Source organism: Streptomyces sp. NPDC023481 (assembly GCF_055560195.1).
Genome location: NZ_JBVHJE010000001.1, coordinates 727,863 through 783,846 on the forward strand (window position 1 = coordinate 727,863; position 55,984 = coordinate 783,846).

General features: G+C 70.9%; 54 protein-coding genes. 32 read left to right on the plus strand and 22 right to left on the minus strand.

The genetic code is table 11. The features are described 5' to 3' along the window. Positions 1-65: 65 nt before the first annotated feature. Positions 66-476, plus strand: coding sequence for an ATP-binding protein (locus tag ACZ3ZD_RS03475; protein WP_467392968.1), 411 nt, complete (start codon positions 66-68; stop codon positions 474-476). 32 nt (positions 477-508) lie between these two features. Then, positions 509-1,393 carry an RpnC/YadD family protein gene (locus ACZ3ZD_RS03480; RefSeq protein WP_467392970.1) on the plus strand — a complete coding sequence of 295 codons (885 nt, stop codon included), beginning with the start codon at positions 509-511 and terminating at the stop codon, positions 1,391-1,393. 1,415 nt (positions 1,394-2,808) lie between these two features. On the opposite strand, the gene ACZ3ZD_RS03485 is transcribed toward ACZ3ZD_RS03480, so the two are convergent. Then, on the minus strand, positions 2,809-3,618 hold the full coding sequence (locus ACZ3ZD_RS03485) for a phospholipase A2 (protein WP_467392972.1): 810 nt from the start codon (positions 3,616-3,618) through the stop codon (positions 2,809-2,811). Positions 3,619-4,678: 1,060 nt separating this feature from the next. Further along, entirely contained in the window at positions 4,679-6,406 is a 1,728-nt protein-coding gene (locus tag ACZ3ZD_RS03490; protein ID WP_467392974.1) for a chitinase, read from the minus strand. 349 nt (positions 6,407-6,755) lie between these two features. Between ACZ3ZD_RS03490 and ACZ3ZD_RS03495 the strand changes: the two genes are divergently transcribed. The 14 genes from ACZ3ZD_RS03495 to ACZ3ZD_RS03560 all read left to right on the plus strand — a co-directional run bounded on the left by ACZ3ZD_RS03495 (position 6,756) and on the right by ACZ3ZD_RS03560 (position 17,840). Next, positions 6,756-7,595 (plus strand): hypothetical protein, encoded by an 840-nt coding sequence (locus ACZ3ZD_RS03495; RefSeq protein WP_467393303.1) that lies wholly within the window; start codon positions 6,756-6,758, stop codon positions 7,593-7,595. A 43-nt stretch (positions 7,596-7,638) separates the two neighbouring features. Next, positions 7,639-8,343, plus strand: coding sequence for a Flp pilus assembly protein CpaB (cpaB, locus tag ACZ3ZD_RS03500; RefSeq protein ID WP_467392976.1), 705 nt, complete (start codon positions 7,639-7,641; stop codon positions 8,341-8,343). Positions 8,344-8,352: 9 nt separating this feature from the next. After that, positions 8,353-9,591 carry an AAA family ATPase gene (locus tag ACZ3ZD_RS03505; RefSeq protein WP_467392978.1) on the plus strand — a complete coding sequence of 413 codons (1,239 nt, stop codon included), beginning with the start codon at positions 8,353-8,355 and terminating at the stop codon, positions 9,589-9,591. Between the two features lie 109 nt (positions 9,592-9,700). Beyond that, positions 9,701-10,030, plus strand: a complete 330-nt coding sequence (locus ACZ3ZD_RS03510) for a pilus assembly protein (protein ID WP_467393305.1) — start codon at positions 9,701-9,703, stop codon at positions 10,028-10,030. A 1-nt stretch (position 10,031) separates the two neighbouring features. Then, complete coding sequence (locus ACZ3ZD_RS03515) at positions 10,032-10,391, plus strand: TadE/TadG family type IV pilus assembly protein (RefSeq protein WP_467392980.1); 360 nt, start codon at positions 10,032-10,034, stop codon at positions 10,389-10,391. Positions 10,392-10,407: 16 nt separating this feature from the next. Further along, positions 10,408-11,745: a CpaF family protein gene (locus ACZ3ZD_RS03520; RefSeq protein WP_467392982.1), complete on the plus strand. Its 1,338-nt coding sequence runs from the start codon at positions 10,408-10,410 to the stop codon at positions 11,743-11,745. Between the two features lie 11 nt (positions 11,746-11,756). Beyond that, positions 11,757-12,701: a type II secretion system F family protein gene (locus tag ACZ3ZD_RS03525; RefSeq protein ID WP_467392984.1), complete on the plus strand. Its 945-nt coding sequence runs from the start codon at positions 11,757-11,759 to the stop codon at positions 12,699-12,701. A gap of 13 nt (positions 12,702-12,714) precedes the next feature. Then, the gene (locus ACZ3ZD_RS03530; protein ID WP_467392986.1) at positions 12,715-13,602 is read left to right on the plus strand and encodes a DUF5936 domain-containing protein; all 888 of its coding nucleotides are present in this window, start codon (positions 12,715-12,717) and stop codon (positions 13,600-13,602) included. A 2-nt stretch (positions 13,603-13,604) separates the two neighbouring features. Continuing rightward, positions 13,605-14,876: a sensor histidine kinase gene (locus tag ACZ3ZD_RS03535; protein WP_467392988.1), complete on the plus strand. Its 1,272-nt coding sequence runs from the start codon at positions 13,605-13,607 to the stop codon at positions 14,874-14,876. A gap of 24 nt (positions 14,877-14,900) precedes the next feature. After that, positions 14,901-15,692 carry a response regulator gene (locus tag ACZ3ZD_RS03540; protein WP_467392990.1) on the plus strand — a complete coding sequence of 264 codons (792 nt, stop codon included), beginning with the start codon at positions 14,901-14,903 and terminating at the stop codon, positions 15,690-15,692. Positions 15,693-15,817: 125 nt separating this feature from the next. Next, positions 15,818-16,003, plus strand: a complete 186-nt coding sequence (locus tag ACZ3ZD_RS03545; protein WP_366759441.1) for a Flp family type IVb pilin — start codon at positions 15,818-15,820, stop codon at positions 16,001-16,003. Further along, positions 16,000-16,605 carry a pilus assembly protein TadG-related protein gene (locus tag ACZ3ZD_RS03550; protein WP_467393307.1) on the plus strand — a complete coding sequence of 202 codons (606 nt, stop codon included), beginning with the start codon at positions 16,000-16,002 and terminating at the stop codon, positions 16,603-16,605. Before ACZ3ZD_RS03545 ends, ACZ3ZD_RS03550 begins: the two co-directional genes overlap by 4 nt. 16 nt (positions 16,606-16,621) lie before the next feature. Further along, the gene (locus tag ACZ3ZD_RS03555) at positions 16,622-17,203 is read left to right on the plus strand and encodes a hypothetical protein (RefSeq protein ID WP_467393309.1); all 582 of its coding nucleotides are present in this window, start codon (positions 16,622-16,624) and stop codon (positions 17,201-17,203) included. 7 nt (positions 17,204-17,210) lie between these two features. After that, positions 17,211-17,840, plus strand: coding sequence for an OmpA family protein (locus ACZ3ZD_RS03560; RefSeq protein WP_467392994.1), 630 nt, complete (start codon positions 17,211-17,213; stop codon positions 17,838-17,840). Between the two features lie 14 nt (positions 17,841-17,854). Here the strand turns inward: ACZ3ZD_RS03560 and ACZ3ZD_RS03565 are convergent, their stop codons facing one another. Further along, positions 17,855-18,250 (minus strand): DUF192 domain-containing protein, encoded by a 396-nt coding sequence (locus tag ACZ3ZD_RS03565; RefSeq protein WP_467392996.1) that lies wholly within the window; start codon positions 18,248-18,250, stop codon positions 17,855-17,857. Positions 18,251-18,300: 50 nt separating this feature from the next. Between ACZ3ZD_RS03565 and ACZ3ZD_RS03570 the strand changes: the two genes are divergently transcribed. The 6 genes from ACZ3ZD_RS03570 (at position 18,301) to ACZ3ZD_RS03595 (ending at position 25,901) form a co-directional block, all read left to right on the plus strand. Beyond that, a complete protein-coding gene (locus ACZ3ZD_RS03570) occupies positions 18,301-19,206 on the plus strand; it encodes an LLM class flavin-dependent oxidoreductase (protein WP_467393311.1) in 906 nt (301 codons plus the stop codon). 77 nt (positions 19,207-19,283) lie between these two features. Then, positions 19,284-20,102, plus strand: a complete 819-nt coding sequence (locus ACZ3ZD_RS03575; protein WP_467392998.1) for a class I SAM-dependent methyltransferase — start codon at positions 19,284-19,286, stop codon at positions 20,100-20,102. Between the two features lie 714 nt (positions 20,103-20,816). After that, complete coding sequence (locus ACZ3ZD_RS03580; RefSeq protein WP_467393000.1) at positions 20,817-21,590, plus strand: isoprenyl transferase; 774 nt, start codon at positions 20,817-20,819, stop codon at positions 21,588-21,590. A gap of 349 nt (positions 21,591-21,939) precedes the next feature. Next, complete coding sequence (locus ACZ3ZD_RS03585; RefSeq protein WP_467393002.1) at positions 21,940-23,265, plus strand: PhoH family protein; 1,326 nt, start codon at positions 21,940-21,942, stop codon at positions 23,263-23,265. 406 nt (positions 23,266-23,671) lie between these two features. Then, positions 23,672-24,373 (plus strand): aggregation-promoting factor C-terminal-like domain-containing protein, encoded by a 702-nt coding sequence (locus ACZ3ZD_RS03590; protein WP_467393004.1) that lies wholly within the window; start codon positions 23,672-23,674, stop codon positions 24,371-24,373. A gap of 151 nt (positions 24,374-24,524) precedes the next feature. Continuing rightward, a complete protein-coding gene (locus tag ACZ3ZD_RS03595; protein ID WP_467393006.1) occupies positions 24,525-25,901 on the plus strand; it encodes an AI-2E family transporter in 1,377 nt (458 codons plus the stop codon). 24 nt (positions 25,902-25,925) lie between these two features. Here ACZ3ZD_RS03595 and ACZ3ZD_RS03600 read toward each other — a convergent pair whose 3' ends face one another. Next, entirely contained in the window at positions 25,926-26,459 is a 534-nt protein-coding gene (locus ACZ3ZD_RS03600; protein ID WP_467393008.1) for an alkyl hydroperoxide reductase, read from the minus strand. A gap of 3 nt (positions 26,460-26,462) precedes the next feature. Beyond that, positions 26,463-27,017 (minus strand): peroxiredoxin, encoded by a 555-nt coding sequence (locus tag ACZ3ZD_RS03605; protein WP_467393010.1) that lies wholly within the window; start codon positions 27,015-27,017, stop codon positions 26,463-26,465. 138 nt (positions 27,018-27,155) lie between these two features. On the opposite strand from ACZ3ZD_RS03605, the gene ACZ3ZD_RS03610 reads away from it, so the two are divergent. Further along, positions 27,156-28,103 carry a LysR substrate-binding domain-containing protein gene (locus tag ACZ3ZD_RS03610; protein WP_467393312.1) on the plus strand — a complete coding sequence of 316 codons (948 nt, stop codon included), beginning with the start codon at positions 27,156-27,158 and terminating at the stop codon, positions 28,101-28,103. A gap of 23 nt (positions 28,104-28,126) precedes the next feature. On the opposite strand, the gene ACZ3ZD_RS03615 is transcribed toward ACZ3ZD_RS03610, so the two are convergent. From ACZ3ZD_RS03615 to ACZ3ZD_RS03635, 5 genes are all read right to left on the minus strand, one after another. Continuing rightward, positions 28,127-30,466, minus strand: a complete 2,340-nt coding sequence (locus ACZ3ZD_RS03615; protein WP_467393012.1) for an ABC transporter permease — start codon at positions 30,464-30,466, stop codon at positions 28,127-28,129. Further along, a complete protein-coding gene (locus ACZ3ZD_RS03620; RefSeq protein ID WP_467393014.1) occupies positions 30,463-31,152 on the minus strand; it encodes an ABC transporter ATP-binding protein in 690 nt (229 codons plus the stop codon). The genes ACZ3ZD_RS03615 and ACZ3ZD_RS03620 overlap by 4 nt, the downstream gene beginning before the upstream one ends. After that, positions 31,149-31,673, minus strand: coding sequence for a PadR family transcriptional regulator (locus ACZ3ZD_RS03625; RefSeq protein WP_467393016.1), 525 nt, complete (start codon positions 31,671-31,673; stop codon positions 31,149-31,151). Before ACZ3ZD_RS03625 ends, ACZ3ZD_RS03620 begins: the two co-directional genes overlap by 4 nt. A 93-nt stretch (positions 31,674-31,766) precedes the next feature. Continuing rightward, a complete protein-coding gene (locus tag ACZ3ZD_RS03630; protein WP_030346062.1) occupies positions 31,767-32,000 on the minus strand; it encodes a type II toxin-antitoxin system antitoxin in 234 nt (77 codons plus the stop codon). Further along, positions 31,997-32,908, minus strand: coding sequence for an SPFH domain-containing protein (locus tag ACZ3ZD_RS03635; RefSeq protein WP_467393018.1), 912 nt, complete (start codon positions 32,906-32,908; stop codon positions 31,997-31,999). The genes ACZ3ZD_RS03630 and ACZ3ZD_RS03635 overlap by 4 nt, the downstream gene beginning before the upstream one ends. Positions 32,909-33,145: 237 nt before the next feature. Between ACZ3ZD_RS03635 and ACZ3ZD_RS03640 the strand changes: the two genes are divergently transcribed. Then, complete coding sequence (locus tag ACZ3ZD_RS03640; protein ID WP_467393020.1) at positions 33,146-35,473, plus strand: transglycosylase domain-containing protein; 2,328 nt, start codon at positions 33,146-33,148, stop codon at positions 35,471-35,473. Between the two features lie 94 nt (positions 35,474-35,567). Here the strand turns inward: ACZ3ZD_RS03640 and ACZ3ZD_RS03645 are convergent, their stop codons facing one another. The 4 genes from ACZ3ZD_RS03645 to ACZ3ZD_RS03660 all read right to left on the minus strand — a co-directional run bounded on the left by ACZ3ZD_RS03645 (position 35,568) and on the right by ACZ3ZD_RS03660 (position 41,863). Further along, positions 35,568-37,673: a SpoIIE family protein phosphatase gene (locus tag ACZ3ZD_RS03645; RefSeq protein ID WP_467393022.1), complete on the minus strand. Its 2,106-nt coding sequence runs from the start codon at positions 37,671-37,673 to the stop codon at positions 35,568-35,570. A 259-nt stretch (positions 37,674-37,932) separates the two neighbouring features. Beyond that, entirely contained in the window at positions 37,933-38,622 is a 690-nt protein-coding gene (gene fomD, locus ACZ3ZD_RS03650; protein ID WP_467393024.1) for a cytidylyl-2-hydroxypropylphosphonate hydrolase, read from the minus strand. A gap of 83 nt (positions 38,623-38,705) precedes the next feature. Continuing rightward, positions 38,706-40,091, minus strand: coding sequence for a class II fumarate hydratase (locus tag ACZ3ZD_RS03655; protein WP_467393026.1), 1,386 nt, complete (start codon positions 40,089-40,091; stop codon positions 38,706-38,708). A gap of 101 nt (positions 40,092-40,192) precedes the next feature. Then, positions 40,193-41,863: a fumarate hydratase gene (locus tag ACZ3ZD_RS03660; RefSeq protein ID WP_467393028.1), complete on the minus strand. Its 1,671-nt coding sequence runs from the start codon at positions 41,861-41,863 to the stop codon at positions 40,193-40,195. Between the two features lie 143 nt (positions 41,864-42,006). Between ACZ3ZD_RS03660 and ACZ3ZD_RS03665 the strand changes: the two genes are divergently transcribed. Continuing rightward, entirely contained in the window at positions 42,007-42,696 is a 690-nt protein-coding gene (locus ACZ3ZD_RS03665) for a DUF1707 SHOCT-like domain-containing protein (protein ID WP_467393030.1), read from the plus strand. Positions 42,697-42,843: 147 nt separating this feature from the next. Beyond that, positions 42,844-43,221 carry a WhiB family transcriptional regulator gene (locus tag ACZ3ZD_RS03670; protein WP_467393032.1) on the plus strand — a complete coding sequence of 126 codons (378 nt, stop codon included), beginning with the start codon at positions 42,844-42,846 and terminating at the stop codon, positions 43,219-43,221. 85 nt (positions 43,222-43,306) lie between these two features. Here ACZ3ZD_RS03670 and glpX read toward each other — a convergent pair whose 3' ends face one another. Further along, a complete protein-coding gene (gene glpX, locus ACZ3ZD_RS03675; RefSeq protein WP_467393034.1) occupies positions 43,307-44,341 on the minus strand; it encodes a class II fructose-bisphosphatase in 1,035 nt (344 codons plus the stop codon). 128 nt (positions 44,342-44,469) lie between these two features. On the opposite strand from glpX, the gene ACZ3ZD_RS03680 reads away from it, so the two are divergent. Beyond that, entirely contained in the window at positions 44,470-44,997 is a 528-nt protein-coding gene (locus ACZ3ZD_RS03680; protein WP_467393036.1) for a DUF4245 domain-containing protein, read from the plus strand. A 128-nt stretch (positions 44,998-45,125) separates the two neighbouring features. Here ACZ3ZD_RS03680 and ACZ3ZD_RS03685 read toward each other — a convergent pair whose 3' ends face one another. From ACZ3ZD_RS03685 to ACZ3ZD_RS03700, 4 genes are all read right to left on the minus strand, one after another. Next, on the minus strand, positions 45,126-45,716 hold the full coding sequence (locus ACZ3ZD_RS03685) for a malonic semialdehyde reductase (RefSeq protein ID WP_467393038.1): 591 nt from the start codon (positions 45,714-45,716) through the stop codon (positions 45,126-45,128). A gap of 172 nt (positions 45,717-45,888) precedes the next feature. After that, a complete protein-coding gene (locus tag ACZ3ZD_RS03690) occupies positions 45,889-46,119 on the minus strand; it encodes an exodeoxyribonuclease VII small subunit (protein ID WP_467393040.1) in 231 nt (76 codons plus the stop codon). Next, a complete protein-coding gene (gene xseA / locus ACZ3ZD_RS03695; protein ID WP_467393042.1) occupies positions 46,116-47,324 on the minus strand; it encodes an exodeoxyribonuclease VII large subunit in 1,209 nt (402 codons plus the stop codon). The genes ACZ3ZD_RS03690 and xseA overlap by 4 nt, the downstream gene beginning before the upstream one ends. Positions 47,325-47,401: 77 nt before the next feature. After that, positions 47,402-48,751 carry an APC family permease gene (locus ACZ3ZD_RS03700; protein WP_467393315.1) on the minus strand — a complete coding sequence of 450 codons (1,350 nt, stop codon included), beginning with the start codon at positions 48,749-48,751 and terminating at the stop codon, positions 47,402-47,404. 80 nt (positions 48,752-48,831) lie between these two features. On the opposite strand from ACZ3ZD_RS03700, the gene ACZ3ZD_RS03705 reads away from it, so the two are divergent. Together ACZ3ZD_RS03705 and ppgK are read left to right on the plus strand one after the other, a co-directional pair. Next, complete coding sequence (locus ACZ3ZD_RS03705; RefSeq protein ID WP_467393044.1) at positions 48,832-49,848, plus strand: 4-hydroxy-3-methylbut-2-enyl diphosphate reductase; 1,017 nt, start codon at positions 48,832-48,834, stop codon at positions 49,846-49,848. A gap of 29 nt (positions 49,849-49,877) precedes the next feature. Continuing rightward, positions 49,878-50,624, plus strand: a complete 747-nt coding sequence (ppgK, locus tag ACZ3ZD_RS03710; RefSeq protein WP_467393046.1) for a polyphosphate--glucose phosphotransferase — start codon at positions 49,878-49,880, stop codon at positions 50,622-50,624. A 334-nt stretch (positions 50,625-50,958) separates the two neighbouring features. Here the strand turns inward: ppgK and ACZ3ZD_RS03715 are convergent, their stop codons facing one another. Beyond that, complete coding sequence (locus ACZ3ZD_RS03715) at positions 50,959-51,495, minus strand: DUF6542 domain-containing protein (RefSeq protein ID WP_467393048.1); 537 nt, start codon at positions 51,493-51,495, stop codon at positions 50,959-50,961. Positions 51,496-51,681: 186 nt separating this feature from the next. On the opposite strand from ACZ3ZD_RS03715, the gene ychF reads away from it, so the two are divergent. After that, on the plus strand, positions 51,682-52,770 hold the full coding sequence (ychF, locus tag ACZ3ZD_RS03720) for a redox-regulated ATPase YchF (protein ID WP_467393050.1): 1,089 nt from the start codon (positions 51,682-51,684) through the stop codon (positions 52,768-52,770). A 104-nt stretch (positions 52,771-52,874) separates the two neighbouring features. Continuing rightward, positions 52,875-53,027 (plus strand): hypothetical protein, encoded by a 153-nt coding sequence (locus tag ACZ3ZD_RS03725; protein ID WP_467393052.1) that lies wholly within the window; start codon positions 52,875-52,877, stop codon positions 53,025-53,027. A 30-nt stretch (positions 53,028-53,057) separates the two neighbouring features. Here the strand turns inward: ACZ3ZD_RS03725 and ACZ3ZD_RS03730 are convergent, their stop codons facing one another. Beyond that, positions 53,058-54,443, minus strand: a complete 1,386-nt coding sequence (locus ACZ3ZD_RS03730) for an FAD-dependent monooxygenase (protein ID WP_467393054.1) — start codon at positions 54,441-54,443, stop codon at positions 53,058-53,060. Between the two features lie 72 nt (positions 54,444-54,515). Here ACZ3ZD_RS03730 and ACZ3ZD_RS03735 point away from each other — a divergent pair, with 72 nt between their 5' ends. Beyond that, complete coding sequence (locus ACZ3ZD_RS03735) at positions 54,516-55,169, plus strand: TetR/AcrR family transcriptional regulator C-terminal domain-containing protein (RefSeq protein ID WP_467393056.1); 654 nt, start codon at positions 54,516-54,518, stop codon at positions 55,167-55,169. Positions 55,170-55,226: 57 nt separating this feature from the next. Here ACZ3ZD_RS03735 and ACZ3ZD_RS03740 read toward each other — a convergent pair whose 3' ends face one another. Then, positions 55,227-55,808 (minus strand): Uma2 family endonuclease, encoded by a 582-nt coding sequence (locus ACZ3ZD_RS03740; protein WP_467393058.1) that lies wholly within the window; start codon positions 55,806-55,808, stop codon positions 55,227-55,229. Positions 55,809-55,984 lie beyond the last annotated feature (176 nt).

The following is a 55,984-nucleotide window of genomic DNA, read 5'->3' on the forward strand; positions in this document are numbered from 1 at the left end:
GCCAGGACGGCCGCGGCAATGCCACCGCGCGCGGAAACCCCCTCACCGACCGGAGTTGCCGAGTCATGCCCGAAATCGAACCCTGGGACTACACCCTCTACATCCCCAACGACCCCAGAGCCGTGACCGTCTGCCGTCGCACCCTGCGCGTGATCCTGACCCTGCACGGGTTGGCGGGACTGGTGGAAACGGCGGAACTCCTCGCCACCGAGCTGGTGTCGAACGCGGTACGGCACACCAAGGGGCCGGCCGCGCTGCGAGTACGGCGCTCCCCGGCGGGCCTGGTGTGGATCGGAGCGTGGGACACGGACCCCGCGCCACCGGAGCCGCCGGTGCCGTTGGGCCAGGTGCTGGAGTCGGAGGAGGGCCGGGGGCTGGGCCTGGTGACGGCGTGCGCGGAGTACTGGGGCTGGCAGCCGTCGGCGCGGTTCGGGGACCGGGGGAAGTACGTGTGGTGCGAACTTGTGGCGGCGTAGCTCGTTGATCACGGCGATGGAAAGGAGAGCTGATGGTCGGCTCGTCGCATGAGGCGTTGCACCGGATCTTCCAGAAGGATCCGACGCTGCTGACGAAGGCGTTACAGAAGGTGCTGCACGTGCCGTTCCCCGAACCCAGGGAGATCGCGGCACTGAACGTGGACCTGACCGAGATCGAACCGGTCGAGCGCCGGGTGGACACGCTGCTGCGGGCGGAGACGGACGAGGGTACGTATCTGCTGGTGGTGGAGTCGCAGGGCAAGGTGGACGACCGCAAGCGGGGCAACTGGCCGTACTACCTGTCGTACCTGTACGAGAAGTACCGGTGCGAGCCGGTGCTGATCGTGATCACGCAGAGCAGTGCGACGGCGAAGTGGGCCTCGCGTCCGATCCGGCTCGGCTTCCCGGGGTGGGAGTCGCTGACGGTGCGTCCGCTGGTGCTGGGGCCGGACAACGTGCCGGTGATCGCGGACGAGCGGCAGGCGGAGCGGGATGTCCCCCTTGCGGTGCTGTCGGCGATGACACACGGGCGTGGTCCGCAGGCTCCGGCCATACTGGAATCCCTGGCATCCGCCCTGCGGACCATCGACCCCGACAGTGCCGCGGTTTTCGTGCAGTTCGTCGACTCCTGCCTGGCCGACCCCCAGGCGAAGCAGATGTGGAGGGAATTGATGACGGCGATCCAGTACTTCTGGCGACACCCGCTGGCCGAGCAGGTACGGGAGGAGGGCCGGGAGCAAGGGCGGGCGGAGGCCAAGGCCGAGATGGTCCTCCGCGTCCTGGAGTGGCGCGGCGTTCCGGTGCCCGAGGACGTCCGGGAGCGGGTGCTGGCCTGCACGGACCTCGGTCAACTGGAGGTCTGGGCCCAGCGCGCCGTCCACGCGGCCGAGGCGACGGAGTTGTTCACCGAGGAGTGAGCGGGTGACCGTAGGGCCGCTCGCTTCTGGGGGCCAGTGTCGTGCTTCCGCGTTCCGCGTCAAGGGCGCTACGCGTCGCCTTCGGCGATGGGCCTCCGGCCCACCCTTGACCCGGCCCACTCCAGCACGGATCAGAAGCGAGCGAGCGACCCGGAACAGCGCTGGCCCAGCCCGGCACCGGGCCCTCGGGTGGGCCAAGTGCCCCTGTGGGAGAGGGTGCGCGGTCGCGCCTCGCATGGACGCCGGGTAGGTTCGGCGGCTTCCGGCCTGGTGTCGTGGACGTTGCGAACCAGAGTCGTGCTGTTGCCCGGAGGGTCAGGCCATCGATCACCGTCCAGATCTTCGATCGAGCGGCTGATGTCGACAAGGTTCGAGAACATGAGCTGCTCCACGGTGCACCCGATCAGACGTACAGGAGCCGGTCCTGCACGGACAGCGTCGCAGACGCTCGGATCACTACCTCGCCCCGGCGTGGGGGCGGCACAGAACCGGTGGTCGGCAATACGGGTGGTTGCGCCGGTGGAAGGCGTCCATCATCGCGGCGCGGGCCTGGTCTTTGGCCGCGATGTGCGCGACCGACCGCCTCCCTTGCTGGTGTTCGAACCGCTGGAGGACTTCGACAGCGCAAGGCCCGGACCAGGTGTCCGGGCCTTCTGGGATCCTTCTTCCCGGCCGCTGCTGTCCGGGTCCCGGCTTCCGGCCCTACGGGGTGAAGGAGCCGTACCCGCAGGACGAGACGCAAGCACCTGAGTCCTGTCACTGTCCCGCCCACCATGCCGAACTCACGCCGGAGGCAGTAGCGATGAGCAACCGCCAGACACCCGGGGCAACACCCGCGCCGATCGCCACTACGCTGAACATGCCTCCCTGGGCCGGGACGAGAGCCCACGGGGACGCTCCCAAGCAGAGAGCCGCAGGTCCGCCGAGCGTGAGGTGCTTACCGCCCCCCAGGCGGACGACGCCACGACAGCTGTCCGCTGCCCTCGGCTCCTCAAGGAAGCGGCATCGTGACGTGCGTTTCCTAGGACTTACGCTTCTGAATAAGGCTCGTGATGATGATGACAACACCTGCCGCTATTCCTACGTAAAACAGCAGTTGAAGCATACCGCCACCGATGTTTGGCCCTCCCCATTGATCGGGGAATGCATGACGCGCCCACAAGTTGACTGCCGCGCCGCACAGACTCGCGACGAGAATAGCCAAGCCAACTTTGAAGAGTCGGGACACTTCGATGCCTCCTAGGACACGGCAGGTAGATATCTTGCATGCCATACTGAGATCAGACCGGTCGGAAGATAGCAGCTTCCAGCCCGGCTGTCACATCCGATTCATTCCGACATTCTTCTCTGGCTGAGTCGGCTCGCGAACATCGGTGACGGAGTAGCTAACGCCTCGGAGAAACCGCGGCAGATGACTAGTGGTCGTCACCGAAAGCAGTCACGGCGTCATAGTACATTGCGGCAACATTCAGGCATTCGTAGCGCACAGGGTTCCACGAGCCGTAAGCATACTTGCAGTTTTGCATGAGGTTAAGGAAAAGGGAGGCGTCGCACGCCTTTTTGTGGTCTCCCTTCCTCTCATAGCACAGGTCATGACGGGCGCACGGCCCGCGGAAGTCGGCCTTGCCCCAAGTGTCGGGCGAGCTGGTGCAGTAGTCGTGCAGGCTGCCCTTTCTGGGGTTGTAGACATAATTGGACGGTACGGTGACCTTTCCGCTTGAGGCTGCGACGAGCCCGGCATCATCACCGTCAGATGCGGGCCCATCGGCAGTGACCGCAGAGTAGAGCGGACGGTTGAAGGTCACCGGGAATTTAGTACCGGCTGCGGGCTTGACCGTTTCGATAAGGTCCGAACCTTCAATGCGATAGCTCGCGGGGACTGGATGGTTGTCCGCATCGAGCGCCCAAGGGGCGTCATAGCCGCCGAGAACGTTGCCGGACTCGTCTATTACCACCACGTCACTCGTTACCTCGCCGCCGTTCGAGGTCTCTGCGGGCACGAGCTTCCCGTGTGCGGGCGTAACCGTGGTGAACCGGTACGTGGGCGATGCCGCGGCATCCTTGATGACAATGGTTTCCGGATCTCCGATCTGCGACGATATTCCGACGCCGCTTGGGTCGGACGTGGCGACGGTTCGGCCGGCGACGGCGTCGCTGTCATCCGCATGGGCGGGAATACTGGTGCACATGCCGATTGCCGCAGCGGCGATGAGGCCAGAAGCCATGGAACCGCACAAGCGAAACTTTCTCATATTTTTCCCGTCGGCTCAATCAATGTAATCGAGAAACCAAGGTGTGACGGAACCACATGTACCTCGATGAAGAGGCAGGACAACGGGAGATGCGACCCTGATACGAATCAGTAAAAGGCGCTAGAACGGCAAGTCGCAGATAGTATGCATCCCTCCCGGGAGCACGCATCCGACTGTGGGGCTCGCGCTGTAAACACGGTCCTGCGCGGTTTGGACACAGGCGCCTTCAGCTTGACTTGCTGTTCATCTTTCACCGTCGGGTCCACCGCCCTCGAGGCATGAAGGAAGCCACTTATTCTGGGCCACCGTTGCACGTCGAAAGCGGTCTTATCCGTGGACCGAGACACCGGCAGCAGTCAGCTGTGATCAGCCCTAAGCCGCCGTGGAATGAATGTATCGCTACGTCGCACGGGATATACAAGGCCCGCGCGATGACAAGACTGCGTCATCCGATTGTTCCCCCTTGGTATGGCAAGCAGTTCCTGGTCAGGGAACTGCACGTGCGCTTCGCCTGGCCCGTTTGCAGCCGAGCGGCGCACCCCCAGGAGCAATTGCTACATGCCTCCGGTGATCTTCGCAAGCTTGCGAGTCGCTCGGAGCACTCAACGAGCAGCATGCTGGAAGAGCCGGCCGCCCGGAAGGGAAGAGAACCAGGCGGAAAAAAGGTGCCAATCGGACACATCTACCCGCCTGCGGTGACTGAGTCTCAGCATGACCTCAAATCAAGCAATCGTTTAAAGAGATGGCAAAGCCGCCGTGGCGGTTGAGGGAGGCAGCGAGTAACTGCCCGACATGAGTACGCGTACTCATGTGTATCCGCTCCGGCGGCGCAATGCTGGAGGCATGTGGCGGCAGGGGGCCGCGCTTGCCCACCGAGAAACAGCAGAAACGAACCGAGCAGCCTCGCCCCCACACGGGCTGTTGCCGAGGGCAAAAGGGGTGCCGGAGCGACCGATCGGGTTCGGCCCTCGTCCGTGGACACGACAGCGCCCGGACCGAACGGCCCGGGCGCTGGGTGCAGGCAGGGATCAGGTCACGGCAGGGCGTGGACGTGGGCTCCCACCGGGGTCGACCAGGCGTTGCCCGAGGCCGCGTCCCAGTTGGTGGACCAGGTCATCGCGCCGCGCAGGGCAGGGTAGGTCTTCGAGGGCTTGAAGGTGCCGCAGTTGGTGCCGGCGGTGAGGCAGTCGAGGGCGTTGTCGACCACCGTGGGGGAGACGTAGCCGCTGCCCGCCGCGCGGGTGGAGGCCGGCAGGCCCAGGCCGACCTGGGACGGGGAGAGGCCGCCTTCCAGCTGGATGCAGGCGAGGGCGGTCAGGAAGTCGACCGTGCCCTGGCTGTAGACCTTGCCGTCGCAGCCCAGCATGGAACCGCTGTTGTAGTACTGCATGTTGACGACCGTGAGGATGTCCTTGATGTTCAGGGCCGTCTGGAAATAGGAGTTCGACGTCGACTGCATGTCGATCGTCTGCGGGGCCATCGTGATGATCAGGAACGAGCCGGCCTTCGCCGACAGGGCGCGCAGGGCCTGGGTCATGTACGTGGCGTTGAGTCCGTTCTCCAGGTCGATGTCGACGCCGTCGAAGCCGTAGGTCCGCATCAGGGAGTAGACGGAGTCGGCGAAGTTCGTCGCCGAGGCGGAGTCGCTGATCGACACCGTGCCGTTCTGGCCGCCGATCGAGATGACGACCTTCTTCCCGGCGGCCTGCTTGGCCCTGATGTCGGCCTTGAACTGGTCGACGGTGTAGCCGCCCAGGCCGGCGGAGTCGAGGTTGAAGGTCACGGCACCCGGCGTCGACGTGGCGTCCGCGAAGGCCACCGCGATGATGTCGTACGCGGACGGGACGTCGGCGAGCTTCTGCACGGTGGCGCCGTTGTCGAAGTTCTGCCAGTAGCCCGTCACCGCGTGCTTCGGCAGCGAACCGCCGCCGCCCCCGCCATCCCCGCCGCCGGTGGCCGCCGTCGTCGCCGTCACCGCCGCCGACTTCGCCGACTCGCCCGCCGCGTTGGTCGCCGTCACCTGCAAGGAGTACGACGTGGCGGCCGACAGACCGGTCACGGTCGCCGACGTGCCCGTGACCGCCGTGACCTTCGTGCCGTTCCGGTACACGTTGTAGCCCGTCGCGCCCGGGACCGCGGACCAGGACAGGGAGGCCGAGGAGGAGGTCGTACCGGTCACGGAGAGGCCGGCCGGGGCCGCGGGGACCGTGGGGGCCGGGTCGCTGCCTCCGCCGCCGTCGGGGCCGTAGACCGAGACGTCGTCGGCGTAGTAGGCCGCCTGGCCGTACCAGCCGTGGGTGTAGACGGTCACCGAGGTCGTGGAGGCGCCGGTGGTGAAGGTCGTCGACAGCTGCTTCCAGGACGTGGAGTCGGGGGTCCAGGTGGAGACGTCCGTGGTGCCCGTGCCGGTCACGCCGAGGTACGCGTAGCCGCCCTGCACCCACGCGCCGAGCGTGTACGTCGAGTTGGGCCTGACCGCCACCGACTGGGTGCACTGGGCGTTGTCCTGGCCGGCCGGGGTGGCCTTCAGGGCGGTGGCGCCGGTGTGCACCGGGGAGGAGACCGCCGTACCGCTGCCCGCTGTACACGTCCAGTTGGTCAGGCCGGACTCGAAGCCCGCGTTCCGTACGTTGTTGACGTCGGCCGCGGACGCGGGGGCGGCCGTGGCGAGGCCCGCGACGGAGAGGGCCAGGGCGCCGGCGGCGGACCACGCCGCGAGCCGTCGTCTGCGGGGTCGGGGTGGGGCTGGTGCGCGGTCCACGGGAGCCTCCGGTGGGGAGAGAAAGGGGAGGAGGAGGGAGGGGCGGGGAAGCAGCCTTCGCTCCGTGAGGGTCAAAGTTGGTCCAGACCAATCGGCCTGTCAAGAGGTCCAGACCGGAATCGCCGTGGACGGCTCGCTCAACCTGTCCGGATTTGGCGGGACTTGCGACCGGAGCGTTCCGCACCGGCTTCACAAACGCTGTTCTCCGGCCATACGCCGGTGGTTACAGTGCTCAGGTAGTCACGCAATGAAGTCGTCCTGGCGCACGGGAGTCACCCCGGCGGTCCGGACGGGTGTGAAGAGCGGGGAGCTGCGCGTGCCAACTGCCATTGCCGTGACCAGTGCCGACATGGCGCTGCCGGCACAGGACGAGCGGACCATGCCCGCCGTCGTGCTGACCGGCCTCGACCGCAGGCCCCTGAGCGAATCCCTCGCCGAACTCCAGGCTCTCATCGAGCAGTACGGCCATGTGGTCGCCGTCTGCTCCGAGGCCACCCCGGAACCGGTCGTACGGCGGCTGTATACCCTGCGCTCGCTGCTGGAGAGCGACCGCGTCGCCCTGTTCCGGCCCGCGCTGCCGCCGCTCGGCGTCGCCGTCCTGGCCCGGCAGTTACGCCAGCTCGCCTCCTGCGACCTCGGCCCGGGCGTGCTCGCCTCCGCCGGACGGCTGCTCACCCACTACATCCACGCCGGCGCCGTCCTCGGCTCCGTCGCCAGGCTGGACCGGCTCCCGGTCGGCCTGAAGGCGCACGCCAGGTCCTGGGTGCCCGGCAGCCAGTTCGCCGTGCTCGCCCACCCCGAGCCCCAGATGGTCAGGGTCGGTCCCGACGCCACCCTGAAGGGACCCGAGTTCGGTACCTGGATGCTGGTCGCCAAGGGGCAGTTGCAGAGCGACTGGGCCGCCGGGCTCGGCACCCGGTGGGGCGTCCACGGGCTGCGCGAGACCGCGTTGCCCGCCGAGTCCCCGGTGTGGTGGGGGACCGGCCGGCTGATCGAGTTCTGCGGCTACCTCGCCGACCTGTCCGTCCTCTACCAACTGGTCACCTCCGTACGGCAGACCAGCTGCCACTGGTGCGGCATCGACGTCATCGGCGACCGCTGCGTCTTCTGCTCCGCCACCCCGCCCCCGCCCGGGCCGCCACCCCGCGCCCTGGAGTCGCGGACTCCCGCCCGGCCCGCGCGAACCTGACCCGTCCCGCTCGACCGATCCCCCCGATGAGGTTGCACGGTCCATGAACTCCCGTCAGCGCCGCGGCGTGATACTGCTGATCCTGTCGGTCCTGTGCGCGCTGGGCGCGTTCGCCGGCGTGCTCTCCGTCATCCATGACGTGAACTCCAAGGTCGGGCCCGAGGTCACCGCCTACCGGGTCAGGTCCGAGGTGAAGCCGTACACCGCGCTGACCGCCGACCAGTTCGAGAAGGTCTCGATGCCGAAGCGCTGGCTGTCCGGCAACGCCGTCACCGACCTGCGGCAGCTCAGCGGCAAGATCGCCGTGACCACCCTGCACCCCGGCTCGCTGCTGCAGACCGACATGATCGTGGACCGGCCCGCCCTCCAGCCCGGCCAGCAGGAGGTCGCCATCATGATCGACGCGGCGACCGGTGTGGCCGGGAAGATCACACCGGGCTCGCGCGTGAACGTCTATGCCACGTTCGAGGGGAAGAAGGAGGGCGACCCCGACCAGTCGAAGATCATCGTGACCAACGCCCGGGTCATCGACGTCGGCCGGATCACCGCCCTCGAACCCGACCGCGACAAGAACCAGCAGGCCACCGACGCCGTCCCCATCACCTTCGCGCTGTCCACCCTCGACGCCCAGCGCGTCACCTATGCCGAGTCCTTCGCCCAGCGCGTCCGGCTCGCGCTCGTGGCCCCCGGCAGCGAGACCAGCGTCCCCGACAAGGACCGCACCTACGAACTCGTGACGGACAAGTGAGAGGCGGCCATGCCCACCAGGATCCTCCCGGCCGGCTCGGACCCGGACGCCGTCCGCTCCCTGACCACCCTGCTCAGCCAGCTCCCCGACGCCGAGCCGCAACCCCCGGTCACCGACTCCACCCAGCTGGTCGACACCCTCGCCCGGCTCGCCGCCGAATCGGTCGAGGAACTCCCGGAAGTCGTCGTCGTCCACGAACGCATCGGCCCGGTACCGGCCCTGGAACTGATCCGCGAGGTCGCCCTGCGCTTCCCGGCCGTCGGCGTCATCCTCGTCACCACCGACGCGAGCCCCGGCCTGTTCGCCGCCGCCATGGACTCCGGCGCCCGCGGCCTGGTCGCGCTCCCGCTGTCGTACGACGAACTCGCCGGCCGCGTCCAGGCCGTCGCCCAGTGGTCCACCGGCGTACGACGGCACCTCGGGCACGGCGCCGAGACGCTCGCCGGAGCCGGCGGCACCGTCGTCACGGTCAGCGGCGCCAAGGGAGGCGTGGGCGCCACCCTCACCGCCGTCCAGCTGGCCCTCGCCGCCCAGGCCTCCGGCCGCGCCACCGCCCTGGTCGACCTCGACCTCCAGACCGGCGACATCGCCTCCTACCTGGACATCCAGTTCCGCCGCTCGGTGGCCGACCTGGCCGCCATCACCGACATCTCGCCCCGCGTCCTCGCCGACGCCGTCTTCCGCCACGACACCGGCCTGGCCCTGCTGCTCGCGCCCGGCGAAGGCGAACGCGGCGAGGAGGTCACCGACCGCGCCGCCCGCCAGATCGTCAGCGCGCTGCGCTCCCGCTACGAGGTGGTCGTGGTGGACTGCGGGGCCCAACTGAGCGGCGCCGGAGCCGCCGTGGTCGAGATGGCCGACATCGCGCTGCTGGTCACCACCCCGGACGTCATCGCCGTACGCGGCGCCAAACGGACCGTACGGATGTGGGACCGGCTGCAGATCCGCAAGGCCGAGGAGACCACGGTCGTCGTCAACCGGAACTCGCGCGCCACGGAGATCCAGCCCGCGCTGGTGCAGCGCATCACCGGCACCGCGCTGGCGCGTACGGCCGTACCCGCCAACTACAAGGAGCTGCAGGGGGTCGTGGACGCCGGCCGGCTCCACGAACTGGACGCCAGGAGCACGGTGAAGCAGGCGCTGTGGGCGCTCGCGGGGGAGCTGGGGCTGGTACGGGCGGCGGAGGAGACCGGCTCCCACCGGGGCGGGGGCCGGGCGGCGGCGGGCTTCCGGCGGCGGAAGGAGTGAGCGTGCGATGAGACGGCAGGATGGCCGGGACGGGAACGGCCCCGCTCCGCTCGATCGCGGAACCGGATCGGAGGGCGATCGCGGTCAGGTCAGCGTCGAACTGCTCGGGATGACGCCGGTGATCGTGCTGACGCTGGTCCTGGTGTGGCAGGCCGTGCTCGTGGGGTACGCCTTCACGCTCGCGGGGAATGCTGCGGACGAGGGAGTACGGGCGGGCACGGCCGTACCGCCGGGGGAGCGGTTCGCGGTGTGCGAGCAGGCGGCGCTGAAGCATCTGTCGGGGGCGTGGCGAGGGGGTGCCCACGTGGACCAGTGCGAGGGGAGCGGCTATGTGACGGCCGACGTGGCCGTCAAGGTCCCCGTCCTCTTCCCCGGGTTCGTCGACTTTCCCGTCACCGTGCACGGCCACGCCGGCGCCGTCGAGGAGGCGAAGCGCTGAGATGCCGTACCGCCGTCGACGCGACCGGGGCCAAGTGGCCATCGAGTACCTGGGGTTCATCCCCGTCCTGCTGATCGTCGGCCTGGCCGGCATCCAGATCGGAGCCGTCGCCTACGCCGCCGAGCAGGCCGGTACGGCGGCCCGGGCCGGGGCGCGGGCGGCGTCGCTGGGGCAGGACCCCGGGGCGGCGTGCGCGCGGGCGGTCAGCGGCGCGCTCACGGTGTCCTGCGGGGAGGGCGGCGGTGGCGACGACTCGGTCACCGTCACCGCCCGCGTCACCATCCCCACCATCCTGTGGACGTTCGGCGACGCCACCAAGTCCGCCACCATGCCCCGCGACCACATGCCCCGCGACCACTGAGAGGAGGTGCCCGTCCATGAGCCTGCGGGCACGCATCAGCACTCCGGAGGAGCACGGCAGCCGGGGCGAGGACGGACACCTGGTCGCCTCCTACCGGGCCAAGCTGCTGGAGGAGATCGACCTCGCGGAGATGAGTTCGCTGGCCGCCGCCGAGCGCCGGGCCCGGCTGGAGCGGGTGCTCGGGCACATCATCAGCCGCGAGGGCCCGGTCCTGTCGACGGCCGAGCGGTCCCAGCTGATCCGCCGGGTCGTCGACGAGGCGCTGGGCCTCGGCATCCTCGAACCCCTCCTGGAGGACGCGTCGATCACCGAGATCATGGTGAACGGACCCGACGCGATCTTCGTGGAGCGCGGCGGCCGGGTGGAGCAACTGCCCCTGCGGTTCGTCTCCGCCGACCAGCTGATGCAGACCATCGAGCGGATCGTGTCGACCGTCAACCGCCGCGTGGACGAGTCCAACCCGATGGTGGACGCCCGGCTCCCCTCCGGCGAACGGGTCAACGTCATCATCCCGCCACTGTCCCTGACCGGCCCGATCCTCACCATCCGCCGCTTCCCGCGCTCCTTCACCCTCCAGGAGCTGATCGGCTTCGGTTCGCTGGACGAGCACATGGTGTACCTGCTGGCGGGACTGGTGCAGGCCAAGTTCAACATCATCGTCTCCGGCGCGACCGGCACCGGCAAGACGACCCTCCTCAACGCCCTCTCCGGGCTCATCCCGCCCCACGAGCGCATCATCACCATCGAGGACTCCGCCGAACTCCAGCTCCAGCAGACGCACGTGGTCCGCCTGGAGTCCCGGCCGCCGAACGTGGAGGGCAAGGGCCAGGTCACCATCCGCGACCTGGTGCGCAACTCCCTGCGGATGCGGCCCGACCGGATCGTGGTCGGCGAGGTCCGCGGCGGCGAGTCCCTCGACATGCTCCAGGCCATGTCCACCGGTCACGACGGCTCCCTGGCCACCGTGCACGCCAACAGCGCCGAGGACGCGCTCACCCGGCTCCAGACCCTCGCCTCCATGTCCGACGTCGAGGTCCCCTTCGTCGCCCTGCACGACCAGATCAACAGCGCCGTCGACGTCATCGTCCAGCTCACCCGGTTCGCCGACGGCGCCCGCCGCATCACCGAGATCGCCCTGCTCGACAGCCACGGCGGGGAGCCGTACCGGCTGGCGACCGCCGCTCGGTTCGAGGCCAGGCCCATGACCGCCGACGGCCGGGTCTACGGCACCTTCCGCTACTTCCCGCTGCCCCGCCGTGCCGCCGACCGCCTCCACATGGCCGGCCAGCCCCTCCCGCAGGCCTTCGGCGTCGCCCGCACCGCCGATCAGCTAGCCACCCGAGAAGCCAGGTAGGACCCCCGACCATGGAACTGCACACCCTCGTCCAGCTCACCACCGGCGTGACGCTGCTGGCCTGCGTCCTGGCGGTGGCCGGCGTGCACGCCTACGCCTCCGGGCGGGCCCGGCGGGCCGCCCTCGTGGACCGGCTCGCGCTCACCGGCCCGCCCTCCGCGACCGGCCGCCGGCGCCACTTCCAGGACCTCGACCGGCGGCTGCGCCGCACCCGTCCGGGCCGCCGGCTGGAGCGGCGCCTCGCGGCCACCGGACTGGACGTCACACCCGGCGAGTTCTTCGCCGCGATGCTCGCCACGGTCGCCGCGCTCTGGCTGATCGGACAGGCCGCCCTGGCGCCCTTCTTCGGCCCCCTCGCCGGGCTCCTCGCCATCGGGGCGGCGTGGCAGTTCCTCAACTGGCAGCGCCAGAAACGCATCGAACGCTTCATCGGCCAACTCCCCGAACTGGCCCGCATCCTGGCCAACGCCACCCAGGCCGGACTCGCCCTGCGCACCGCGATCGGCATGGCCGCGGAGGAACTGGAGGCCCCCGCCGGCGAGGAACTCGCCAAGGTCGCCGACCAGCTGGCCGTCGGCCACTCCCTGGACGACGCGCTCGGCGAACTCGCCGACCGCCTCCCCTCCCGCGAACTCGTCGTCCTGGTCACCACGCTGGTCCTGTCGAACCGGGCGGGCGGCCAGGTCGTCTCGGCGCTGCGCAACCTGACCGAGACCCTGGAGGAGCGCAAGGAGACCCGGCGCGAGATCCGCACCCAGCTCTCCCAGGTGACCATGACCTCGTACGCCGTGCCCGTCCTCGGTGTCGGCGCGTTGTTCCTGATGAACGGCGTCAAGGACGGCGCCCTCGACCGCATGACCGGCTCACCGGTCGGCCAGGCCTGCGTGATCATCGCGTTCGCCATGTACACCGTCGGCTTCGTCCTCATCCGCCGCATGAGCCGGATCGACGTGTGAGGGAGGTGACCCGATGGCATTCCTGCTCGCCCTGCTGACGGGCCTCGGCGTCTGGGGCGCCTTCCACGGCATCCGCATGTACCGCGCCGACGCCCGGCTCCCCGACGACCTCGCCGTCGCCCTGGAGGTCGGCGCCACCCGCACCGGCGCCGTCGGCTCGGTCGTCGACCGCATCGGCATGCGCTACGCCCCGGCCGTGCTGCGCCTGATGGGCCCGCGCCTGGTCGCCCGGTACCGCCGCCGGATCGACCTCGCGGGCAACCCGGGCGGCCTGACCATCGACCGCTACGCGGCCCGCCGCGCGGTCTACGGCGCCCTGGGCGCCGTCGGCTTCCTGGTCTTCCTGCTCCGCGGCCAGTGGTTCGTGGCCCTGCTGCTGCTCCTGTTCGGCGCGTTCTGGACCGAGGTCGGCATCTGGTCGGCGATCCGGGTCCGCAAGGACGTCATCGAACGCACCCTGCCCGACTTCCTCGACGTCCTGGCCGTGGTGGTCAGCGCGGGCCTCGGCTTCCGCCAGGCCCTGGACCGGGTCGCCGCCCGCTACGAGGGCCCGTGGGCCGACGAACTGCGCATCACCCTGCGCCAGATGGACCTCGGCATGAGCCGCCGCCAGGCCTTCGCGGAGCTGCGGCGGCGCAACGACTCCGAACAGGTCGCGATGTTCGTGACGGCCCTCCAGCAGGGCGAGGAACTGGGCGCGCCGATCGTGGACACCCTGGTCTCCCTGGCCCGGGACATGCGCCGCACCGACGCCCAGAACGCCCGCCGCAAGGCCGCGCGCGCGGTACCCAAGGCCACGCTGATGATCACCACGTTCATGGTGCCGGCGACGATGCTCCTGCTGGGCGCGGGCCTGCTGCTGGGGTCCGGCGTGGACTTCGGGTCGCTGACGGGGGAGTGAGGGTGAGCGGGGTGACGGACGTACGGGAGGACGCGACCGCCCCTCCCGCCGAGCCCTCCGAGAAGCTCCAGATCCGGGCCCTGCAGGCGATGTGCCGCCAGGTCTTCGGTTTCCGCCTGGCGATGATCGTACTGTCGGCCCCCGCGGCTCTGCTGAACGCCGCCCCCGGCCTCGGCGTCCGCCTGGTCGGCGCGGCCGTGGTCGTCACCTTCATGGTGTCCTACGTCCTCTTCCGCGACTGGGAACGCTTCGGCCCCCTCCTCCTGCGCCACCCCAGCCTGCTGGCCGCCGACACCCTCTTCGGCTCCTTCCTGCTGATCTCGGCGGGCCCGGACACCACCCTCGCCTACGTCAGCGTGTGCACCCCGCTCCTGGCCGGACTGGTCTACAGCTGGCGCGGCGCCGCCTGCTTCGCCTCGCTCCAGTCCCTGATCCTCCTGCTGGTCCACGCCACCCTGAAGGCCGGCCGGCACGCGCCGGTGGCCGAGTCCCTGCTGCTGCCCGGCCTGTGCGTGATCGCCGGGGCCATGGGCTCGACCCTGCGCAACCTGATGCTCCGCTTCGGCGCGGCGACCCAGGCCCTGACAACGGTGCAGGCCCGCCTCGCGGCGGCGGAGGCGGTGAGCGCGGAACGCGCCCGGCTGGCCCGCGAGATGCACGACTCCGTGGCCAAGACCCTGTACGGCGTGGCCCTGGTGGCGGACGGCCTGGCCGCCACGGCCGCCGCCGAGGCCCCCGACCCGGTCCGGGTCCGGGAGCAGGCCGAACTGGTCTCCCGCTCGGCGCGCAGGGCGGCGGCGGAGTCCCGGGAACTGCTGACGGACCTACGGCGGGACGAGCCGGACGCACGGGGAAGGACCACGTTCTGGCAGGAACTGTCCGACCGGGCGACGGACTTCACCAGCCGCACCGGTCTCGGCGTGAACGTGACCTTCCCCGCGCTCTCCGCCCTCCCCCCACTGCCGGCCCCCGTGGCCCGCCACGTCCTCGCCATAGCCACCGAGGCGCTGGAGAACGCCCACCGGCACGCGTCCGCGTCCCGCGTGGACGTACGGGCGGTGGTGGAAGGCGACCTGCTGTGCCTGACGATCCACGACGACGGCACCGGCCTGCCACCCGGAACGAGTCTCGAAAAACTCCGCGACTCCGGTCACTTCGGCCTGCTCGGCATGGTGGAGCGGGCCGCGCAGGCCGGGGCCCGGATCCGCGTCGGCAAGGGCACGCACGAACGGGGCACGGAGGTACGCCTGGACATCCCCCTGCCGCCCCTGTGATCCCCGAACCCCGAGAGGAGGACCATGCACCCACCACGGCCGACCCACTCACCCACACCCCACGGCACCGCCCCCGGGCCCGGCTTCTCCCCGCCCACCCCGGATGCCGCGCCCCTGCGACTGCTGGTCGCCGACGACAACCCCGTGGTCCGCGCCGGCCTGACGGCCCTGCTCTCCGGCCACCCGGACACCGAGGTGGTGGCGCAGGCACGGGACGGCCGAGAGGCGTACGAGGCGGCGGTTCGTCACCGGCCGGACGTCATCCTCCTCGACGTCCGGATGCCCGGGGTCGACGGAATCTCCGCGTTGCCCCACCTGGTGGGGCTGGCCCCCGTCATGATGCTCACCTACAGCCACGAGACGGAGACCGTGCGGGAGGCGCTGCGGCTGGGGGCAGGGGGGTATCTGGTGCACGGCGAGTTCACGACGGAGCAGCTGGTACGGGCGGTACGCGATGTCCGGGAGGGACGGCCCCATGTGACACCGGGGGCGACGAGGGCGTTGCTGGCGGACCTGCGAGGCGATGCACCTGCACAGGCGCCCGTTGAACCTCCCTTGTTTGCAGTAGATTTGACCCCTCCCACTCTTTCGCATGTGCAACTGCCTGTGGGACAGTCGTTCCGGTCACGGTTCCGGCTGAGTACGAGGGAGGCGGAGATCATGGACCTCATCGCGTCCGGCATGACCAACCAGCAGATCGCCGCCGCCTGCTTCATCAGCGAGAAGACGGTCAAGAACCACATCAACCGCATCTTCGCCAAGCTCCACACCGCGACGAGGTCCCAGGCGACGGCGAAGTGGCTGGGGGTGGCCTGAGATGCGCGACCGGCGAAGCGGGACGCCCGGCGAATGGGCCTGGGGTTGGGCCCTTGGGCCCTCCGACGCGCACCGGACCGGGCTCTACGTTGCCGGAGTCCTGAGCGAAGCCGGAGGGGAGCGTCATGAACGACTGGATGCTGAAGTTCATGGTGGCGATGCAGCGCCGCACCGACGACAGGGGGCAGACCGCGGTCGAGTACCTCGGGATCATCGCGGTGGTGGTGGCGATCGTGCTGGCGATCACCGGTACGGACATCGGGCAGACCATCCTGGACAAGATCAAGGAGAAGATCACCGAAATCACCTGAGGCGCCGGCACGGCGATACAGGGCAGGCCTTCCCCATCTACATCACGGTGGTGGCGGGCCTGCTCTTTCTTGCGCTCGCCTATCTCGCGGTGGGTCAGGCCGCGGTGAACCGAGGCGGTGCTCAGACGGCCGCTGACGCGGCGGTACTGGCCGCGGCTCAGAACGGGCGGGACCAGCTCGCGGCCGCTTGGGTGGCCGACCTGCTCGACCCGGCCAAGTGGCAGGACGTGTTCGAGGGCAAGGTTCCCGTGACCGACCCCTGCAGCCGTGCGGAGCAACTCGCGGCGCAGAACGACGCCACGCTGAATGACTGCAACTGGCAGCTTCTTCAATACACGGCTGACGTGCAAGCGAACCACTCAGTGGGGGATTCCATAGTCCCGGGGACAGAGGACGTCCACTCCACGGCTTCTGCCACGGCCGTGATCGAACCGCGCTGTACGTTCGACCTTCCCGGCAAGGCCACTGGTGCTGACGAGCTGCCCCAACTCACCTGTGACGGCAAGCCCTGGAAGCTGGATCCGCATGACCAAGCGACTCTTCCCGCGCCCGAAGACCTCTTCGACGTGCACCTGGCCGACCGACAAGCGAACCACGAGTGAAAAGGGAAGCGGAGCGATGAGCATTCGGTTCACTGCGAAGGCCCGCAGGGGAATGGTCGCATGGACACTTGCGGCCGGCGTGGCCGTGGGTGCGACTGGTTGCGGCAGTGGTGGCGATGACGCCAAGAAGCCGGAATCCTCGGCCTCGACTTCCAAGAGCAGCGGATCCGATGCCAGTCCGCAGGAAGGACAGTCCGGTGATCCGCTGGCCGAACTCAAGGGCCCGGGCGGGCTGCTCCTCCAGATCACTTCCGCCGAGCGGGATTCCGGGGGCTTCGTCACGGTGAACGGCAGCCTGAAGAACGACGGCGGCAGCACAGCTGTCATCCCGTCCAACCTCAGCGGCAACGAGACCGAGATCATCAAGAACGGCAGCTCGCTCGGCGGCGCCACTCTGATCGATCCGAAGGGGAAGAAGCGCTACTACGTCCTACGGGACACGGACGGACGGCCACTCACCACGACAGGGCTCCCTGCTCTGAAATCCGGCGAAACCCTGCCCGTCTTCATGCAGTTCCCCTCGCCACCCACCACCACGAGCGAGGTCGAGTTCCAGTTGCCTGGTTTCCCCTCGGCCCCCATCAAGATCACCGGATGAGGCCCACGTGACCCCCACCCCCCGTCTCCTCGTCACCGGTGCCGTTCTGCTGATCGCCGTGCAGTTGCCCGCCGCCGGCGCCCGCGCCGTCGCCGACGGTGGCGGGCCCAGTGAGCCCCCCGGTACGGAACCCTCCGCCGCCGCCCCGGTGAAGATCGACCCCACGGATCCGGATCTGAAGCTTCCGGAGGGGGCCACGCTGGCCGCGGCCAAGGTGCTGGACATCAAGTCGGTCGTGGAGGACCAGAGCGGGGACGAGCGCCGTGAGGACACCAACGCCGACGTGACCTTCGCACTCCAGGCCGAGGTGCTGTTCGGCAAGGACAGCGCCCGGATCGGCGCACAGGCCAAGTCCCGCATCGCCGTCATCGCCGACGAGATCAGGAAGCAGAACGCGACCCAGGTCCGCGTCTTCGGCTTCACCGACAACCTCGGCTCCTCCGCCCACGGCGACATCCTCTCCAAGGCGCGCGCCAACGCCGTACAGGCCGTACTCGACCAGGATTTGAACAGCCCGGAGATCACCTTCGACGTCCGCGGCTACGGCGAGCAGTACCCGATCGCCGACAACTCCACCGAGGAGGGCCGGCGGAAGAACCGCCGGGTGGAGGTGACGTTCCCGCGCACCCAGCAGTGACCGCACCGACGCTTCTACCCGTCGTCGCCCCCGTCGCCCCCGTCGACCTCGACGGAGACCTGGACTCCCACGCCCAGCCCCCACCTCGCCATGGACCCCGCCTCCGCCTCCAGGACGTGGCGCGAGCGGAGGCGGGGCCGGCCGAGGCGGCCCGGGGCGAGGGTGTGGAGGGCGATGACGGTGAGGGACCGGTCGAGGTAGGCGACGTCGATCGGGATGCGCATGCCGAACGTGTGCACCCCGCTCGCCGGCGACAACAGCATCGCCCCGTCGACCGAATCCCGGCCGAGGAGGCCCTTGCTGCGGGCCCGGTAGGAGGCCGAGATCTCCAGCGGGACCACGGTGTCCGGCGCCGCTGCGGAGTCCGCGCGTACGATCAGCCGCCCCCGCCCGTCCCGCCAGCGCCCCATGTCCTGCCCTCCGCTTCCGTGGCCGTCAACTCGTGGCGTCGGTAAATGCGTTGCCCGCTTCCGTCCTCCCCACTAGGAAGGGCGTTATGACAGGACTCGGTGTCGTATTCCGTCCCCAGCTTCCTCCCGAGCGGCTGCGGGCCGTCGCGCGGGAGGCGGACGCCGCGGGGCTCGAAGAGCTGTGGCTGTGGGAGGACTGCTTCCTGGAGGGCGGGGTGTCCACGGCCGCCGCCGCGCTCGCCTGGACCGAGCGGCTGCGGGTCGGCGTCGGGCTGCTGCCGGTGCCGCTCAGGAACGTCGCCGTGACCGCCATGGAGGCCGCCTCGCTGGAGCGGATGTTCCCCGGCCGGGCCATGCTGACCCTGGGGCACGGGGTGCAGGACTGGATGGGGCAGGTCGGCGCCCGTGCCGCCTCACCGCTCGGCCTGCTCGGCGAACACCTCGACGCCCTGCGCGCCCTGCTGCGCGGCGAGCGCCTCACCGTGCGCGGGCGGTACGTCCGGTTGGACGACGTCGCCCTCGACTGGCCCCCGGACCACCCGGTCGACATCCTCGCGGGCGGCACCGGACCCCGTACGCTCCGGCTCTCCGGCGAGAAGGCCGACGGCACCCTCCTCACCGCCGCGACCTCCGTGGACGGCGTACGGCGGGCCCGCAAGCTCGTGGAGGAGGGCCGCCGCTCGGCCGGTCGTGACGGGGCGCACCGGGTCGTCGTCTATCTCCTGGCCGCCACGGGCGCCGGCGCCGGCACCCGACTGCGCGCGGAACTCGCGGCCGAGGGGCTGGAGTCGGCGGACGTCGGCGTCGCCGGGGACGCGGCCACGGTGGCCGAGGCGGTAAGGCGGCTGGCGGAGGCCGGCGCCGACACCGTCGTCCTGCAGCCGACGGCGGACGAACCCGACCCGGAGGGCTTCGTACGCTTCACCGCGGAGGAGGTACGGCCCCTGGTGCCCTGAGAAGGGGGACGGCGCCCGCCGGTCGGGCCCGGGAAAACCGGCGGCATCCGCCGCGGCTCCGCTGCGAGCATGGTCGTATGACCGTGGACCGTACCGACCGTACCTTCGAGGACCTCGTGGCCGAGGGCGCTGCCGTGCCGACCGAGGGGTGGGACTTCTCGTGGTTCGAGGGGCGGGCCGTCGAGGCGCGTCCGTCGTGGGGGTACGCCCGGTCCGCGGCGGGGCGGCTGGCCGGTGCCGGGGCCGTGCTCGACATCCAGACCGGCGGCGGGGAGGTGCTGGACTTCGTGCTGGGCCGGGCGGAACCGGCCCGGCCGGCGCTGGTGGCGGCGACCGAGGGATGGCCGGCGAACGTGGCGAAGGCCACCGCGCTGCTGCGGCCCCGCGGGGTCGTGGTGGTCGCCGCCCCGGACGACGCGCCGCTGCCGTTCGCGGACGGGGCGTTCGACCTGGTGCTCAGCCGGCATCCGGTGCGCCCGCACTGGGCCGAGATCGCCCGGGTGCTGCGGCCCGGCGGCACCTACTTCGCCCAGCACGTGGGGCCGGCCAGCGTCTTCGAGCTGGTCGAGCACTTCCTCGGGCCGCAGCCGCCGGAGGTGCGCGGCGCCCGGGATCCGGAGCGGGAGCGGGCCGACGCCGAGGCGGCGGGCCTGGAGGTGGCCGCGCTGCGGGCGGAACGGCTGCGGGTGGAGTTCCACGACATCGCCGCCGTCGTCCACTTCCTGCGCAAGGTGGTGTGGATGGTCCCGGGCTTCACGGCCGAGGCGTACGAGCCGCAGCTGCGGGCGCTGCACGAGCGGATCGAGAAGGAGGGGCCGTTCGTCGCCCACAGCGCCCGGCACCTCTTCGACGTACGCAAGCCGGAACCCGGGCCCGCACGCGGGCCGGAACGCTGACCAGATGGGGGAAGTCGGCGGAAATTCACCGGGGGTTCGTGCACGGTTTCCACATTGTTATCGACCGTGGTTTCACATCAGCCTCACCGGTCACGTAAGTTCAGACCAAGGTAATTCGCGTGAGCAAAGCTGCGCGGGCGGTACCGCGCAGTGGAGGGGGCTGCGCGGTGCCGTGAAGCCTGGTGATCTTCCCGGATGGCGTAGCGGAACCGTCAAGTCCACCGTTCGCTGACGGCGTCGCCCGTCGGGGGGATGAGGGGCAACTCGCCGATGTACGCCAAGACGGCCTAATCCTTGCGAATCATTGCCATCCGGGCGAATTCGCCTGTGATTCCGCTGTGAATCGCCGCTCGAAGGCCCTTGAATCCTACCTTCCGCGGCCACCGGGGCGTTGCCGGGTGATTCCGGAGAGTAGTTGTGGCACGCCGATGCACCCACCATCCCTTACGAAGGGTTATGGTGGAAACCCCCCCTCGGGCCGGTCCGTCTCCCCCCCACGGACCGGCCCGTTTTTTGTGGCCCACGACCGGACACGGCGACCGCCAGGGGCGCGGTCCGCATCCGGCCCACCGCTCGGCCCGCGTGCGTGCGCCCCGCCACCCCCCGCCCCCAAGCCCCCCGCCCCCCAAGCCCCGCGCCCGAACCAACTCCCGAACAGCGGTAGGCTCAACGGCTCCGGCACCCCTACCCCGCGCCCAACCCCCGGAGGGTCACGTGAACCTGCGCGACAAGCTGCGCGGCCTGCTCGTCAGGCTCTACGCACGCCGGGTGGAAGGCCACCTGGACCACGCTCAGGTGCCCAAGCACATCGGCGTCATCATGGACGGCAACCGGCGCTGGGCGAAGGCGTCCGGTTCCACCACCGTCCACGGGCACCGGGCCGGTGCCGAGAAGATCGAGGAGTTCCTCGGCTGGTGCAGCGAGACCGACGTCGAGGTCGTCACCCTGTGGCTGCTGTCCACCGACAACTTCGACCGGCCGCAGGACGAGCTGGTCCCCCTGCTCGGCATCATCGAGGACGTCGTCCGCACCCTCGCCGCCGACGGCCGCTGGCGGGTGCACCACGTCGGCACGCCCGACCTGCTGCCCGCGCAGATGCAGACGACACTGAAGGAGGCCCAGGAGGCCACCGCCCACATCGACGGGATAACCGTCAACGTGGCCATCGGCTACGGCGGCCGGCAGGAGATCGCCGACGCCGTGCGCTCCATGCTGCTCGACGCGCACGACAAGGGCGTGTCGATGGAGACCCTCGCCGAGTCCGTCGACATCGACATGATCGGCCGTCACCTCTACACCGGCGCCCAGCCCGACCCGGACCTGGTGATCCGCACCAGCGGCGAACAGCGGCTGTCCGGATTCATGCTCTGGCAGACCGCTCACTCGGAGTACTACTTCTGCGAGGTCTTCTGGCCGGCGTTCCGGAAGGTCGACTTCCTGCGCGCGATGCGCGACTACGCCGCACGTCACCGCCGCTACGGCGGCTGACCCGCCCCGCCCCGCCCCGTCGCCGCCCGGTGACGGGGCGTCGTCGTTTACCCCGCTTGGCGGAGGTGTAACGAGGAGTTCACCGGCGCGCTGTTGGCCGCATTTGCATGGCGGCGCGTGTTCGAGGGCATAAGGCAGACAGGTCGACACCCGAACCACGGGCGTCGGATCTCAGCGGGCGGCACGGGGCCGTCCGCCCGGGAGGCCCTTTGCACCAGCCCGACTGTGCGGTGACGGCACGGAAGCAGCAGCGGAGGGCCGGTTCGCGGCCCGCCGTGCGCGGGGGCCAGGCACCGGTCCAGGATCACTTCGTCGCTCCCCGACCTCATCCGAGGGGGTACGTCCTTCCGTGGTGACCAGCACAAAGCGCCATCTGCCAGACCGGCGCACGTATGTTCTCGACACCAGCGTCCTGCTGGCCGACCCGAACGCCCTGTCCCGCTTCGACGAGCACGAGGTCGTGCTCCCCATCGTGGTGGTCACGGAGCTGGAGGCCAAGCGGCACCATCCCGAACTCGGCTACTTCGCCCGGCAGGCCCTGCGCCTGCTGGACGACTACCGGGTCCGGCACGGCCGTCTCGACGCCCCCATCCCGATCGGGGACCTCGGCGGCACGATCCGTGTCGAGCTCAACCACTCGGACCCCAGCGTGCTGCCCACCGGCTACCGCCTGGGGGACAACGACTCCCGCATCCTCGCGGTGGCCCGCAACCTGCAGGCCGAGGGGTTCGACGTCACCGTCGTGTCGAAGGACCTGCCGCTCAGGATCAAGGCGTCCTCGGTCGGCCTCCTCGCCGAGGAGTACCGGGCCGAACTCGCCATCACGGAGAACTCCGGCTGGACGGGGATGACCGAACTCACCCTGCCGGGCGAGCAGGTGGACCTCCTCTTCGAGGAAGGACACGTGTACGTCCCGGAGGCGGCCGAGCTCCCCGTGCACACCGGGCTCACCCTCCAGTCCGAGCGCGGCAAGGCGCTCGGCCGGGTCACCGCCGAGGGCAACGTCCGGCTGGTGCGCGGCGACCGGGAGGTGTTCGGCATCAAGGGCCGCAGCGCCGAGCAGCGCATCGCGCTCGACCTGCTGCTCGACCCGGACATCGGCATCGTCTCGATGGGCGGCCGGGCCGGCACCGGCAAGTCGGCGCTGGCGCTGTGCGCGGGCCTGGAGGCGGTCCTGGAGCGCCGCCAGCACCAGAAGGTGATGGTCTTCCGGCCGCTGTACGCGGTCGGCGGGCAGGAGCTGGGCTATCTGCCGGGCACCGAGGCGGAGAAGATGAGCCCGTGGGCGCAGGCCGTCTTCGACACGCTCTCGGCGGTCACCAGCCGCGAGGTCATCGAGGAGGTCACCGCGCGCGGGATGCTGGAGGTGCTGCCGCTCACTCACATCCGCGGGCGCTCGCTGCACGACGCGTTCGTGATCGTGGACGAGGCGCAGTCCCTGGAGAAGAACGTGCTGCTGACCGTTCTCTCCCGGATCGGCGCCAACTCGCGGGTCGTTCTGACCCATGACGTGGCACAGCGGGACAATCTGCGCGTCGGCCGGTACGACGGCGTGGTCGCCGTCGTGGAGAAGCTGAAGGGGCACCCCCTCTTCGCGCACGTCACGCTGACGCGGTCCGAGAGGTCCCAGATCGCCGCCCTGGTGACCGAAATGCTGGAGGACGGCCACATCTGACCCATCCGGCAGCGAGCTGACGGCGGTTGGCGCCGTCCGGCAAAGGCAAGGAGCCTAGCCGGGCGGCGCCTTCGTGCGTGCGGCTTTCCTGAAATCACCGGGGGCAAACGGGATGTGAGCTTTCACACGCAACACGGAATTGCCACGCGGCGCCGGGTTACGGCAGAGTCTCGTTCCTGTCAGGCCCCGCATACGACACAGTTGTACCCCCAGCGGTACGGCACCACGGAAACACCACAACTCCACAGCGTCGTCGTATGCCGCCCGAGCACCACGCGGCGCTCCCTTCCGGGGAGTTGCCCACCGGGCCCGCGCCTCCCGTGACCCCGCAGTTGGGAGGCCAGTGTCAGGGGCACGATTGCGTCCGCCAGGGTCACCGAAGCGGGCGATGCTGGAAGGAAACCGTGTGAGCCGGATTTCGGTCCGGGGATTCGCAGTGGCCTCGGCCACCGCGGTCACCGCTGTCGGAAGCGTCGTCGGCGTTGCCTCGGGCAGCACCGCGCAGGCCAACGACGCCGAGGCGACGGCAGCCGACACCACGCTCCTCGCGGACATACCCGCGGGTCAGCAGGTGCAGGTGCAGGCCGCCTCCCTGACGCAGCAGGCCGATGCCCAGGCCATCGCCGCGGACGTGAGCGCCAAGAAGGACGCCGAGGAAGCCGCCCGCAAGGCGGCCGCCGAGACCGCGATCGCCAAGAAGGAGGCCGCCGAGAAGGAGGCCGCCAAGCTGGCGAAGGAGCGCGTCGAGGCGAAGGCCGCGGCGAGCCGTGGCACCGACGTCCGCGACTCCTCCAGCTTCCCCACCCAGAGCAGCTACTCCGTCGCGCAGATCCAGGCGATGGCGCGGCAGATGGTGGGCGGCGGCCAGTTCCAGTGCTTCAGCAACATCGTGGACCACGAGTCCAGCTGGAACTACCACGCGGTGAACGCCTCCTCCGGTGCCTACGGCCTCTTCCAGGCCCTGCCCGGCTCCAAGATGGCCTCCGCCGGCGCCGACTGGCAGACCAACCCGGCCACGCAGATCAAGTGGGGCCTCAACTACATGAACAGCCGCTACGGCAGCCCGTGCGAGGCCTGGTCCTTCTGGCAGGCCAACCACTGGTACTAGGAGTCCCGCCGGATCCGGTCGGCCCTTCTCGACTCGGCGCAGCCCCTCCCCGTCCTCAGGGGAGGGGCTTTCGCACTGTACGGTCGTATCCGAACGGCTCCCGGGGGGAGTGGTGGCGAGCGCCCGGGGACGCGGGGAAAGAGGACGGATCATGTCGCGAGTGCCAGGCTGGCTCGGCCGGCTGGGAGCCGGTCTCACCGAGATGAGCGAGCGCCTGGACGAGCGCCGCGCAGAGGTGGAGAAGGAGCACACCGACCGCACCGACCGCTTCGACGACTTCGCCGACACGGACTACGGCGGTGAACCGGACCACGCCGAGCCCGGCGGGCCCGGTGAGGCGTCGGCGTCCGCCGGCGCGGCCGTCGACGCCGTACCGGCCGCCCGCCGGCCCGTGCCGCGCTCCGGCCGTCGCCCCGACCCGGCGGAGGCCGTGCCCTGGGGGGTGCGGGTCGCCGCCGAGGCCGGCTGGCGGCTGCTGGTGCTGGCCGGCACCGTCTGGGTGCTGATGCGGGTCATCAGCGCCGTCCAGCTGGTGGTGTTCGCCTTCGTCATCGCGCTGCTGGTGACCGCGCTGCTCCAGCCGACGGTCGCCCGGCTCACCCGGCGCGGGGTGCCGCGCGGACCGGCCACCGCGCTCACCGCCATCTCCGGCTTCGTCGTCATCGGCCTGATGGGCTGGTTCGTGACCTGGCAGGTCATGGAGAACATCGACACGCTCTCCAGCCAGATCCAGTCCGGCATCGACGACCTGCGCGACTGGCTGCTGAAGAGTCCCTTCCACGTCACCGACAAGCAGATCAACCAGATCGCCACGAACCTCCGCGAGGCGATCGGCGCCAACACCGACCAGATCACCTCCGCGGGCCTGGAGGGCGTCCAGGTCATCATCGAGGCGCTCACCGGCATCCTGCTGGTGTTCTTCTCCACGCTCTTCCTGCTGTACGACGGCAAGCGGATCTGGGAGTGGTTCCTGAGGCTGGTGCCCTCCGCCGCCCGCCCGGGTGTGGCCGGCGCCGGCCCGCGCGCCTGGCGCACCCTGACCGCCTACGTCCGCGGCACGGTGCTGGTCGCCCTCATCGACGCCATCTTCATCGGCATCGGCATCTACTTCCTGGATGTGCCGATGGCCGTACCGCTGGCCGTCTTCATCTTCCTGTTCTCGTTCATCCCGCTGGTCGGCGCGGTCGCCTCCGGCGCGCTCGCGGTGATCGTGGCCCTGGTCACGCAGGGTGTCTTCACCGCCGTGATGACCCTCGTCGTGGTCCTCGCGGTCCAGCAGATCGAGGGGCACGTGCTGCAGCCGTTCATCCTCGGCCGCGCGGTCCGCGTCCATCCGCTCGCGGTCGTGCTGACCGTGGCCGCCGGCGGCATGGTGGCCGGCATCGGCGGCGCGGTGGTGGCCGTACCGCTGGTGGCGGTGACGAACACGGTGGTCGGGTATCTGCGGCAGTACTCGCGGGAGGTGCAGCGGCACGGCTCGGCCGAGGCGCTGGAGGAGAACGTGGAAGACCCCGCCCACCAGGGGTGAGCGGGGTCCTCGACAGCGGCGGGCCTACTCGGCCAGGACCGCCTCGGCGTCCAGCGTGACGCCGACCGCCTGCACCACGGAAGCGATCTTGAACGCCTCCTGAACGGTCTCGCGCTCCACGCCGGCCTTGCGCAGCACCTGCTCGTGCGAGTCCAGGCACATGCCGCAGCCGTTGATCGCGGAGACCGCGAACGACCACAGCTCGAAGTCGACCTTCTCCACGCCCGGGTTGCCGATGACGTTCATCCGCAGGCCCGCGCGCAGGGTGCCGTACTCGTGGTCGGACAGCAGGTGCCGGGTGCGGTAGAAGACGTTGTTCATCGCCATGATGGCGGCGGCCGACTTGGCGGCCGTGTACGCCTCCGGCGAGAGGTTCGCCTTCGCCTCCGGCTCCAGCTCACGCAGCACGATCGGGGAACGGGAGGCGATGGCGGTCGCCAGCACCGTGCCCCACAGCTGCTGCGCCGGCAGCTCCGAGTTGCCGATGACCGAGCCCAGGTTGAGCTTCAGGTCCTTGGCGTAGTCCGGGATACGGGACTTCAGCGAGTCGAGCGACACGGGTCACTCACCAGCCAGCAGCGCGACCGGGTCGAGGGTGTCCTCGCCCTTGGTCCAGTTGCAGGGGCACAGCTCGTCGGTCTGCAGGGCGTCCAGGACCCGCAGGACCTCCTTGGGGTTACGGCCCACGGAACCGGCGGTGACCATCGTGAACTGGATCTCGCGGTTCGGGTCGACGACGAACACGGCGCGCTGCGCGAAGCCGTCCTCGCCCTCGATGCCGAGCTCGCGCATCAGCTCGTGCTTGGAGTCGGCCATCATCGGGAACGGCAGGTCGGTCAGGTCCGGGTGGTCCTTGCGCCACGCGTGGTGGACGAACTCGGAGTCACCGGAGAAGCCGAGGATCTGGGCGTCGCGGTCGGCGAACTCGTCGTTCAGCTTCCCGAACGCGGCGATCTCGGTCGGGCAGACGAAGGTGAAGTCCTTCGGCCATGCGAACACGACCAGCCACTTGCCCTCGTAGGACTTGTGGTGGATCTGCTCGAACTCCTTGCCCTTCTCCAGCGAGACGCAGGCGGTCAGTTCGAACTCGGGGAACTTGTCACCGACAGTGAGCACAAACTCTCCTTGCAGCGAAGAAACTTCCCTTTTGGGGCGTTTCCCATGGGTTGGACGTTGACGATGTTGGCACAGGGTGCATTGATTAGGGAAATAGCTACACTCGGTCGTGTTGATCGGAGGGAGCTATCAGTGACGTTGGGTAACGGCAAGCGGCGGCAGCCGAGCCTGGCCCAGCTGCGGGCGTTCGCCGCCGTGGCCGAGCATCTGCACTTCCGGGACGCGGCCGCGGCCATCGGGATGAGCCAGCCCGCGCTGTCCGGCGCCGTCTCGGCCCTGGAGGAGACCCTGGGCGTGACCCTCCTCGAGCGTACGACGCGCAAGGTGCTGCTCTCGCCCGCGGGGGAGCGCCTCGCCGTACGCGCCAAGGCGGTGCTGGACGCGGTCGGCGCGCTGCTGGAGGAGGCCGAGGCGGTCCGGGCGCCGTTCACGGGCGTCCTGCGCCTCGGGGTGATCCCGACCGTGGCGCCGTACCTGCTGCCGGCCGTGCTGCGGCTCGTCCACGAGCGGTACCCGCACCTCGACCTCCAGGTGCACGAGGAGCAGACCGCCAGCCTGATCGACGGCCTGCACTCCGGCCGGCTCGACCTGCTGTTGCTGGCCGTGCCGCTCGGTGTGCCCGGGGTCGTCGAACTCCCGCTGTTCGACGAGGACTTCGTGCTCGTCACCCCGCTCGACCACTGGCTCGGCGGCCGGGAGGGCATCCCCCGCGAGGCGCTGAAGGAGCTGAACCTGCTGCTGCTGGACGAGGGGCACTGCCTGCGCGACCAGGCCCTGGACATCTGCCGGGAGGCCGGCCGCGCGGACGCGCCGGTCACCACCACGGCCGCCGGACTGTCCACGCTGGTCCAGCTGGTGGCCGGCGGCCTCGGCTGCACGCTGCTGCCGCGCACCGCGCTGAAACTGGAGACCGCCCGCAGCAGCCAGCTGCTCACCGGCTACTTCGCCGAGCCCGCCCCGACCCGCCGGGTCGCCTTCGCCATGCGCGCGGGCGCCGCCCGCTCCGCGGAGTACGAGGAGCTGGCGGCGGCCCTGAGGGATGCGCTGCGGGCGCTGCCGGTGCGCGTGGTGGAGGAGGGCGTGTGAGGACCCGTCCGGGCGGATGCGGCCTACTCCGTGCGCAGGCCCTCCGGGCGCATCAGCCGTACCAGCGGCGGAAGGCTCAGCAGGGTGACCGTGAGGACCACCGCCGCGCCGGCACCGGTCAGGGACAGCACGCTCGCCCAGTCGACGGTCACCGGGGTGGCCGTCATCTTCAGCAGCACCGTGCCGAGGGTCAGGCCCACCGTCGAGGCCAGCAGCAGCCCCAGCATGATCGGCAGTGCCGTCTGCCACAGCACTGACAGGCCCAGCGTGCGGCGCCGGGTGCCGAAGGCGACCAGCGACGACAGCAGCTTGCGCCGCTCGCGCAACTGCTCCAGCTGGGAGACCAGCAGGCTCGCCCCGATCAGCGCCAGCACGCAGACCGCGCCGAGGAACAGGCCGGTGCGCAGGGAGGTGTACCGGTCGGACCGCTCGGTGGCCGCCCAGGTCCAGGCGTAGGTGAGCGGGTCGATCCGGGCGGCCGTGGTGCGCACGCGGTCCTGGGCGTCCGGTACCGCGTCGTCCAGGCGCAGATAGACGTGGCCGTCGACCGTCGAGGCGGCACCGGCGGGCAGGGCGGAGGGGGTGACCAGCAGGCCGCTCGCGTCACCCTCCAGCGCGTCCTTGCGCGCGGTGGCCTTGCGCACCGTGGCCGGCAGCTTCCAGGCGATCTCCCTGCCGTGCGCCTCCCCCTGCGTCGGGTCGATCCACACCCGCGTGCCCGGCCGCATGAGGGACCGGATGCCGTCCTGGTAACCAGGGTCGGCGTACGGGTTGTCCAGGGCGAACACGTCGCCGTCGCGGCAGGACGGCAGGTGGGCGACCTCCCTGAGCGCCGCGCAGTCGCCGAGGGTGAAGGGTGCCTCACGGTCGGAGTCCCGGCGCGTGCCGCCGACCTGCCCGGTGGACAACGCCACGGACGTCCGTACCCCCCTCGTGCCGGCCAACTGCGCCTGCGCGCCGGCCAGTCCGGCGTGCCGGGGCAGGTCGACCTGCATCTCGGCCCGGCCCGGGTCCATGCCGGTCGCCTTGGTGTACTGGCTCGCCACGCCCGCGAACAGCATCTGCAGCGCGATCGCCCCGGCCACCGCCACCGCGATGCCGTTGACCATGCGGGCCGCCGTACCGCTGCTCAACTGGAGCCGTCGTACCGCCAGTTGCCAGGAGGGCGCGCCGGCGCCGAGCCGGGCGACGACCGCCTCCACGAGCCAGGGCAGCAGCGCGGTGACGCCGACCAGCAGGCACAGCACACCGCCCACGACCAGGTACTGGTTGAAGTCGCCGTGTTCGCGGCCGTTGCCGATCATCGGGTACAGCATCCCGAGCCCCGCCAGCGGCAGCAGCAGCCGCCACCACAGGCGCCGGCGGGCCGGCTTGGCCGTGCGCACCACACCGAGGGGCTCGATGACCACCCCGCGCATCGCGAGCAGCGTCACCAGCACGGCGGACGCCGGGACGGCGACCGCGACCAGCGCGACCAGGGCGGGGGAGGGGTCCAGATAGTTCGGGAAGAAGCTCTCGCCCAGCACTTCGACGGAGCCCGCCGCCTGACGCCCGATGAGGAAGAAGACCGCGCCGACGACCAGGCCGAGCAGTGCCCCGGCCAGCGCCTCGCCGGCCGCGATCCGGCGGGTCATCCGGCTGTCGGAGCCGACCAGCCGCAGCGCGGCCAGCCGGCGGTCGCGCCGCTCGCCGCCGAACCGCACGGCCGCGGCGATGAACACCGCGACCGGTGTCAGCAGGACCACGAACACGACGAGCGTCATCAGGACGAGCACCGGATCGGCCCGCTCCGGTATCGGGTGCGGGTCGCCGAACGCCTTCAGCCGGTCCACCCGGGTGCTGCCCGGGTGCGGTACCAGGCCCTTCGCCCCCGCGTAGTAGGCCAGTTCGTGCGAGCCGATCAGTCCGCTGTCACCGATGGTCCCGGTGATCCGGTACGGGAGCCGCTCGCGCAGCAGCTCCGCCCCGTCGGAGGAGAGCAGCTCCTTCAGCGCGGGCGAGACCACCATCTCGCCCGGCGCCGGCGAGCGGTCGACGCCGGGCGGCAGCGGCGCCTTCGCTCCCTCCGGTTCGAGCAGCCGGCCGCGGATGTCCTTGCCGTGCCACTGCGAGTCGGTGACCGCGAGCAGCACGGTGTCGTCGGCCTTGGGGGTGTCGTAGGCGGCGGAGTAGTCCTGGCGGGCGTTCTCCACCCGGTCCCTGGCCGTCAGGATGTTCGGCAGCGCCGTCGTCAGCAGCAGCAGCGCCACGCCGAGGCCGACGCCGACCGCCGTCAGCACCATCCGGAGCCAGCCCTCGCGGCCGCCGGTGAGGGCGAACCGGACGCCGAGGCCCAGGTCCCTGGCCCACTGCCGCGCGTTCATACGGCCCGCTCCATGTCCCGGGACCTGCCGTCGCGTACGACGATCTCCCGGTCGGAGTAGGCGGCCACCCGGGCCTCGTGCGTGACGAGGACGACGGCCGCGTTGGTGGAGCGGGCCGCGTCGGTCAGCAGCTCCATCACGCGCTCGCCGTTGAGGGAGTCGAGCGCGCCGGTCGGTTCGTCGGCGAAGATCACCCGGGGCTCGGTGACCAGCGCCCGCGCCACGGCGACGCGCTGGCCCTGGCCGCCGGAGACCTCTCCGGGCCGCTTGCCCCCGAGGTCGTCCACCTCCAGCCGCTCCATCCAGGTGAGTGCGGCCCGCTCGGCCTGCTTGCGGGGGCGGCCGTTCAGCCGCAGCGGCAGCGCCACGTTCTCCACGCAGGTCAGCTCGGGGACCAGCTGGCCGAACTGGAAGACGAAGCCGAACTCACTGCGGCGCAGCGCGCTGCGCTCGGTGTCGCTCATGCCGGCCAGTTCCCGGCCGGCGTAGACGATGGAGCCGGAGTCGGGCGGCACGATGCCGGCGAGGCAGTGCAGCAGCGTCGACTTGCCGGAGCCGGAGGGGCCCATCACGGCGACGACCTCGCCGGGGTGGATGGAGAAGTCGGCGCCGTCGAGAGCGACCGTCGGGCCGTAGGACTTGCGCAGGTCCTCGGCGGTGAGCAGGGAGCCGGGCGGAGGGGTCATGCGGTCACCGCCGCGCGGAGCTTGTCGAGGCGGGCGGCGGTCAGTTCCAGCCAGCGCAGGTCCGCCTCCAGGTGGAACAGGGCGTGGTCGCAGATCAGCTGGTCCGCGAGGTCGCCGTGGCGCTTGCGGTCGGTCAGGATGCGCATGCTGCGCAGGTGCTCGGAGCGCTGCGTGTCGAGGATGTCGGCCGCGTCGCGGTGGGTGAGGAGGGCCAGGACGACCTTGGTGTAGAGGGTCGACTGGAGGTACTCCTCGGGCTTCTCGGGGGTGCCGAGCCAGCGTTCGACGTCGGTGACGCCGGCGGCGGTGATCGCGTACCGCTTGCGCTCGGGGCCGCCGCCGGCCTCGATCCCGTCGACCTCCACGAGGCCGTGCTTCAGCAGCCGGGACATCGTGGAATAGACCTGGCCGTAGTGCAGCGGCCGGTCGTGACCGAACTTCTCGTCGAAGGCCCGCTTGAGGTCGTAACCGTGGCGCGGGCCGGACTCCAGGAGTCCCAGAAGGGTGTGACCGATGGACATGGCCCCACTCTACACACGGTGTATACGCGCGGTGTATACACGCCGTGCAGGGGTGGTGGCAGGGGGTGCGGCCCCGCAGGTGGGGGCCGATTGTCACGGTTCCGACACAGGCGGCCGGCCGCGCCGGGGCAGCGGGCCGGTGTCCTTCGGCAGCCGCCCCGCCTCCGCCAGCGCCTTGCGCAGCAGGAACTCGATCTGGGCGTTCGCCGACCGCAGCTCGTCCCCGGCCCACCGCGCCAGCGCCTCGTACACCGACGGGTCCAGCCGCAGCAGCACCTGCTTGCGCTGCTGCGGCCTGCGCCCCGGGGTTCCGGCGGGGTCGGTCACTGGTAGAGGGTCCCGGTGTTGAGGACCGGCTGCGGCGCCCGGTCCCCGCACAGCACCACCATCAGGTTCGACACCATCGCCGCCTTCCGCTCGTCGTCCAGTTCCACGATGTCCGCCTCCGCGATCCGGGCCAGCGCCGCCTCGACCATGCCCACGGCGCCGTCCACGATCTGCCGCCGGGCCGCGACGACCGCGCCCGCCTGCTGCCGCTGGAGCATCGCCGAGGCGATCTCGGGAGCGTACGCGAGGTGCGTGAAGCGCGACTCGACGATCTCCACCCCGGCCGCCTCCACCCGCACCTGCAGCTCGACGGCCAGCTTCTCGGTGATCTCCTCGGCGTTGCCGCGCAGCGACAGGCCGTCCTCGTCATGGGCGTCGTAGGGGTACTCGATCGCGATGTGCCGCACGGCCGTCTCGGTCTGGGTGGCGACGAACTCGGCGAAGTCGTCCACCTCGAAGGTGGCCTGCGCGGTGTCCTGCACCTTCCACACCACGACCGCGGCCAGCTCGATCGGGTTGCCGTAGGCGTCGTTGACCTTCAGGACGGCCGTCTCGTGGTTGCGCACCCGGGTGGAGATCCGGGTCCGCGACGTGAAGGGGTTCACCCAGCGCAGGCCGTCCTCCCGGATCGTGCCCCGGTAGCGCCCGAAGAGCTGGACAACCCGGGCCTCGCCCGGCGCGACCGTGTTCAGGCCGCGCAGCCCGACGAAGGACGCGAGCAGGACGAGCACGCCCGCGGCGATGAGCCCGCCCTGGGCGCCGGGGGAGTGCACCGCCCCGGAGGCCCCGAACAGCGCGATGGCGGCGCCGAGCCCGAGGAGGCCGAACAGCAGGGCGAGCCCGCCGCCGATGCTGTGGGCGGCGAACTCGCGCACGCGTGGGGTGGGCATCTCGGGTATGTCGGACATGGGTGTTCCCCCCGTTCTCGCGGCGCCCGGCCGCGAACGCCAGGCGCCTATCTCGGTTCTAGCTAAGTGTTATCACTTTAACGCCCCGAGCAACCCCGCACCAGTCACGGCCGTCGGTTCCGATGGGGCGGGTGCTGATTGTCACGTCCGTAAAAGAACGGATCGGACGCCCTTTGTCATATAGAGGGGTGTTAGCTTTCGGAGCTGACCCCGAGACGGAAGCGAGCGTAGGGACCCATGGGACGAGCGGAAGAGAGACGAGCGCGACAGCGCGGCGGCCACCGCGCGGCGCCCAGGCCCCGCCGCCCCCAGCCCACGGAGGCGGGCGCCCCCGCCCCGGCCGCGGCCGGCAAACCCGCCAAGAGCCTCATACGCAGGATCTTCGGCTGGAAGAAGATCCTCGGCGCCTTCTTCGGGATCTGCCTGCTGGGCATCCTCGGCTTCGTCGGCCTGTACCTGTACGTGGACGTCCCCCAGGGCAACGCCGCCGCCCAGCAGCAGAGCAACGTCTACAAGTTCGGTGACGGAACGATTCTGGCCCGCAACGGCAAGGTCAACCGCGAGATCGTCGACCTGTCCAAGGTGCCCCGCAAGGTCCAGCTGACCTTCGTGGCGGCGGAGAACAAGAGCTTCTACCACGACTCCGGCGTCGACCTGCGCGGCACCGCCCGCGGCCTGATCAACACGGCGCTCGGCCGCGGCAAGCAGGGCGGCTCCACGATCACCCAGCAGTACGTCAAGAACTACTACCTGAACCAGGACCAGACCGTCACGCGCAAGCTGAAGGAACTGGTCATCTCGCTCAAGGTCGACCGCGAGAAGTCCAAGGACGACATCCTCGCCGGCTACATCAACACCAGCTACTACGGCCGCAACGCCTACGGCATCCAGGCCGCCGCCCAGGCCTACTACCACGTCGACGCCCAGGACCTCACCGTCGCCCAGGGCGCCTACCTCGCCGCCCTGCTCCAGGCCCCCAGCCAGTACGACTGGACCTTCGCCACCAGCACCGGCAAGCGGCTGGTCAAGCAGCGCTGGAACTACGTCCTGGACAACATGGTCAAGGAGGGCTGGCTCCCCAAGGCCAAGCGGGACGCCCTGAGCTTCCCCTACCCCAAGGAGCCCAAGGGCGCCCCCGGCCTCGGCGGGCAGAAGGGCTACCTGGTCGAACTCGCCAACCAGCAGCTGGAACAGCAGCTCATGGCGCAGGAGGGCCTGACCCCGTCCCAGGCGGAGAACGCGGTCATCGACAAGGGCTGGACCATCACCCTCAACATCGACCGGAAGAAACAGGCCGCGCTGGAGCGGACCGTCAAGTCCCAGCTGACCTCCAAGCTGCACCCGAAGCAGCGCAAGGTCGACGGCGACATCCAGGCCGGCGCCGTCTCCGTCGACCCCAAGACGGGCAGGGTCGTCGCGCTCTACGGCGGCCAGGACTACTACAAGCACTACTACGACAACGCCACCCGCCGGGACTACCAGCCCGCCTCGACGTTCAAGCCGGTCATCCTCGCCGCCGCCCTGGAGCAGAACGCCACCACCCAGGACGGCAAGCCGATCACCGCGAACACCGTCTACGACGGCACCAGCCGCCGCCAGGTCCTGGACCACGGCACCCCGGTCGGCTTCGCCCCGCCGAACGAGGACGACGTCGACTACGACAAGATCACCGTGCAGCAGGCCATGAACAAGTCCGTGAACTCCGTCTTCGCCCAGATGGGCGTGGACGTGGGCATGGACAAGGTGATGAGCATGGCGGGCAAGCTCGGCATGAACACCAAGGGCATGCAGGCGGTGCCCGCCCAGACCCTCGGCTCGATGGGCGCCAGCCCCCTGGAGATGGCCGGGATCTACGCCACCTTCGCCAACCACGGCTACAAGGTGACCCCGACGATCATCAAGTCGGCGGAGAACAAGGGCCGATCGGTGGAGATGCCGAACCCGGTCGGCGGCTCCGTGCTCAGCCGTACCGCCGCCGACTCGGTCACCTCGGTGCTCACCGGCGTCGTCGACGACGGCACGGCCAGGATCTCCGTGGCGAACAACCCGCTGCGCGCCGGCCAGCAGGTCGCCGGCAAGACCGGCACCTCCGACGAGAACAAGTCGGCCTGGTTCACCGGCTACACCCCCGACCTCGTCACCTCCGTCGGCCTGTTCGGCGAGGACCCCAAGACCAAGGCCCACGTGTCCATGAAGGGCGCGACCGGCCTGCTCCCGCCGCCCGGCCGGATCAACGGCGGCGGCTACCCGGCGGAGATCTGGGCCGCGTACACCTTCGGCGTCACCGACAAGGCGGAGTTCGACCTGAACACCACGCAGGGCGCCGCCGTCGCCCCCGTCGAGACCCCGACGTACTCGCACACGCCCACCCAGACGCCGTCGCAGACGCCGACCAGCGAGCCGCCGACGTCGCAGTCGCCGTCCGAGACCCCGTCGCAGACGCCGTCCAGGACCCCGAGCCAGACGCCGACCACGCAGGCACCGCCGACCCAGACCCCGACGAGCCGGCCGCCGACGGCCGACATCACCCCGGAGAACCCGTTCGACCCGCAGAACGGCCAGTAGCCGGCCAGGAGGCACCGCACGGCACCGCACGGCGCCGGCACGGCATGCGTAGGGCGCCCGGTGGTCACACCGGGCGCCCTACGCATGCCGTGACTCAGCCGCGGTTCAGCTCGAACCACACCACCTTGCCGGTGCTCAGCCGGGTCGCGCCCCAGCGCCGGGCCAGCCGGTTGACCAGGAACAGACCGCGCCCGCCCTCGTCCGTGGCCCGTGCCTGCCGCAGCCGCGGCAGCTGCGGCACGTCGTCGCCGACCTCGCAGCGCAGCACGTCCGTGCGCAGCAGCCGGAGCGTCACCGGCCGCGACGCGTACCGCACGGCGTTCGTCACGACCTCGCTGACCAGCAGCTCCACCGAATCCGTCAGTTCCTGCAGGCCCCAGCGGTCGAGCGCCCGCCGGGCCAGCCGGCGCGCCTGGCCCGGCGCGGAGTCCTCGGGCTCCAGCGTCCAGTACGCCACATCGCTCGGCGCGATCCCGTCGAACCGGGCCGCGAGCAGCGCGATGTCGTCGTCCCGGTCACCCGGGCCGAGCATGTCCAGCACCTCGTCGCACAGCGCTTCCAGCGGCGGCGGATGATCGGGGCCGGTCAGCTGCGCGGTCGCGGCCAGCTTCTCCCGCAGCTGCTCTATGCCGGTCCACACGTCCCGCAGCCGGGACTCCACCAGACCGTCGGTGTACAGCAGCAGGGTGCCCCCGGCCGGCGCGTCCAGCTCCACCGCCTCGAAGTCGACCCCGCCGACACCGATCGGCGCGCCCGGCGGCACCCGCAGCACCTCGGCCCGGCCGCCCAGGTGCAGCAGCACGGGCGGCGGATGGCCGGCGTTGGCGATGGTGATGCGGTGCGTGACCGGGTCGTAGACGGCGTACAGGCAGGTCGCCATGCGGTCGGTGCCCAGGCGCTGCGCCTGCTCGTCCAGGTGGTGCAGCACCTCCTGCGGCGGCAGGTCGAGCCCGGCCAGCGTCTGCGCGGTCGTGCGCAGCTGGCCCATGATCGCCGCCGAGGTCATCGAGTGGCCCATCACGTCACCGACGACCAGCGCGACCCGGCTGCCGGGCAACGGGATCGCGTCGTACCAGTCGCCGCCCACCCGCGCCGTCTCGGCCGCCGGCAGATAGCGGGACGCCAGCCGGACCCCGGTCGGGCGGGGCAGGGTCTCGGGCAGCATGGTGCGCTGCAACTCGTCGGCGATGTACGCCTCCCGGCCGTACAGCACCGCCTTGTCGATGCCGAGCGCGCTGTGCGTGGCCAGCTGCGCCGCCACCAGCAGATCGTCCGCCTCGAAGGCGAGTCGGTCCGGGCGGCGCAGGAACAGGGCCGCGCCGATCACCCGGCGCCGGCCGCGCAGCGGCGCGAGGATGGCGTGCCGCCCGCCCGGTACGACCGCCTCACCGCCCTCGCCGAGCAGCTCCGGCAGCGCGGCCCGGGCCGCGGGCGCGTCCGCGAACACCGGCCGTACCCCGCGCAGCACCTCGTTCAGCGCACCGCCCGGACGCACCTCGCACAGCTCCGTGGTCAGCGACGACAGCCCCGCCAGCACCGACGGCTCCGGATCCGGGTCGAACGCCGGCGGCAGCAGCACCCCGTCGGTGTCCCGCTCCTGGGGTATCCGGTCGGTACGGCGCAGCCGCAGCACCACCGGGCCGCTGGGCCGCTCGTCGCCGACCGGCAGCGGCTCGCGCAGATAGACCAGGATCGCGTCGGAGAACGTCGGCACGGTGGCCCGGCACAGCCCCATCACGATCTCGTCCAGGTCGAGCCCGCGGGCGATGCGCCGGGTGGCCGCGCCGACGAACCGCAGCCGGTCCCCGTCCCGCCGCATGGGCATCGGCCGTCCCGGCGGCAGGCCCCGCCCGGAACGGCGCTCCTCACCGCCCGGCGCCCGCTCCTGCTCGGCGCCGGGCTGGGCCGGGATGGCCTCCGGCGCGGGGCGCGGGCGGTGCGCGCCGGGTTCGGTGGTGGCGGGCTGGGAGTGCTCGGGGCCGTTGACTGGGAGCTCCTTCCCCTTGCCGTCCGTTCTCTGGCCGCAGGACGCGGCTGTGCCCGGGCCGGAGGGTGGTCCGTCGGCCCGGGACTGGGCGGGTAAGGCCGGGTGGTCGAGCTGCTGTGCGGGCTGCTCCGGGGCACGCAGGAGGCCCCCGCGTCCCTCCGCGGGGTCGACGCCCGGCTGGGGGCGTTCGAAGGAGGTGGGCTGCTCCGTCACGCGTGTCGCATCCGTCCGTCCGGGGCTGTGCGCCGGGTGCGCCGGGCGCACAGTGAGTCCCGCCGAAATGCCGATACCCGCAATACGTGCCCAGGGAACGGATTTTCCGCCGGGCGGCCCCTCGTGGTGCCCTGGTACCCCTCGCTCACGTCCTGCCGCCCCTCGGTGACGATCGGTCAAGCCCGGCGCATGCCCCGGGAGTTACGCGCCCTTGCGGAGGACGATCCTACGTTTCTTGCCTGGGGGCGCATCAAGGGTCTCATGAGGACAGATGCGCGGGAGTGCGGTGCCAGTCCTCGGGGAGAGAAGGTACCGCCCAGGACGGGTCCGGCCGCCAGTGCTGCCAGCCGTCCGCGAACGGCGGCCCCCACGCGCGGATCCTCTCCACCGCCTCCCGTCCGGCCGCCCGCACCCGCCCGGCGGTCGCCGCGTCCATCAGCCCGTCCCGCTGGGCCTGCGCGAACTCGTCCTCGTCCCGCCAGTGCCAGGTGCGGTCCGGGTGCACCGAGATGTCCAGGAAGTGGTCCTCGGAGTCCACCCCGCCCGCCCAACGGGACAGCGGCCGCTCCAGGTTGACGTACCAGTTCTTGAACCGCCAGCCCGGCTCCCAGAACAGCCACACCGACCAGGGCCGGCCGGGCTCGGCCAGCTTCAGCACGCCCGTGCCGAACCAGCGGTCCCGCTGGACGGTACGCGGCTTGGTGTAGCGGGACTCCAGCGGCTCCAGGTGCACGGGCGTGCCGTCGGCCAGCACCGGTCTCACGCACTCGGTGCCGGGGGCGAGCCACACCGCCAGCAGCTCCGCGTCGTCCCGTACGACGGTGACGGGCCGGGCGATGTGGAAGTGCTCGCCGCCGTTCTCCCGGTAGCGCCACAGGATGTGCGTCCCCGGGGTCCAGTACGGCCCGGCTCCCGCCGTCACTCGTGTCACCGTCGCGTCGTCCGTCATGGACAGATATTAGGTGCCACGGGCATACGACGCTGCGGCGCGCGTCACCCCGCACGCGGCTGGCCGGAAAGCTCCGCTCGCGGTCAGGGGCGTGTCATCCGCAGGACGTCCAGCGCCGCGTCGAGCTGTTCCAGCGTCAGGTCGCCGCGCTCCACGTACCCGCCGTCCAGGACGACTTCGCGGATCGTCCTGCGCTCCGCGAGGGACTTCTTGGCGACCTTCGCGGCCTCCTCGTAGCCGATGTACTTGTTCAGCGGGGTCACCACGGACGGCGACGACTCGGCGTACTCGCGGGCGCGTTCGCGGTCGGCGGTGATGCCGTCGACCGTGCGGTCGGCCAGCAGCCGCGAGACGTTGGCGAGCAACCGGACCGACTCCAGGACGTTCTTGGCGATGACCGGGAGCATGACGTTCAGTTCGAAGTTGCCGGCGGCGCCCGCGGTGGTGATGGTGGCGTCGTTGCCGATCACCTGCGCGGCGACCATCAGCACCGCCTCCGGGACCACCGGGTTCACCTTGCCCGGCATGATCGAGGACCCGGGCTGGAGGTCGGGCAGCCGGATCTCGGCGAGGCCGGTGCGCGGACCGGAGGACATCCAGCGCAGATCGTTGGCGATCTTCGTCAGGCCGACCGCGATGGTCCGCAGCTGCCCGCTGGTCTCCACCACGCCGTCCCGGGCGCCCTGCGCCTCGAAGTGGTCCCGGGCCTCGGTGAGCGGCAGCCCGGTGACCCGGGCGACCTCCTCGATGACGGCGGCGGAGAACCCGGGCGGGGTGTTGATGCCGGTGCCGACCGCCGTGCCGCCCAGCGGCAGCTCGGCCAGGCGCGGCAGGGAGGCCTTCAGGCGCTCCACGCCGTACCGCACCTGGGCCGCGTACCCGCCGAACTCCTGGCCGAGGGTCACCGGGGTGGCGTCCATCAGGTGGGTGCGGCCCGACTTCACCACGTCGGCGAACTCCTCGGACTTGCGCTCCAGGGCGGCGGCGAGGTGCTCCAGGGCCGGGATCAGGTCGTGGGTGACGGCGGCGGTGGCCGCGATGTGGATCGAGGACGGGAAGACGTCGTTCGACGACTGCGAGGCGTTGACGTGGTCGTTGGGGTGCACGGGCCGGCCGAGCCGCTCGGTCGCGAGGGTGGCGACGACCTCGTTGGTGTTCATGTTGGACGAGGTGCCGGAGCCGGTCTGGAACACGTCGACCGGGAAGTGCTCGTCCCACTTCCCCTCGGCGACCTCGCCGGCCGCGTCCTGGATCGCCTCCGCCACGTCCTTGTCCAGCACCCCCAGCTCGGCGTTCACCTTCGCCGCGGCCGCCTTGATCCGCGCCAGCGCCTCGATGTGGGCCCGCTCGATGCGCTGCCCGGAGATGGGGAAGTTCTCCACGGCCCGCTGCGTCTGCGCCCGCCACTTGGCCTCCGCCGGGACGCATACCTCACCCATGGAGTCGTGCTCGATCCGGTATTCGCTCATACCCGTATAGCGATCGGGGGGCCGGTGATGTTCCGACCGTCCGGGGGACAGCGGCGGACCCCCCGGCGGCGCCGAGGGGTCCCTGGGACTGCGGGGGGGGGTCAGGCCAGGCCGGGGCCGCGGACCGGGATGCTGGTGAACGTCGGCGCCGGGGCCGGGTCCTGGAAGAAGTCGTTCCCCTTGTCGTCCACCACGATGAACGCCGGGAAGTCCTCGACCTCGATCTTCCAGACCGCCTCCATGCCCAGCTCCTCGTACTCCAGGACCTCGACCTTCTTGATGCAGTCCTGGGCGAGGCGGGCGGCCGGGCCGCCGATGGAGCCCAGGTAGAAGCCGCCGTGGGCGTTGCACGCGTCGGTGACCTGCTGGGAGCGGTTGCCCTTGGCCAGCATCACCTTGGAGCCGCCCGCGGCCTGGAACTGCTCCACGTAGGAGTCCATGCGGCCGGCCGTGGTCGGGCCGAAGGACCCGGAGGCATACCCCTCGGGGGTCTTGGCCGGGCCCGCGTAGTACACCGGGTGGTCCTTCAGGTACTGCGGCATCTCCTCGCCCGCGTCCAGCCGCTCCTTGATCTTGGCGTGCGCGATGTCGCGGGCCACGACCAGCGGTCCGGTCAGCGACAGGCGGGTCTTCACCGGGTACTTGGTCAGCTCGGCGAGGATCGTGTCCATCGGCTGGTTCAGGTCGATCCGCACGACGTCGGACGACTCGTCGAGGTGCTCGTCCGTGGTCTCCGGCAGGAAGCGCGCCGGGTCCCTCTCCAGCTGCTCCAGGAAGACGCCCTCCGCGGTGATCTTCGCGACGGCCTGGCGGTCGGCCGAGCAGGAGACGGCGATCGCGACCGGGCAGGACGCGCCGTGCCGGGGCAGGCGGACCACGCGCACGTCGTGGCAGAAGTACTTGCCGCCGAACTGCGCGCCGATGCCGATCTTCTGGGTCAGCTCGAAGACCTTCTGCTCCAGGTCCTTGTCGCGGAAGCCGTGGCCCAGCTCCGAGCCCTCGGCGGGGATCTCGTCCAGGTAGTGGGCGGAGGCGTACTTCGCGGTCTTCAGCGCGTACTCCGCGCTGGTGCCGCCGACGACGATCGCCAGGTGGTACGGCGGGCAGGCGGCCGTACCCAGCGAACGGATCTTCTCCTCCAGGAACCGCATCATGGAGGCCTCGTTCAGGACGGCCTTCGTCTCCTGGTACAGGAAGGACTTGTTCGCGGAGCCGCCGCCCTTGGCCATGAACAGGAACTTGTAGGCGCCGCCGTCGGTGGCGTACAGCTCGATCTGGGCCGGCAGGTTGGAGCCGGTGTTCCTCTCCTCCCACATGGTGAGCGGAGCCATCTGCGAGTACCGCAGGTTGAGCCTGGTGTAGGCGTCGTAGATGCCGCGGCTGAGCGCCTCCTCGTCACGGCCCGCCGTCAGCACGTTCTGGCCGCGCTTGCCCATCACGATCGCCGTGCCGGTGTCCTGGCACATGGGCAGCACGCCGGCCGCCGCGATGTTCGCGTTCTTCAGCAGGTCCAGGGCGACGAACTTGTCGTTCGCCGACGCCTCCGGGTCGTCGATGATCCGGCGCAGCTGGGCGAGGTGGGCCGGGCGGAGGTAGTGCTGGATGTCGTGGATGGCCTCTTCGGCCAGCTTGCGCAGCGCCTCGGGCTCCACCCGCAGGAACGTCCGTCCGTCGGGTCCCTCGACCGTGGAGACGCCTTCGGACGTCACCAGCCGGTACGGGGTGGTGTCCTCTCCCGCGGGGAGCAGATCGGTGTACGCGAACTCAGGCATCGCAGCCCATTCCTCACTCTGACGGACGGGCCCGCCGACACTGGCGGGCCCGTCCAGCGTAGAACCTGCCACCGACGGCGAATCCGTGAGGTCGAGCTCAGTCGGGGGTGTCGCGATCTATCGTGTTTCGGTACGCTGCTGCCGTGGACCTTCAGAAGCAGAACGCACCCACACGCGCGGCCGAGCTGCGCGCGTCCGACGCCGACCGCGACCGGGTCGCCGACATCCTCCGTGAGGCCCTCGCCGAGGGCCGGCTGACCGCCGACGAGCACGCCGAGCGCGTCGAGGGGGTGCTGCACGCCAAGACGGTGGGCGAGCTGGAGGTCTTCACCCGGGACCTGCCCGGCGCCCACCAGCGCCCGCCCGCCGCCGGCTACGCGCCCGCGCCGCCGCGCCCCACCCCGGGCGCGATCCCGGCCGAGGCGGACGCCAACGTGGTGGCGGTGTTCAGCAGCGCCGTGCGCCGGGGCCGCTGGCACGCCGGGCGCCGGCTGCACGCGTACGCCGTCTTCGGCAGCGTCGAGATCGATCTCAGCGAGGCGATCTTCGAGTACCAGCAGGTGGTGGTCAAGGCCGTCTCCGTCTTCGGTGACGTCCAGATCCGCGTCCCCGAGAACGTCTCGGTGCGCGGTACGGGCGGTGGTGTGCTCGGCAACTTCGAGGTCAGCCCGCTGGACTCGGCCGATCCCGAGGCGCCGGTGGTCTACGTCGACGGCTGGGCCGTCCTCGGCAACGTGGAGGCGCGGCCCAAGCGGGGCAAGCTGGTGGCGGACATCCTGGACCGCGTCCAGGACAAGGTCGACCGCAAGCTGCGCCGACACCTGGGGCACTGAGGGCCGCGAACCCGCCGGGACGCCGGGCGGGGGCGTGCGGAAGTCGCCGCGCGCGTGCGGATGGGAACGCTGTGCATAGGCGCGCGCACAGCGGGTAGGCCTTGCTGCATCGTCTCTCGCTCGCGAAGCCGTCGTCAGGAGTAGACCGTGCTGCAACCGCCGCATTCGTCCCTGCAGGTAGCTGCCGTTCCGGCGCAGCGGGTGCCAGCGCGAGACAGGGACCAAGACGCACCCTGGCACACCGAGGCGGTGTGCCGGCGTGACGAGGCCGGCCTGTTCTTCGCCCCGTCGAAGGAGCCGACCGCCGCCCGGCTGTCCCGCGAGGAGGCGGCCAAGCGGGTCTGTTCCCGCTGCCCGGTGATGGTCGAGTGCCGCGAGCACGCCCTGCTCCAGCCCGAGCCCTACGGCGTCTGGGGCGGCCTCACGGCGGCCGAGCGCCGGGTGGTGCTGGCGCGGCGCCGCCGGCGCGAGATGGAGCTGAAGAAGACCGCGCGCGCGACGGCGGCGAACCGCATAGCGGGCTGAGAGCCCGGGTCGGGGGCGCCCTCTCCGCACAGAGGGCGCTCCCGTGGCCCAGGGGCTCGGTGCTCCCGACCGGCCCCAGGGCGGGTTACTTGGCCCGGTCGAAGTCGATCGCGCTGTAGGCCCGCAGCTTGCGCAGCCGGTGCTCGGAATCGATCTTCCGTACGGTCCCCGACTTCGACCGCATCACGATCGACTCGGTCAGCGCGGTCTCCGAGCGGTACCGCACGCCCCGTAGCAGCTCCCCGTCGGTGATCCCGGTGGCCACGAAGAACACGTTCTCCCCGGACACCAGGTCGTCGGTCATGAGCACGCGGTCCAGATCGTGGCCCGCGTCGATCGCCCGCTGCCGCTCCTCGTCGTCCTTGGGCCACAGCTTGCCCTGGATGGTGCCGCCCAGGCACTTCACGGCACAGGCCGAGATGATGCCCTCCGGCGTACCGCCGATGCCGAGCAGCAGGTCGACGCCGGTGCCCTCGCGCAGCGCGTACACCGAGCCGGCGACATCGCCGTCCGAGATCAGCTTGATGCGCGCGCCGGCCTCCCGGACCTCGCGGATCAGGCCCTCGTGCCGCGGCCGGTCCAGGATGACGACGGTCACGTCCTCCGGCGAGGACCGCTTGGCCTTCGCGATCCGGCGGATGTTCACCGCCACGGGCGCGTTGATGTCGACGAAGTCGGCCGCCTCGGGGCCGGTGACCAGCTTGTCCATGTAGAACACGGCGGACGGGTCGAACATGGCGCCGCGCTCGGCGGCGGCCAGCACGGCGATCGCGTTCGGCATGCCCTTGGCCGTGAGCGTGGTGCCGTCGATCGGGTCGACGGCGATGTCGACCTCGGGGCCGGTGCCGTCGCCCACGTGCTCCCCGTTGAAGAGCATCGGGGCCTCGTCCTTCTCGCCCTCGCCGATGACGACCACGCCGTTCATCGACACGGTGGAGACGAGGGTCCGCATGGCGCGCACCGCGGCGCCGTCGGCGCCGTTCTTGTCACCGCGCCCCACCCAGCGGCCCGCTGCCATCGCGGCGGCTTCGGTCACCCGGACGAGTTCAAGGGCGAGGTTGCGGTCGGGAGCCTCGGAGGGAACGTCAAGCTCGGACGGCAGGTGATGATTTTCGGTCATCGGAGCGCACCTTTCTGATACGACGACGGCCGGATGAGGGTATTGGACCCTGACTCTATCCCCGGACGGACAAAATGAGCAGGGGACCCCACGGATGAGCGCTTGGGGCACCTGCGACGATAGAGGGCGTGGCAGGTTCGAACGGCAAGCAGAAGACGGCCCGGGACATGGTTCTCTCCCTGGCCCTGATCGGCATCGCGGCGGCGGTCGTCTACTTCCTCACCATCCCGCGCGACGATCACGCTCCCGACCTCAAGCGGGTCGACTACCGGGTCGAGCTGCTCACGGCCCGCCGCGCGGCGAGCTATCCGGTGGCCGCGCCGGAGGGCCTGCCGCGTACCTGGAAGGCGACCTCCGTGCGCTTCCAGGGTGAGGACTCCGACCGCTGGCACCTCGGCTTCCAGACCCCGGACGGCCAGTACGTGCAGGTCGAGCAGTCCACGCGGAAGCCCGCCGACTTCATCGACCAGGCGAGCCAGGGCGGCTCGGCGACGAAGCGGACCGAGACGATCGGCGGCCGCACCTGGACCCGCTGGACCGGCGGCCGGTACGACGCCCTGGTCCTGCAGAACACGCCCGGCTCCACCACGGTGGTGGCCGGCACCGGCTCCTTCGCGGAGCTGACGACGATGGCGGCCGCCCTGAAGATGGGGTGACCCGCACCCCCGCCCGGGCCGCCCGCTCTTGGACACGGCAGGAGGCCCCCGGTGGATCGCTGGGCGATCACCGGGGGCCTCCTGCCGTGCGGGTCCGCTCGGACGGTCGTGAGTCGGACAGTCGTGAGTCAGACGGTCGTGACGACGTCGTCGTACGCCAGCCGCGGCGAGCGCGGGAACCAGGCGTCCGGACCCGGCTTGCCGATGTTGACGACCATCAGCGGGGTGTGGTCGTCGTCCAGGAACTCCTTGCGGACGCCCTCGAAGTCGACACCGGTCATCGGGCCGGCGGCCAGGCCCGCGGCGCGGACGCCGATGATGAAGTAGGCGGCCTGCAGCGCGGCGTTCAGCGCGGCGGCGCCCTCACGGGCCGGACGCTCGGCGAAGAAGAGGTCCTTGGCCTGCGGGAAGTGCGGGAAGAGGGCCGGCAGCTCCTCGTGGAACTCGTTGTCCGCGGAGAGGATCGCGACCAGCGGGGCGGCGGCCGTCTTCGGCTGGTTGCCCTCGGCCATGTGCTTCACCAGGCGCTCGCGGGCCTCGGGGGAGCGGACCAGGGTGATGCGCAGCGGGCTCTGGTTGAAGGCGGTCGGGCCGTACTTGACCAGGTCGTAGATCGCCTGGACCTGCTCGTCGGTCACCGGCTCGTCGGTGAAGGTGTTCGCGGTGCGGGCCTCGCGGAACAGCAGGTCCTGGGCGGCGGGGTCAAGAACGAGAGACATGCGTGGACTTCCTGGTAGACGTCGTGATCCGGCGTACCGGACCACGGTCCGGATCGGCTGACACGACGACCTTACGCCAGCTAAGTTCAACCTTCAACAAACATCGGGGCGCGGTGACCCGCCTCACAGCCGACCGGCTCCCGCGACGCCGGCCGGATCCGGAAGAGAGGTCCTACTCGGCGCCCCCCTCCTCTTCCGCCTCCTCCTCGGCCAGCGCCGCGTCCAGCCGGGCCCGGGCGCCCTCCAGCCAGCGCCGGCACACCTTGGCCAGCTCCTCGCCGCGCTCCCACAGCGCCAGGGACTCCTCCAGCGTCGTACCGCCCGCCTCCAGCCGCCGTACGACCTCGATCAGCTCGTCCCGCGCCTGCTCGTACGAGAGCGCCTCGCTCACCTTGCTCGTCATTCGCCCACCTTCACTGTGAAATCACCGTCGGCGACACGCGCCCGCAGCGCCTCGCCCGCCGTCACCTCCGCCGGGCCGCGCACCACGTGCCCGTCCGCCCGCTGGAGGACCGCGTAACCGCGCTGGAGCGTCGCCGCGGGGGAGAGGGCCACCACGCGCGCGTGCGTGTGCGTCAGCTCCGAGTCCGCGCGGTCCAGCAGATGCCCCAGGGTCCGCCGGCCGCGCTCCAGCAGCGACACCACGTGCTCGGCGCGCTCGTCCAGCATCCGGTGCGGATCCTCCATCGAGGGCCGGGCCAGCGCGTGCGCCAGCCCGCGCTGCTCACGCTCCACGAACGCCGCCGTGCAGCGCCGCGCCCGGTCCCGCAGCAGCCGCACCCGCTCCAGCTCCTCGCCGACGTCCGGTACGACCTTCTTCGCCGCGTCCGTCGGCGTGGACGCCCGCAGGTCGGCGACGTAGTCCAGCAGCGGGTTGTCCGGCTCGTGCCCGATCGCCGACACCACCGGCGTACGACACCCGGCCACGGCCCGCACCAGCTGCTCGTCGGAGAACGGCAGCAGGTCCTCGACGCTGCCACCGCCGCGCGCGACGATGATCACGTCCACCTCGTCCAGCGCGTCGAGTTCCTTGACGGCCTGCACGACCTGGGGCACGGCGTGCACCCCCTGCACGGGCACGTTGCGCACCTCGAAGCGGACGGCGGGCCAGCGGTGCCGGGCGTTCTCCAGCACGTCCCGCTCCGCGGCGGAGGCCCGGCCGCACACCAGCCCGATCAGCTGCGGCAGGAACGGCAGCGGCTTCTTGCGCTCCGGCGCGAACAGGCCCTCGGCCGTCAGCGCCTTCTTCAGCTGCTCCAGCCGGGCCAGCAGCTCACCGACGCCGACGGGCCGTATCTCGGTGGCCCGCAGGGAGAGCTGGCCCCGGGGGGCGTACCACTCCGGCTTCGCCAGGACGACGACACGGGCGCCCTCGCCGACGACGTCCGCGACCGCGTCGAAGACCTGCCGGTAGCAGGTCACGCTGACCGAGATGTCGTGCGACGGGTCGCGCAGCGTGAGGAACACGACGCCGGCGCCGGGGCGGCGCGACAACTGCGTGATCTGCCCCTCCACCCACACCGCGCCGAGCCGGTCGATCCATCCCCCGATCAGCCGGGAGACCTCGCCCACGGGAAGCGGGGCTTCGGGAGACGTGTGCGCAGCCATGCGGCGAGCCTAACGGCCGCTACCGACAGTCCGGCCGCGCGCCGTGGTTCCCCGCGCTGCACGGGGCACAGCGGCGGCTACTCCCGAACCTCCCGCCGCCCCCGCTGCCCCACCAGCACCAGCAGGCCGAGCACCAGCCAGGCGGCGCCGACCACCTGGGCCGCGCCCGCCGCCTCGACGACGACCGCCACGGTGATCGCCGCCCCCACCACCGGCACCACGGCATACCGCCACCAGTTCCGCTCCCCGCGCCGCACCACGAAATACCCCACCACGCTCGCGTGCAGCAGCGTGAACGCGCACAGCGCCCCGATGTCCACGACCGAGACGAGCTTGTCCAGGCCGTCGTCGCGGCGCGCCGCCCACCCCGCCGCGGCCAGCGTGATCACCGCGGCGCACAGCAGCGCGACCCGCGGCACACCGCCGTCCGTCCGCGACAGCGCCCGCGGCAGCCGCCTGTCGCGGCCCATCGCGAAGAGCAGCCGCCCGGCCGCCGCCTGCCCGGCGAGCGCGGCGAACGCGGCGCCGATCGCCTTGCTCGCGGCCACCAGGTCGTGCAGCCACGTGCCGACGGCGGAGTCCACCGCGTCGTAGAAGGCGGAACCCTGCCGTCCGGGATCGTGCGCGAGCTGCGCGGACGATGTCGGCTCCAGCAGCGCCACCAGGTACGTCTGCGCCACGAACAGCACCCCGGCCAGCGCCAGACAGAACAGCAGCGCCCGCGCCACCCTCGCCGAACCCCCGGTGACCTCCTCGGCGAACGTCGCGATCGCGTCGAAGCCCAGGTACGACAGGACCGCAACGGAGACCGCGCCGAGCACCGCCGACAGCGCGAACGCGCCCTGCGTGCCGTCCCCGGTCAGCGGCGACAGCAGCCCCCGCTGCGCCCCGTCCCGCACCAGCACCACGGCCGCCGACACCACGAACACCAGCAGGACCACGACCTCCAGGGCCAGCACGAGGAAGCCCACGCGCGCGGCGGCCCGTACGCCCCACAGGTTCAGCAGAGTCGTGACGACCACCGCGAGCGCCGTCCACACCCACCGGGACACCTCGGGGACCAGCGCGTTCATCGCGATGCCGGAGAAGAGGTACGCCACCGCGGGGATGAGCACGTAGTCCAGCATCGCCATCCAGCCCGCGACGAACCCGGCCCCGTTCCCGAGCCCCGCGCGCGCGTAGGCGTACACCGACCCCGCCTGCGGTACGACCCGCACCATCTGCGCGTAGCTGAACGCGGTGAACGCCATGGCGACCGTGGCCACCAGGTACACCAGCGCCACCGCCCCGTGCGACCTGGCGTCCAGCGTGCCGAACACCCCGACCGGTGCCATCGGGGCGATGAACAGCAGCCCGTAGACGACGAGGTCCCGGAAGCCCAGGCTGCGCCGCAACCGCTGGGGGGCGACGGTGGTGGAAGCTGTCATTCCGGTGTCGGACACAGCCACCAGTCTTCCCCCTGCGGGCAGGGGCACGCGATCTCCGCGCCCCCGAACGCGGCCTTACGATGGGACGCATGACCGCTTCGTCTGGCCGCCGTGTCCTGCTCGCCGCCCCCCGGGGCTACTGCGCCGGCGTGGACCGCGCCGTGATCGCCGTCGAGAAAGCCCTGGAGCAGTACGGGGCCCCGATCTACGTCCGGCACGAGATCGTCCACAACAAGTACGTCGTGCAGACCCTGGAGAAGAAGGGCGCCGTCTTCGTCGAGCGCACGGAGGAGGTGCCGCCCGGCAACATCGTCATGTTCTCGGCGCACGGCGTCGCCCCGGCGGTGCACGACGAGGCCCGGCAGGGCCGGCTCGCCACCATCGACGCCACCTGCCCCCTGGTCACGAAGGTCCACAAGGAAGCCGTCCGGTACGCGGGCGAGGACTACGACATCCTCCTGATCGGCCACGAGGGCCACGAGGAGGTCATCGGCACCTCCGGCGAGGCCCCCGACCACATCCAGCTGGTCGACGGCCCCGAGGACGTCGCCAAGGTCGAGGTCCGCGACCCGTCGAAGGTCGTCTGGCTCTCCCAGACCACCCTCTCCGTGGACGAGACCATGGAGACCGTCGACGCCCTGAAGACGAAGTTCCCCGGCCTGGTCTCCCCGCCCAGCGACGACATCTGCTACGCCACGCAGAACCGCCAGCTCGCCGTGAAGCAGATGGGCGCCGAGGCGGAACTGGTCATCGTCGTCGGCTCGCGCAACTCCTCCAACTCCAAGCGGCTGGTCGAGGTCGCCAAGCTGGCCGGTGCCCGCGAGGCCTACCTGGTCGACTTCGCCGACGAGATCGACGAGGCCTGGCTTCAGGGCGTGCGCACGGTCGGCGTCACCTCCGGGGCCTCGGTGCCGGAGGTGCTGGTCGAGCAGGTGCTGGAGTGGCTCGCCGAGCGCGGATACGCGGACGTGGAGCTGGTCAAGGCCGCCGAGGAGTCGATCACCTTCTCGCTGCCCAAGGAACTCCGCCGTGACCTGCGCGAGGAGGCGGAGGCGCTGGTCGCCGAGCGCGGCGGAAGCGGTACGCCGCAGGCATGACTGTCGGTGGCCCGTCGTAACGTGGAGCCATGCAGATCTTCGGCGTGGACATCGGCGGATCCGGGATCAAGGGCGCCCCAGTGGATCTGGACCGGGGCGACCTGGCCCAGGAGCGCTGCAAGGTGCTCACCCCGCACCCGGCGACGCCCGACGGCGTGGCCGACGGGGTCAAGCAGGTCGTGGACCACTTCCGCTGGACCGGCCCGGTCGGGCTGACCTTCCCGGGAGTGGTCACCGGCGGGTCTACGGTCCGCACGGCCGCGAATGTCGACAAGAGCTGGATCGACACCGACGCGCGCGCGTTGTTCAGCGACAGACTCGGCGGCCTCCCGGTGACCGTGGTCAACGACGCGGACGCGGCGGGCGTCGCCGAGATGGAGTTCGGCGCCGGGCGGGGCCGCCGGGGCACGGTGATCCTGCTCACCTTCGGCACGGGCATCGGCAGCGCCGTCTTCGTGGACGGCACCCTCCTGCCGAACACCGAACTGGGCCACCTGGAGCTGCACGGCCACGAAGCGGAGAAGCGCGCCTCCAGCAAGGCCAAGGAGGACCACGACCTCAGCTGGGAGCAGTGGGCCCACCGCGTCCAGAAGTTCCTGGCCCACGTGGAGATGCTGTTCTCCCCCGAACTGTTCATCATCGGCGGCGGGGTCAGCCGCAAGTCCCACAAGTTCCTGCACTTCATCGAGGACGTCCGAGCCGAGATCGTCCCGGCGCAGCTCCAGAACGACGCGGGGATCGTGGGGGCGGCGATGAGAGCGAGGGAGCAGGGCTGAGGGGGCGGGGCGCGGGCCTGGGCTCGCGGGCGCGGGGAGGCGCGGGGGCGCGGGAATGCCCCTTCGCGCCGGGGGCGACTCCTTGTTGCCGGCGGGGCGGGCGCTTGCCGGGGGCGGCGCTCGGCCCCGCAGGGCATCCGCCGGCGTCGGCCAGGTGGCGCGGGCACCCCGGCACCGGCGTGTCGGCTGACGGTTGGCGGCTGACCGCTGACCGCTGACCGCTGACCGCTGACCGCTGACCGCTGCGGTTGCCGGCCCGGTCCGAAGAAGAGCCCGGGTAGAAGGGTGCCGGCAGCGGGGCCCGGTGACAGGGGCCCCGCCCGGCCGGTCGCTGTCAGACGCGTCGGCGGCGGCGCTGGACCCAGCGGATCCGGCGCACGAGGGCGATCAGGCCGGCGGTGAGTGTGCCCGCGTAGAGCCACCCCGCCTGGGTGGCGAGGCCGGTGACCAGGCCCATCATGCGGCCGAGCAGCCCCCCGCCGCCGTCGGCGACCGGCAGCAGGCCCACGGCGAACGCGATCGGTGTGACGACGGGCGCGGTCAGGACGTCCCCGGGGCGCACCCACAGCGCGGTCAGCACGCACACCGGCAGGAACAGCACGCCGTAGGCCGTGAGGGACGCGCCGAACAGCAGCTGGTCCAGGAGGCCGACCAGGAACATCGCCGCCGCGCAGAACAGCCCGCTGCCGAGCCCGGTCAGCCGGGGGTCCGGCATCCGCAGGACCGCCGGGCCGGGCCGCGCCCCGCCCAGCGGCGGCGCGGGCCGGCGCTCGCCTCCCGGCCGGCGCCGTGCCTGCGCCGGCAGCGGGTGCGAGGAGGGCCTACCGCGTCGCGGTCCGTCGTTCGGGGGTCGCGTTCCGTATTGCTCCACAGGGACCAACCTAGGTCTGTTTATGTGCCGAATCGGCCCCGGGACACGCCGGTGGCGGGAGCTTGGCCGGACGTTCGACGCTCTCGCGAGGCCGGCCCCCGGGACGCCGTAAACTGGTGGATCGGCCAGTGTCGGTCTCTGGCCCCCTGGCAGCCCCTGGCCCCCTCAACTACGGGAAGTCGCAACGTGTCGCTCACGATCGGAATCGTCGGCCTGCCCAATGTCGGCAAGTCGACCCTGTTCAACGCCCTGACCAAGAACGACGTGCTGGCGGCCAACTACCCGTTCGCCACGATCGAGCCCAACGTCGGCGTGGTCGGCGTGCCCGACGCCCGTCTGGCCCAGCTGGCCTCGATCTTCAAGTCGGAGCGCATCCTTCCGGCCACGGTCGACTTCGTCGACATCGCCGGCATCGTGCGCGGCGCCTCCGAGGGCGAGGGCCTGGGCAACAAGTTCCTCGCGAACATCCGCGAGTCCGACGCGATCTGCCAGGTCATCCGCGCCTTCAAGGACGAGAACGTCGTCCACGTCGACGGCAAGGTCTCGCCGAAGGACGACATCGAGACGATCAACACCGAGCTGATCCTCGCCGACCTCCAGACCATCGAGAAGGTCCTGCCCCGGCTCCAGAAGGAGTCGCGGATCAAGAAGGACATCGCGCCCAAGGTCAAGGCCGTCGAGGAGGCCAAGGAGATCCTGGAGAAGGGCGACACGCTCTTCTCGCACGGCATCGTCCAGGGCAGCGAGCGCGCCGAGCTCCTGCACGACCTGCACCTGCTCACCGCCAAGCCCTTCCTCTACGTCTTCAACGTCGACGAGGTGGAACTGACCGACGAGGACTTCAAGAACGAGCAGCGCGCCCTGGTCGCCCCGGCCGAGGCGATCTTCCTCAACGCCAAGCTGGAGGCCGACCTCGCCGAGCTGGACGAGGAGGAGGCCCTGGAGCTTCTCCAGTCCGTCGGTCAGGAGGAGCCCGGCCTCGCCACCCTCGCCCGCGTCGGCTTCAACACCCTCGGCCTCCAGACGTACCTGACGGCCGGCCCCAAGGAGTCCCGCGCCTGGACCATCAAGAAGGGCGCCACGGCCCCCGAGGCGGCCGGTGTCATCCACACCGACTTCCAGAAGGGCTTCATCAAGGCCGAGGTCATCTCGTTCACCGACCTGATCGAAACCGGCTCGGTCACCGAGGCCCGCGCCAAGGGCAAGGCCCGCATGGAAGGCAAGGACTACGTGATGCAGGACGGCGACGTGGTGGAGTTCCGCTTCAACGTCTGAGCGGGTGAATCGACACCACGTCGCTGACGTGGCAAACGCGCAGGTCAGAAGGGGTTCCCCTCTCCGGAGGTGGACCCCTGACCTCCCCCCCCCGTGCTGAATGGGTGCTGGATCAGCTGAGCGACCATCAGTCGTTTGCCCTCTCGGATGACATCGCCGCGGCCTTCCGCCGTCGCAAGCGCCTGTCCGCGACGGCCACCTCGGCGGCCGATGCGCTCTTCCCAGGGTTCACGGTGAAGCTGTCGCCGGCCTCGTAGCCCGGCCCCGGTGCCCGATGCGGGCGGGGTTCAGCGGATGCCGACGCCGTCGAGGTAGGCCGCCAGGTCCTCCGTCACCGTCTCGCCCGCCCAGCCGACGTAGCCGTCGGGGCGGATCAGGAAGACGCCGGGGCCGTAGGAGTCGGGGGCGGACGGCAGGGTCCGCACGCCCGCCCGCGGGGCAGCGGTCGCGCCCAGCAGGGTCCAGTGCGGTCCCCGGAAGAGGTCGAAGAGGCGGCCGCCGGAGACCTCGGCGTCCGGGGCACGGTCGCCCGCGCGCACCGGTCCCGGGTCGGTGCGGGTCTCGGCGCTGAGCGACGACTCCCGGTAGCCGACGCCGAGTTGGACGGTGGCCCGGCCCCGCTGGACCTCGCCGTGGTGCACGCCGGTGGACAGCTCCAGCATGGCCGCGGCGTTCGCCCGCCGCTCCTCCTCGTACGTCTCCAGCAGGGACTCGGGGGCGCCCTCCAGGACCGCCGCCAGCTTCCAGCCGAGGTTGTAGGCGTCCTGGACGCTGGTGTTGAGGCCCTGCCCGCCGGCCGGCGAGTGCACATGCGCGGCGTCGCCCGCCAGGAACACCCGGCCCACCCGGAACCGGTCCGCGAGCGCCGCCCGGGGCCGGAACTCCGAGGCCCAGCGCACCTCGAGCACGTCCTCGGCGGACAGGTGGGTGTACCGGGCGACCAGTTCGCGCACCCCGTCCTCGGTCACATCCGGCTCCGCGCTCACCGGCAGCCGCGCGGCCAGCTGGAACTCCTCGGTGCCGGCCAGCGGGCAGATCCCGAGGACGCTGTCGTCCGCGGCCGGGAAGGCGTGCCAGTACTCCCGGTCCAGGCCCCGCACCCGCAGGTCCGCCACCACGAACGGCGCCGGGTCGACGGTCTCGCCGGTCATGCCGACGCCTAGGGCCCGCCGGATCCCCGAGCGCCCGCCGTCGGCCGCCACCACATAGCGCGCGCGGGCCGTCGTACCGTCCGCGAACGTTACGTCCACGCCGTCCGCATCCTGCTCAAGGCCCGTGACCTCACGCCCGAAGGCGACCTTCCCGCCCAGCTCGGTGAGCCGGGTGTACAGGATCTCCTGGGTGCGCCACTGCGGGATCATCCGCGGCGCGGGGTAGGGGGTGCCCGCGTCCGGCTCCAACCGCTCGAACATCGACACCTCGCCGACCCGCTCGCCGTCCTGCCAGACCATCCGGTTCGGGTAGGGCCCGCTCGCGGCGAGAACCGTGTCGATAACGCCCAGGTCGTCGAAGACCTCCTGGGTGCGGGGCTGGATCCCCTTGCCGCGCGAGCCCGGGAACAGGGCGTCCTCGCGCTCCACGAGCCGGGCCGCGACCCCGCGCCGGGCGAGGTCGATGCCGAGGGCGAGTCCGGTGGGGCCCGCACCCACGATCAGGACATCCGTCGTATCCATGGCCACCTCTCCTTAACACCGTTAAGTTCCGACGGCCATGAGCGTGCCCTTAACGCTGTTAAGCTGTCAAGGGTGAGTACGGAACGACGATCACCCCTGGACCGTGCGCGGGTCGCCGACACGGCGCTGCGGCTGCTGAACGAGACCGGCCTCGACGGGCTGACCCTGCGCGCCATCGCGAGGGAGCTGGACGTCAAGGCGCCCGCCCTGTACTGGCACTTCAAGGACAAGCAGGCGCTGCTCGACGAGATGGCGACGCAGATGTTCCGGCGGATGGCGGCCGGCATCGAACTCGACCCCGCCGACACCTGGCGGGAACGCCTGCTGAAGGTCAACCGCGGTCTGCGCACCGCGCTGCTCGGCTACCGCGACGGCGCCAAGGTCTTCAGCGGCTCACGCTTCACCGGCACCGACCACGCCCCCGCCCTGGAGGCGAACCTGCGCCTGCTGACGGACGCCGGGCTGACCCTCGCCCAGGCCGTCGACGCGGGCCGCACGGTGCACGCCTACACCATCGGCTTCGTCACCGAGGAGCAGGGCATGCGCCCCCTGCCGAGCGACGAGAAGGCCCGCACCGACATCGCCGACCGCGCCCGCCGCCTGGCCGACTACCCCCTCGCGGCGGCGGCCGGCGAACTCCTCTTCGGCGACTACGACCGCCAGTTCGAGGAAGGTCTGGCGATCGTGATCGCGGGGATCGGGGCGCGGTACGGGGTGGCGTCCTAGATCGGGTGGTGGTCGGCAGATTCTTGCGGTTGCCCTGCGCCGTTCTTGTGCTGACTCCTACTTGCTCCTCGGCGGGGTGAGCTTGTCGAGGTCCAGGCTGATCTCGAACGGCACAGGCCGCTTCAGGGTGCCCCGGAAGATGCCGGCGGGCGCGTAGACGCCCGTGGGTTCGTCGAGTTCGTAGACGTGGACGACGGGGGCGCCGTCTTCGTCCTCGATGCACCAGTAGTGCGGGATGCCGGCCTCCGCGTACTTGCGCAGCTTGACCGTGCGGTCCCGGTGCGCGGACTCAGGTGAGACGACCTCGATGACCAGTCGCACCTCGTCCGGCGCGAACCAAGTGCGGTCTCCGTCGTAGTCGGCCGTCGTCAACAGCAGATCCGGCTCGGGCCGGTTTCGCTCGTCGAGCCTTATGGTCATCTCGCGGCCGACCCTGACATCGCCGGGCGCCTGCTCCATGAGAGCGACGGTGAGCATGGTGACGAGGTGGCCGCGCCACCACCTCTGCGGCGACTTCATGAAGACAAGCGCTCCGTCGATCAGCTCGGTGTGACGGGGTGCCTCGGGAAGGCGGTCCAGGTCTTCCGCGAACCAGCCTTCCTCGCGCGGCGGGCGCATCCAGTCGGGCAGTGCGGTCATGGCTCAACCGTAGCGATTCGACGAGGCGTGGGCCACGAGATCGTCCTCGGGCGGCTGCCGTTCCTGTCGTCCTGGAGTCCCGGACTTGTCGCCGGTGCTGATTCTGGTCAAACGTGAGGTCAGAAGGGGTCGGCTCCTCCGGGGGCCGGCCCCTTCGTCGTCGCCGTGCTGGATGG

Bases quoted from the DNA above. Each gene is read 5' to 3' on its own strand.
- ACZ3ZD_RS03485 (WP_467392972.1), bottom strand. From the start codon at position 3,618: ATGGCTTCTGGCCTCATCGCCGCTGCGGCAATCGGCATGTGCACCAGT.
- ACZ3ZD_RS03740 (WP_467393058.1), bottom strand. From the start codon at position 55,808: ATGACCGCACTGCCCGACTGGATGCGCCCGCCGCGCGAGGAAGGCTGG.
- ACZ3ZD_RS03525 (WP_467392984.1), top strand. From the start codon at position 11,757: ATGGAACTGCACACCCTCGTCCAGCTCACCACCGGCGTGACGCTGCTG.
- ACZ3ZD_RS03660 (WP_467393028.1), bottom strand. From the start codon at position 41,863: ATGCCTGAGTTCGCGTACACCGATCTGCTCCCCGCGGGAGAGGACACC.
- ACZ3ZD_RS03495 (WP_467393303.1), top strand. From the start codon at position 6,756: ATGGCGCTGCCGGCACAGGACGAGCGGACCATGCCCGCCGTCGTGCTG.
- ACZ3ZD_RS03690 (WP_467393040.1), bottom strand. From the start codon at position 46,119: ATGACGAGCAAGGTGAGCGAGGCGCTCTCGTACGAGCAGGCGCGGGAC.
- ACZ3ZD_RS03575 (WP_467392998.1), top strand. From the start codon at position 19,284: ATGACCGTGGACCGTACCGACCGTACCTTCGAGGACCTCGTGGCCGAG.
- ACZ3ZD_RS03530 (WP_467392986.1), top strand. From the start codon at position 12,715: ATGGCATTCCTGCTCGCCCTGCTGACGGGCCTCGGCGTCTGGGGCGCC.
- ACZ3ZD_RS03685 (WP_467393038.1), bottom strand. From the start codon at position 45,716: ATGTCTCTCGTTCTTGACCCCGCCGCCCAGGACCTGCTGTTCCGCGAG.
- xseA (WP_467393042.1), bottom strand. From the start codon at position 47,324: ATGGCTGCGCACACGTCTCCCGAAGCCCCGCTTCCCGTGGGCGAGGTC.
- ACZ3ZD_RS03480 (WP_467392970.1), top strand. From the start codon at position 509: ATGGTCGGCTCGTCGCATGAGGCGTTGCACCGGATCTTCCAGAAGGAT.
- ACZ3ZD_RS03700 (WP_467393315.1), bottom strand. From the start codon at position 48,751: ATGACAGCTTCCACCACCGTCGCCCCCCAGCGGTTGCGGCGCAGCCTG.
- ACZ3ZD_RS03640 (WP_467393020.1), top strand. From the start codon at position 33,146: ATGGGACGAGCGGAAGAGAGACGAGCGCGACAGCGCGGCGGCCACCGC.
- ACZ3ZD_RS03545 (WP_366759441.1), top strand. From the start codon at position 15,818: ATGAACGACTGGATGCTGAAGTTCATGGTGGCGATGCAGCGCCGCACC.
- ACZ3ZD_RS03705 (WP_467393044.1), top strand. From the start codon at position 48,832: ATGGGACGCATGACCGCTTCGTCTGGCCGCCGTGTCCTGCTCGCCGCC.
- ACZ3ZD_RS03565 (WP_467392996.1), bottom strand. From the start codon at position 18,250: ATGGGGCGCTGGCGGGACGGGCGGGGGCGGCTGATCGTACGCGCGGAC.
- ACZ3ZD_RS03625 (WP_467393016.1), bottom strand. From the start codon at position 31,673: ATGTCCATCGGTCACACCCTTCTGGGACTCCTGGAGTCCGGCCCGCGC.
- ACZ3ZD_RS03730 (WP_467393054.1), bottom strand. From the start codon at position 54,443: ATGGATACGACGGATGTCCTGATCGTGGGTGCGGGCCCCACCGGACTC.
- ACZ3ZD_RS03510 (WP_467393305.1), top strand. From the start codon at position 9,701: ATGACGCCGGTGATCGTGCTGACGCTGGTCCTGGTGTGGCAGGCCGTG.
- ACZ3ZD_RS03635 (WP_467393018.1), bottom strand. From the start codon at position 32,908: ATGTCCGACATACCCGAGATGCCCACCCCACGCGTGCGCGAGTTCGCC.
- ACZ3ZD_RS03505 (WP_467392978.1), top strand. From the start codon at position 8,353: ATGCCCACCAGGATCCTCCCGGCCGGCTCGGACCCGGACGCCGTCCGC.
- glpX (WP_467393034.1), bottom strand. From the start codon at position 44,341: ATGACCGAAAATCATCACCTGCCGTCCGAGCTTGACGTTCCCTCCGAG.
- ACZ3ZD_RS03540 (WP_467392990.1), top strand. From the start codon at position 14,901: ATGCACCCACCACGGCCGACCCACTCACCCACACCCCACGGCACCGCC.
- ACZ3ZD_RS03615 (WP_467393012.1), bottom strand. From the start codon at position 30,466: ATGAACGCGCGGCAGTGGGCCAGGGACCTGGGCCTCGGCGTCCGGTTC.
- ACZ3ZD_RS03595 (WP_467393006.1), top strand. From the start codon at position 24,525: ATGTCGCGAGTGCCAGGCTGGCTCGGCCGGCTGGGAGCCGGTCTCACC.
- ACZ3ZD_RS03515 (WP_467392980.1), top strand. From the start codon at position 10,032: ATGCCGTACCGCCGTCGACGCGACCGGGGCCAAGTGGCCATCGAGTAC.
- cpaB (WP_467392976.1), top strand. From the start codon at position 7,639: ATGAACTCCCGTCAGCGCCGCGGCGTGATACTGCTGATCCTGTCGGTC.
- fomD (WP_467393024.1), bottom strand. From the start codon at position 38,622: ATGACGGACGACGCGACGGTGACACGAGTGACGGCGGGAGCCGGGCCG.
- ACZ3ZD_RS03655 (WP_467393026.1), bottom strand. From the start codon at position 40,091: ATGAGCGAATACCGGATCGAGCACGACTCCATGGGTGAGGTATGCGTC.
- ACZ3ZD_RS03620 (WP_467393014.1), bottom strand. From the start codon at position 31,152: ATGACCCCTCCGCCCGGCTCCCTGCTCACCGCCGAGGACCTGCGCAAG.
- ACZ3ZD_RS03475 (WP_467392968.1), top strand. From the start codon at position 66: ATGCCCGAAATCGAACCCTGGGACTACACCCTCTACATCCCCAACGAC.
- ACZ3ZD_RS03520 (WP_467392982.1), top strand. From the start codon at position 10,408: ATGAGCCTGCGGGCACGCATCAGCACTCCGGAGGAGCACGGCAGCCGG.
- ppgK (WP_467393046.1), top strand. From the start codon at position 49,878: ATGCAGATCTTCGGCGTGGACATCGGCGGATCCGGGATCAAGGGCGCC.
- ACZ3ZD_RS03555 (WP_467393309.1), top strand. From the start codon at position 16,622: ATGAGCATTCGGTTCACTGCGAAGGCCCGCAGGGGAATGGTCGCATGG.